At 73.8% G+C, this 56789-nt stretch carries 51 protein-coding genes, 2 tRNA genes and 1 pseudogene (1 of these 54 running past the window's edge); 35 read left to right on the top strand and 19 right to left on the bottom strand.

The genetic code is table 11. The features are described 5' to 3' along the window. Positions 1-663 precede the first annotated feature (663 nt). From QRT03_RS28450 to QRT03_RS28460, 3 genes are read left to right on the top strand one after another with little or no spacing between them, the layout of a single operon-like run. The gene (locus QRT03_RS28450) at positions 664-5538 is read left to right on the top strand and encodes an NAD-glutamate dehydrogenase (RefSeq protein ID WP_286056541.1); all 4875 of its coding nucleotides are present in this window, start codon (positions 664-666) and stop codon (positions 5536-5538) included. Further along, the gene (locus QRT03_RS28455; RefSeq protein WP_286056542.1) at positions 5535-5978 is read left to right on the top strand and encodes an acyl-CoA thioesterase; all 444 of its coding nucleotides are present in this window, start codon (positions 5535-5537) and stop codon (positions 5976-5978) included. Before QRT03_RS28450 ends, QRT03_RS28455 begins: the two co-directional genes overlap by 4 nt. After that, positions 5975-6631, top strand: a complete 657-nt coding sequence (locus QRT03_RS28460; protein ID WP_286056543.1) for a DUF8185 domain-containing protein — start codon at positions 5975-5977, stop codon at positions 6629-6631. Before QRT03_RS28455 ends, QRT03_RS28460 begins: the two co-directional genes overlap by 4 nt. On the opposite strand, the gene QRT03_RS28465 is transcribed toward QRT03_RS28460, so the two are convergent. From QRT03_RS28465 to QRT03_RS28475, 3 genes are read right to left on the bottom strand one after another with little or no spacing between them, the layout of a single operon-like run. Continuing rightward, entirely contained in the window at positions 6628-7323 is a 696-nt protein-coding gene (locus tag QRT03_RS28465; protein WP_286056544.1) for a dienelactone hydrolase family protein, read from the bottom strand. The two genes, QRT03_RS28460 and QRT03_RS28465, sit on opposite strands and share 4 nt — an antisense overlap. A gap of 26 nt (positions 7324-7349) precedes the next feature. After that, positions 7350-7733, bottom strand: a complete 384-nt coding sequence (locus QRT03_RS28470) for a globin (protein ID WP_286056545.1) — start codon at positions 7731-7733, stop codon at positions 7350-7352. Between the two features lie 30 nt (positions 7734-7763). After that, a complete protein-coding gene (locus QRT03_RS28475; RefSeq protein ID WP_286056546.1) occupies positions 7764-8831 on the bottom strand; it encodes a mechanosensitive ion channel family protein in 1068 nt (355 codons plus the stop codon). A gap of 155 nt (positions 8832-8986) precedes the next feature. Between QRT03_RS28475 and QRT03_RS28480 the strand changes: the two genes are divergently transcribed. From QRT03_RS28480 to QRT03_RS28495, 4 genes are all read left to right on the top strand, one after another. Then, complete coding sequence (locus QRT03_RS28480) at positions 8987-9667, top strand: HNH endonuclease (protein ID WP_286056547.1); 681 nt, start codon at positions 8987-8989, stop codon at positions 9665-9667. 103 nt (positions 9668-9770) lie between these two features. After that, positions 9771-11237, top strand: coding sequence for an amidase (locus QRT03_RS28485; protein WP_286056548.1), 1467 nt, complete (start codon positions 9771-9773; stop codon positions 11235-11237). Positions 11238-11287: 50 nt separating this feature from the next. Continuing rightward, a complete protein-coding gene (gene ctaJ / locus QRT03_RS28490; protein ID WP_286056549.1) occupies positions 11288-11536 on the top strand; it encodes an aa3-type cytochrome oxidase subunit CtaJ in 249 nt (82 codons plus the stop codon). After that, entirely contained in the window at positions 11523-12044 is a 522-nt protein-coding gene (locus QRT03_RS28495; RefSeq protein WP_286056550.1) for a DUF5130 family protein, read from the top strand. Before ctaJ ends, QRT03_RS28495 begins: the two co-directional genes overlap by 14 nt. An 87-nt stretch (positions 12045-12131) precedes the next feature. On the opposite strand, the gene pepN is transcribed toward QRT03_RS28495, so the two are convergent. Further along, complete coding sequence (gene pepN, locus QRT03_RS28500; protein ID WP_286056551.1) at positions 12132-14696, bottom strand: aminopeptidase N; 2565 nt, start codon at positions 14694-14696, stop codon at positions 12132-12134. Positions 14697-14784: 88 nt separating this feature from the next. On the opposite strand from pepN, the gene QRT03_RS28505 reads away from it, so the two are divergent. After that, positions 14785-15396 (top strand): mycothiol-dependent nitroreductase Rv2466c family protein, encoded by a 612-nt coding sequence (locus tag QRT03_RS28505; protein WP_286056552.1) that lies wholly within the window; start codon positions 14785-14787, stop codon positions 15394-15396. Between the two features lie 37 nt (positions 15397-15433). Here QRT03_RS28505 and QRT03_RS28510 read toward each other — a convergent pair whose 3' ends face one another. After that, the gene (locus QRT03_RS28510; protein WP_286056553.1) at positions 15434-16981 is read right to left on the bottom strand and encodes an acetyl-CoA acetyltransferase; all 1548 of its coding nucleotides are present in this window, start codon (positions 16979-16981) and stop codon (positions 15434-15436) included. After that, the gene (locus QRT03_RS28515; protein ID WP_286056554.1) at positions 16978-18111 is read right to left on the bottom strand and encodes a nitronate monooxygenase; all 1134 of its coding nucleotides are present in this window, start codon (positions 18109-18111) and stop codon (positions 16978-16980) included. The genes QRT03_RS28510 and QRT03_RS28515 overlap by 4 nt, the downstream gene beginning before the upstream one ends. Before the next feature lie 101 nt (positions 18112-18212). On the opposite strand from QRT03_RS28515, the gene QRT03_RS28520 reads away from it, so the two are divergent. The 3 genes from QRT03_RS28520 to QRT03_RS28530 all read left to right on the top strand — a co-directional run bounded on the left by QRT03_RS28520 (position 18213) and on the right by QRT03_RS28530 (position 22382). Next, positions 18213-19640 carry an aldehyde dehydrogenase family protein gene (locus QRT03_RS28520; protein WP_286056555.1) on the top strand — a complete coding sequence of 476 codons (1428 nt, stop codon included), beginning with the start codon at positions 18213-18215 and terminating at the stop codon, positions 19638-19640. Positions 19641-20106: 466 nt separating this feature from the next. Further along, on the top strand, positions 20107-21429 hold the full coding sequence (locus tag QRT03_RS28525; protein WP_286056556.1) for a DUF1996 domain-containing protein: 1323 nt from the start codon (positions 20107-20109) through the stop codon (positions 21427-21429). Then, on the top strand, positions 21426-22382 hold the full coding sequence (locus QRT03_RS28530) for a hypothetical protein (protein WP_286056557.1): 957 nt from the start codon (positions 21426-21428) through the stop codon (positions 22380-22382). The genes QRT03_RS28525 and QRT03_RS28530 overlap by 4 nt, the downstream gene beginning before the upstream one ends. Positions 22383-22384: 2 nt before the next feature. On the opposite strand, the gene QRT03_RS28535 is transcribed toward QRT03_RS28530, so the two are convergent. The 3 genes from QRT03_RS28535 to QRT03_RS28545 form a co-directional block, all read right to left on the bottom strand. Then, positions 22385-24250: a S9 family peptidase gene (locus tag QRT03_RS28535; protein ID WP_286056558.1), complete on the bottom strand. Its 1866-nt coding sequence runs from the start codon at positions 24248-24250 to the stop codon at positions 22385-22387. A 67-nt stretch (positions 24251-24317) separates the two neighbouring features. Beyond that, entirely contained in the window at positions 24318-26096 is a 1779-nt protein-coding gene (locus QRT03_RS28540; RefSeq protein ID WP_286056559.1) for an N-acetylglutaminylglutamine amidotransferase, read from the bottom strand. 70 nt (positions 26097-26166) lie between these two features. Beyond that, entirely contained in the window at positions 26167-28737 is a 2571-nt protein-coding gene (locus tag QRT03_RS28545) for a carboxylate--amine ligase/circularly permuted type 2 ATP-grasp protein (protein ID WP_286056560.1), read from the bottom strand. A 121-nt stretch (positions 28738-28858) separates the two neighbouring features. On the opposite strand from QRT03_RS28545, the gene QRT03_RS28550 reads away from it, so the two are divergent. From QRT03_RS28550 to QRT03_RS28570, 5 genes are all read left to right on the top strand, one after another. Beyond that, a complete protein-coding gene (locus QRT03_RS28550) occupies positions 28859-29320 on the top strand; it encodes a ribose-5-phosphate isomerase (RefSeq protein ID WP_286056561.1) in 462 nt (153 codons plus the stop codon). After that, on the top strand, positions 29313-30107 hold the full coding sequence (locus QRT03_RS28555; RefSeq protein WP_286056562.1) for an Fpg/Nei family DNA glycosylase: 795 nt from the start codon (positions 29313-29315) through the stop codon (positions 30105-30107). Before QRT03_RS28550 ends, QRT03_RS28555 begins: the two co-directional genes overlap by 8 nt. Positions 30108-30164: 57 nt before the next feature. Further along, on the top strand, positions 30165-31466 hold the full coding sequence (locus QRT03_RS28560; protein WP_286056563.1) for a hypothetical protein: 1302 nt from the start codon (positions 30165-30167) through the stop codon (positions 31464-31466). Between the two features lie 127 nt (positions 31467-31593). Next, positions 31594-31716 carry a hypothetical protein gene (locus QRT03_RS28565; RefSeq protein WP_286056564.1) on the top strand — a complete coding sequence of 41 codons (123 nt, stop codon included), beginning with the start codon at positions 31594-31596 and terminating at the stop codon, positions 31714-31716. A 4-nt stretch (positions 31717-31720) separates the two neighbouring features. After that, complete coding sequence (locus tag QRT03_RS28570) at positions 31721-32092, top strand: MmcQ/YjbR family DNA-binding protein (protein WP_286056565.1); 372 nt, start codon at positions 31721-31723, stop codon at positions 32090-32092. Here the strand turns inward: QRT03_RS28570 and QRT03_RS28575 are convergent. Further along, positions 32076-33710 carry an APC family permease gene (locus tag QRT03_RS28575; RefSeq protein WP_286056566.1) on the bottom strand — a complete coding sequence of 545 codons (1635 nt, stop codon included), beginning with the start codon at positions 33708-33710 and terminating at the stop codon, positions 32076-32078. The two genes, QRT03_RS28570 and QRT03_RS28575, sit on opposite strands and share 17 nt — an antisense overlap. 97 nt (positions 33711-33807) lie before the next feature. Here QRT03_RS28575 and QRT03_RS28580 point away from each other — a divergent pair, with 97 nt between their 5' ends. Further along, the gene (locus QRT03_RS28580; protein WP_286056567.1) at positions 33808-34494 is read left to right on the top strand and encodes a PIG-L deacetylase family protein; all 687 of its coding nucleotides are present in this window, start codon (positions 33808-33810) and stop codon (positions 34492-34494) included. A gap of 7 nt (positions 34495-34501) precedes the next feature. On the opposite strand, the gene QRT03_RS28585 is transcribed toward QRT03_RS28580, so the two are convergent. Continuing rightward, the gene (locus tag QRT03_RS28585) at positions 34502-35674 is read right to left on the bottom strand and encodes an FAD-dependent oxidoreductase (RefSeq protein WP_286056568.1); all 1173 of its coding nucleotides are present in this window, start codon (positions 35672-35674) and stop codon (positions 34502-34504) included. A 165-nt stretch (positions 35675-35839) separates the two neighbouring features. Between QRT03_RS28585 and QRT03_RS28590 the strand changes: the two genes are divergently transcribed. From QRT03_RS28590 to QRT03_RS28610, 5 genes are all read left to right on the top strand, one after another. Then, complete coding sequence (locus tag QRT03_RS28590) at positions 35840-36733, top strand: LysR family transcriptional regulator (RefSeq protein ID WP_286056569.1); 894 nt, start codon at positions 35840-35842, stop codon at positions 36731-36733. 42 nt (positions 36734-36775) lie between these two features. Further along, positions 36776-37942: a cytochrome P450 gene (locus QRT03_RS28595; RefSeq protein WP_286056570.1), complete on the top strand. Its 1167-nt coding sequence runs from the start codon at positions 36776-36778 to the stop codon at positions 37940-37942. 44 nt (positions 37943-37986) lie between these two features. After that, the gene (locus QRT03_RS28600) at positions 37987-38178 is read left to right on the top strand and encodes a ferredoxin (RefSeq protein ID WP_286056571.1); all 192 of its coding nucleotides are present in this window, start codon (positions 37987-37989) and stop codon (positions 38176-38178) included. A 69-nt stretch (positions 38179-38247) separates the two neighbouring features. Beyond that, on the top strand, positions 38248-38925 hold the full coding sequence (locus QRT03_RS28605; protein WP_286056572.1) for a TetR/AcrR family transcriptional regulator: 678 nt from the start codon (positions 38248-38250) through the stop codon (positions 38923-38925). Next, positions 38922-40334: a uracil-xanthine permease family protein gene (locus QRT03_RS28610; RefSeq protein ID WP_286056573.1), complete on the top strand. Its 1413-nt coding sequence runs from the start codon at positions 38922-38924 to the stop codon at positions 40332-40334. The genes QRT03_RS28605 and QRT03_RS28610 overlap by 4 nt, the downstream gene beginning before the upstream one ends. Here the strand turns inward: QRT03_RS28610 and QRT03_RS28615 are convergent. Together QRT03_RS28615 and QRT03_RS28620 are read right to left on the bottom strand one after the other, a co-directional pair. Beyond that, positions 40240-40893 (bottom strand): TetR/AcrR family transcriptional regulator, encoded by a 654-nt coding sequence (locus QRT03_RS28615; RefSeq protein WP_286056574.1) that lies wholly within the window; start codon positions 40891-40893, stop codon positions 40240-40242. The two genes, QRT03_RS28610 and QRT03_RS28615, sit on opposite strands and share 95 nt — an antisense overlap. Positions 40894-41090: 197 nt before the next feature. Further along, complete coding sequence (locus tag QRT03_RS28620) at positions 41091-41378, bottom strand: hypothetical protein (protein WP_286056575.1); 288 nt, start codon at positions 41376-41378, stop codon at positions 41091-41093. A gap of 380 nt (positions 41379-41758) precedes the next feature. Between QRT03_RS28620 and QRT03_RS28625 the strand changes: the two genes are divergently transcribed. Genes QRT03_RS28625 through QRT03_RS28635 form a run of 3 tightly spaced genes read left to right on the top strand, consistent with a single transcriptional unit; the run spans position 41759 to position 43480 of the window. Continuing rightward, a complete protein-coding gene (locus tag QRT03_RS28625) occupies positions 41759-42076 on the top strand; it encodes an ArsR/SmtB family transcription factor (RefSeq protein WP_286056576.1) in 318 nt (105 codons plus the stop codon). Further along, positions 42073-42549 (top strand): SRPBCC family protein, encoded by a 477-nt coding sequence (locus QRT03_RS28630; protein ID WP_286056577.1) that lies wholly within the window; start codon positions 42073-42075, stop codon positions 42547-42549. The genes QRT03_RS28625 and QRT03_RS28630 overlap by 4 nt, the downstream gene beginning before the upstream one ends. A 13-nt stretch (positions 42550-42562) precedes the next feature. Next, positions 42563-43480, top strand: a complete 918-nt coding sequence (locus QRT03_RS28635; RefSeq protein ID WP_286056578.1) for an alpha/beta hydrolase — start codon at positions 42563-42565, stop codon at positions 43478-43480. A gap of 117 nt (positions 43481-43597) precedes the next feature. Here the strand turns inward: QRT03_RS28635 and QRT03_RS28640 are convergent, their stop codons facing one another. The 3 genes from QRT03_RS28640 to QRT03_RS28650 all read right to left on the bottom strand — a co-directional run bounded on the left by QRT03_RS28640 (position 43598) and on the right by QRT03_RS28650 (position 47236). Continuing rightward, positions 43598-43801 carry a cold-shock protein gene (locus QRT03_RS28640; RefSeq protein WP_018335397.1) on the bottom strand — a complete coding sequence of 68 codons (204 nt, stop codon included), beginning with the start codon at positions 43799-43801 and terminating at the stop codon, positions 43598-43600. Positions 43802-44006: 205 nt separating this feature from the next. Continuing rightward, positions 44007-44080 (bottom strand) — tRNA-Gly (locus QRT03_RS28645). Between the two features lie 501 nt (positions 44081-44581). Further along, the gene (locus QRT03_RS28650) at positions 44582-47236 is read right to left on the bottom strand and encodes a helix-turn-helix transcriptional regulator (protein WP_286056579.1); all 2655 of its coding nucleotides are present in this window, start codon (positions 47234-47236) and stop codon (positions 44582-44584) included. A gap of 293 nt (positions 47237-47529) precedes the next feature. On the opposite strand from QRT03_RS28650, the gene QRT03_RS28655 reads away from it, so the two are divergent. The 3 genes from QRT03_RS28655 (at position 47530) to QRT03_RS28665 (ending at position 49733) form a co-directional block, all read left to right on the top strand. Continuing rightward, a complete protein-coding gene (locus tag QRT03_RS28655; protein ID WP_286056580.1) occupies positions 47530-48903 on the top strand; it encodes an FAD-binding oxidoreductase in 1374 nt (457 codons plus the stop codon). A 10-nt stretch (positions 48904-48913) separates the two neighbouring features. Next, the gene (locus QRT03_RS28660) at positions 48914-49609 is read left to right on the top strand and encodes an ester cyclase (RefSeq protein WP_286056581.1); all 696 of its coding nucleotides are present in this window, start codon (positions 48914-48916) and stop codon (positions 49607-49609) included. Between the two features lie 47 nt (positions 49610-49656). Further along, a tRNA-Pro gene (locus QRT03_RS28665) sits at positions 49657-49733 on the top strand. Between the two features lie 12 nt (positions 49734-49745). On the opposite strand, the gene QRT03_RS28670 is transcribed toward QRT03_RS28665, so the two are convergent. After that, a complete protein-coding gene (locus QRT03_RS28670) occupies positions 49746-50174 on the bottom strand; it encodes an ArsI/CadI family heavy metal resistance metalloenzyme (protein WP_286056582.1) in 429 nt (142 codons plus the stop codon). A gap of 47 nt (positions 50175-50221) precedes the next feature. Between QRT03_RS28670 and QRT03_RS28675 the strand changes: the two genes are divergently transcribed. From QRT03_RS28675 to QRT03_RS28690, 4 genes are read left to right on the top strand one after another with little or no spacing between them, the layout of a single operon-like run. Further along, positions 50222-50614 (top strand): ArsR/SmtB family transcription factor, encoded by a 393-nt coding sequence (locus QRT03_RS28675; protein ID WP_286056583.1) that lies wholly within the window; start codon positions 50222-50224, stop codon positions 50612-50614. Beyond that, a complete protein-coding gene (gene arsB / locus QRT03_RS28680) occupies positions 50611-51708 on the top strand; it encodes an ACR3 family arsenite efflux transporter (protein ID WP_286056584.1) in 1098 nt (365 codons plus the stop codon). The genes QRT03_RS28675 and arsB overlap by 4 nt, the downstream gene beginning before the upstream one ends. Next, positions 51701-52111 (top strand): arsenate reductase/protein-tyrosine-phosphatase family protein, encoded by a 411-nt coding sequence (locus tag QRT03_RS28685; protein WP_286056585.1) that lies wholly within the window; start codon positions 51701-51703, stop codon positions 52109-52111. Before arsB ends, QRT03_RS28685 begins: the two co-directional genes overlap by 8 nt. A gap of 3 nt (positions 52112-52114) precedes the next feature. Continuing rightward, on the top strand, positions 52115-53281 hold the full coding sequence (locus QRT03_RS28690) for an MFS transporter (RefSeq protein WP_286056586.1): 1167 nt from the start codon (positions 52115-52117) through the stop codon (positions 53279-53281). Positions 53282-53327: 46 nt separating this feature from the next. Here QRT03_RS28690 and QRT03_RS28695 read toward each other — a convergent pair whose 3' ends face one another. After that, positions 53328-53798: a BLUF domain-containing protein gene (locus QRT03_RS28695; RefSeq protein ID WP_286056587.1), complete on the bottom strand. Its 471-nt coding sequence runs from the start codon at positions 53796-53798 to the stop codon at positions 53328-53330. A gap of 113 nt (positions 53799-53911) precedes the next feature. Between QRT03_RS28695 and QRT03_RS28700 the strand changes: the two genes are divergently transcribed. Further along, positions 53912-54241 (top strand): DUF4180 domain-containing protein, encoded by a 330-nt coding sequence (locus QRT03_RS28700; protein WP_286056588.1) that lies wholly within the window; start codon positions 53912-53914, stop codon positions 54239-54241. 105 nt (positions 54242-54346) lie between these two features. Here QRT03_RS28700 and QRT03_RS28705 read toward each other — a convergent pair. Further along, a pseudogene (locus tag QRT03_RS28705) lies at positions 54347-55006 on the bottom strand (CPBP family glutamic-type intramembrane protease); the annotation flags it as partial. A 158-nt stretch (positions 55007-55164) separates the two neighbouring features. On the opposite strand from QRT03_RS28705, the gene QRT03_RS28710 reads away from it, so the two are divergent. Further along, a complete protein-coding gene (locus QRT03_RS28710; RefSeq protein ID WP_286056589.1) occupies positions 55165-56382 on the top strand; it encodes a sensor histidine kinase in 1218 nt (405 codons plus the stop codon). Then, positions 56379-56789 carry the 5' portion of a response regulator transcription factor gene (locus QRT03_RS28715; RefSeq protein WP_286056590.1) on the top strand. It continues 255 nt past the right edge of the window, so the window shows 411 of its 666 coding nt (coding positions 1-411); its start codon is at positions 56379-56381; its stop codon lies beyond the right edge, outside the window. The genes QRT03_RS28710 and QRT03_RS28715 overlap by 4 nt, the downstream gene beginning before the upstream one ends.

Genomic DNA, 56789 nt, shown 5'->3' on the forward strand with positions numbered 1-56789 from the left:
TCCAGCGCCGATGGTACTGCGACCGCCAGGTCGTGGGAGAGTAGGACACCGCCGGAACACCCAACCACCCCCACACACCAAACCCCCGAGCCACCACGGCCCGGGGGTTTTCGTGTCCCCGGGCCCCCTCCACACCCCCGGCACATCTTGTCGCGGGCCACCACCACAGCACCGGCACCTTGTCACAGGGAATCCCCACGACAAGCACACCTCGCCGAACCCGGAAAACCACGACAAGGCCCCCGAGGTCCGCACCCCCGGGCACATCCTGCCGCGGGCCACCACCACACCACGCACCCCTTGTCACAGGGAATCCCCGCGACAAGACGGATCAACGGCCGAAACTCCCCGCGACAAGGCAGACGGAGCCCACCGCACCCAGGCGGTCGAGCGACCCACGACCCGCACAGCCTCCATGCCGGCGGGCCCCACGGCCCCGCGCGGCCCACCCAGACGACCCGCCACACCGCCCCGCACCGTGAACGGCGTAAGCGTGCGGGTCGGGTCCGCGAACGCATCACCGACGGCGAGCCGAGAGACGTGCGGGCAGACCCGCTGCCCTGATCGGCGGATCGGCCGACGCCGTCATGCCGTCGTTACAGTGACCGTCGTGTCCGCGTCGTGGAGTTCACCCGTTGCCCCACCGCTGACGGGAGCGGGTCGATGACGGATTCGCTGACGACATCGGGGCTCGCCGTCGAGGACCTGAGGGTCGCCGCGGAGGCGCACACGGACGACGACCCGCAGCTCGCGGACCTGGTCACGCTGTACTTCGCCCGCGTCGCACCCGGCGAGATGGGCGCGGACGCCGACGAGGCCCTGGGCATCGTGCGGGCCCACCGCAGCCTCGCCCGGCTCCGGACCCCCGGTCAGCCCGTCACGGCGGTCCTCGGGGCCGGCGCCGAGTCCACGCCCGGCATGACGACCCCGGACCCGGACCGGGTCTTCGTCCTCGTCGTCACCGACGACATGCCGTTCCTCATCGACTCCGTCGTCGCCGAGCTGTCCCGGACCGGGGCGACGGTGCACCGGGTCGTGCACCCGGTCGTCGTGGTGCGCCGCGACGCGAACGGTGCCCTGCTGGAGGTCCTGCCCGACGCCGACCCCGCCGACCCGCCGTCGGGAACCGTCGCCGAGTCCTGGATGAACCTGGAGCTCGAGGCGGGCTCCGGGTCCGAGTCGGTGCGGGAGCTCTCGCAGGACCTGCACGGTCGGCTGTCGGCGGTCCTCGCCGACGTCCGGGACGTCGTCGAGGACGGCGAGCGGATGCTGGAGCAGGCCCGGCAGCTCGCGGACGACCTCGAGCAGGACTCGCCGCCGCTGGAGTCCCGCCGCGTGGACGAGACCGTCGCACTCCTGCGCTGGCTCGCCGACGGCAACCTGACCTTCCTCGGCTACCAGCGGGTGGGGTCGGGGGAGCAGGGGCTCGGCATCCTGCGCCGGGACTCGGACTACACGCGCACGCTCACCGCGGGCCCGGACCTCGCCGGCCGCCAGGAGGAGACCGAGGGGGACCCGACCGGGCCGACCCTGCTGGTCCTCACCCGCGCCGGGGCCCGTTCGACCGTGCACGCGCCGGTGCACCCGCTCTACGTCGGCGTCCGGGTGTACGACGAGCAGGGCCGACCGGCCGGCGAGCACCGCTTCCTCGGCGTGCTGACGGTGGCCGCCCGCAGCGCCGACGTCATGCGTATCCCCGTGGTGTCCCGCCGCGTGCACGAGGTGATGAGCAGCATCGAGCTGCCCGTGGAGTCGTGGTCGGGGCAGCGGATGGTCGAGGTGATGCAGACCTACCCGCGGGCCGAGCTGCTGTGCACCGACCGGGCGTCGCTGCACGAGACCGTCACCGGGGTGCTGGCCCTGGCCGAGCGACGGCGGGTCCGGCTGTTCCTGCGCCGGGACCGGTGGGGCCGCTACTTCTCCGCGATGGTGTACCTCCCGCGGGACCGCTACACCACCGCGGCGCGCCTCCGGATGCAGCAGCTGCTCCTCGACCGGCTCGAGGGCGCCGACATCGAGTACACCGCGCGGGTCACCGAGGACCAGCTGGCGCTGCTGCACGTCACCGTGCACACCGGGCAGCGCGAACCGGTCCGACCCGACGTCGCGGCCCTCACCGCAGAGCTCGCCGAGGCCGCCCGCACGTGGGACGACCGGCTCCGGGCCGCCGCCGGGCCGCGCGAGCGGGCCGCGATCGCCGGCACCGGGGAGCCCTTCAGCCAGGCATATCAGGAGGACTTCCCGCCGGAGCGGGGTGTGGCCGACCTCCAGGTCCTCGACGGCCTCAGCGGGCCCGACGACCTCGCGGTCCGGCTCTACGCGCCCGACACCCCCGACCCCGAGAGCGGCGACCGGCGCCTCAAGCTCTATCTCGTCGGGCGCCGGATCACCCTCTCCACGGTGCTGCCGGTGCTGCAGTCGATGGGGGTCGAGGTCGTCGACGAACGGCCCTACGAGGTCCGCCGCAGCGACGGCCGCACGGCGTGGATCAACGACTTCGGGCTCCGCATGGGCCTCGACGCGGCCGCGGCCGCCGACGAGGACCTCACCCGTCGTGCGGCCGAGGCGTTCACCGAGATCTGGCGGGCCCGGGTCGGCGCCGACGGCTTCAACGCGCTCGTCCTGACGGCGGGGCTGTCCTGGCGGCAGGCCGCGCTGCTGCGGGCGCTCGCGCGCTACCAGCGCCAGATCGGCAGCACCTACGGCCAGAGCTACATCACCGACGTCGTCGTCGCGCACACCGACGTGGCCGTCGGGCTGGTGACGCTGTTCGAGGCGCGGTTCGACCCGGAGCAGGACGGCATGCGCGAGGCGCGGGTCGCCGAGCTCGACGCGCAGGTGGAGGCCGCGATCGACGCGGTCACGAGCCTGGACGCCGACCGCATCCTGCGCGCCCTGCTCGGCCTGGTCCGCGCGACCCTGCGCAGCAACTACTTCCTGCGCGACGGCGAGGGCCGGCCGCGGGAGGTCCTCGCGTTCAAGCTCGACCCGTCCCGGGTGCCCGGCGTCCCCGAGCCCCGGCCGGCCATCGAGACCTTCGTCCACTCCAACCGCGTCGAGGGCGTGCACCTGCGCTTCGGCCCGATCGCCCGCGGCGGCCTGCGCTGGTCGGACCGGCTGCAGGACTACCGCACCGAGATCCTCGGGCTGGTGAAGGCCCAGGCGGTGAAGAACGCCGTGATCGTGCCGGTGGGCGCGAAGGGCGGGTTCGTCGTCAAGCGCCCGCCCGCCCCGACCGGCGACCCGGGGTCGGACCGCGACGCCCAGCGGTCCGAGGGCGTCGCCTGCTACCGCCTGTTCATCGGGGCGCTGCTCGACCTCGTGGACGACCGGCAGGGGCACGCGGCCGACTCCGCGGCGGTCACCCCGGACCGCATCGTGCGCTACGACGGGGACGACACGTACCTCGTCGTCGCGGCGGACAAGGGCACGGCGACGTTCTCCGACATCGCCAACGAGGTCGCGACCTCGCGGGGGTTCTGGCTCGGCGACGCGTTCGCCTCCGGTGGATCGGTCGGCTACGACCACAAGGCCATGGGCATCACCGCCCGCGGTGCGTGGGAGTCGGTGCGCCGGCACTTCCGCGAGCTCGGCCGCGACATCGCCGGCGACGAGATCACCGTCGTCGGGGTCGGCGACATGTCCGGCGACGTGTTCGGCAACGGCATGCTGCTCTCCGAGCACCTGCGCATCGTCGCCGCGTTCGACCACCGGCACGTCTTCCTCGACCCCGACCCGGACCCGGCGACCTCGTTCGCCGAGCGCCGGCGGCTGTTCGAGCTCCCGCGCTCGTCGTGGGCGGACTACGACACCTCGCTGATCAGCGACGGCGGCGGGGTGTATCCGCGCACCCTCAAGCGGATCCCGGTCTCGGCGCCGGTCGCGGCGGCCCTCGGGCTGGAGAGCACCGAGGCGCTGGACCCGCCCGCCCTGATCCGCGCAATTTTGCGGGCCCCGGTCGACCTGCTCTGGAACGGCGGGATCGGCACCTACGTCAAGGCGACCGAGGAGACCCACGCCGATGCCGGGGACAAGAGCAACGACCCGGTGCGCGTGGACGGCGCCGAGCTGCGCGCGAAGGTCGTCGGCGAGGGCGGCAACCTCGGCCTGACCCAGCGCGGGCGCATCGAGTACGCCCGCGCCGGCGGTCGGGTGAACACCGACGCCATCGACAACTCCGCGGGCGTCGACTGCTCCGACCACGAGGTCAACATCAAGATCCTGCTCGACTCGCTGGTGGAGCGCGGCGAGCTGGCCGAGGAACGCCGCGACTCCCAGATCGCCGCGACCACGGAGGACGTGGCCGCCCTCGTCCTCGCCGACAACGTCGCCCAGAACGACGTCCTCGGGGTCGCCCGGGCCCACGCCGCGGACATGCTCAACGTCCACGAGGCCCAGGTGACCGACCTGGAGGCCCGGGGGCGCATCGACCGCGAGCTCGACGTCCTGCCCGACGCCGAGGGCTTCGAGGCCCGTCGTCAGGCGGGGGAGGGGCTGGCCGGGCCGGAGCTCGCGCAGCTCATGGCGCACGTCAAGCTGGACCTGACCGAGGCGCTCGCGGACGACGACCTGCCCGACGCCGAGATCTTCACCCGCCGTCTCCCGTCGTACTTCCCGCCGGTGCTCGCGTCGACCTACCCGGCGGCGATCGCCTCGCACCCGCTGCGCCGGCGGATCGTGACGACGATGGTGGCCAACGAGGTCGTCGACGGCGGTGGGCTGTCCTACGTGCACCGGCTGGTCGCGGAGGTGTCGGCGACCCCGGCGGACGCGGTCCGCGCCTACCAGGTGGCGACGAAGGTGTTCGCACTCGATGCCCTGGCCGCGGACATCGCGGACGCGACGGCCGCCGGGCTGCCGACCCACGCCGCCGACGGCCTCACCCTCGGCTCCCGCCGCGTGCTGGACCGGGCGTCGCGCTGGCTGCTCACCCACCGCCCCCAGCCGCTGGCGATGGGCGCGGAGATCCAGCGCTTCGCACCCGCCGTCGCGAACCTGGGGCCGCGGGTCCGGGACCTGCTGCGCGGGGCGGAGGCCGACGGCTTCGCCGAGCGGGTGCAGGCGATGGTGGCCGTCGGGGCGCCGCCGGAGCTGGCCGAGCGGGTGGTCGGCGGGCTGTACGGGTTCGGGCTGCTGGACGTCACCGAGGTCACCGAGATCGCGGAGGCCGATCACGACGACGACCCGGACGACCTCGTGGCGGTCGCCGACCTGTACTACGCGCTCTCCGACCACCTCGGGATCGACCGGCTGCTGACCGTGGTCGCGGCGCTCTCGCGCCGGGACCGCTGGGACGCCCTGGCGCGGCTGTCGCTGCGCGACGAGCTGTACTCCTCGCTGCGGGCGGTGACCCTCGACGTCCTCGCCGACACCGACGTCCACGAGTCGGCGGACGAGAAGATCGCGCACTGGGAGCAGGCGAACACGTCCCGGCTGGTGCGTGCGCGCACGTCGTTGGCCGAGATCGCCCGGTCCGGGCGGACCGACCTGACCACGGTCTCCGTGGCCGCCCGCCAGATCCGGAGCATGGTGCGATGAGCACGACCTATGACGTCGACGTGGCCGTGCGCTGGTCGGACCAGGACCCGTACCGGCACGTCAACCACGCGAAGGTCGTCACGCTGCTCGAGGACGCGCGGACCGCGCTGCTCTTCGACGCGGCCGCGCGGGAGGGCGTCGCGGCGTTCGAGGCGGGTCTGCTCGTCGCCCGCGTCGACGTCCGCTACCGGCGCCCGATCCCGTGGACGCGGCGGGGCGTCCGGGCTCGGATGTGGGCGCACTCGGTGCGGGCCGCGTCGTTCACGGTGGGGTACGAACTGCTCCTTCCCAGCAACGACGCAGCCGGGGAGGTCGAATGGGACCCGAAGCCCGCCGTCACCGCGGACACCCAGCTCGTGCCCTACGACCTGGTCGCGGCGCGACCGCGCCGACTGACCGACGAGGAGCGTTCGTTCCTGAAGCGCTACGAGGTGACGTGAGCGGCGCGGTGCTGTCGATCCCGGACGCGGCGCAGCGCGATGACCTGGCCGAGTTCGTGGCGCGGGCGGTACGGCTCGACGCGGCCACCGTGGTGCGGCTCCGGGAGCGGCCGGGGGAGCCCGCGGCCGTCGAGGCGTTCGCCCCGACCCCGTTCGACGCACTCGTCACCCGCAGTGCGCCGGGCACGCTGGAGCCGGCCGACGTCACCGTGGTCGGGTCGGACCTGCTCGCCGCCCTCGCGGTGGCCGGCGGGCCGTCGGTGGAGCCGGGTGCGCCGGTGGACGAGCGGTGGCGGGGCCCGCTGCCGCCGTTGCGCCCGGACGCGCGGTGGCAGGTCGTCGGCGAGGTCCCGTCGGCCGAGCTGGACCGGCTCGCGGAGAAGGGGGTCGCGGCGGCCCGCGCGGGCGACCCGAGCGGACGGCCCTCGGCGGCGCTGCTCGACCAGGTGGTGCTGACGGTCTCCGACGACGCCGCGCGGCTCGAGGTGCGGGTGCCGATGCGGTGCGTGTTCGCGCTGTCCGGCATGGGCTTCGTCGGGCCGGGCGCGGCGGACGAGGCCGTGCGCGTCTCCACCGACGGCGGGTGGCTGCGCCTGGACGCCCGCGGCGGCGCGGTGGTGCGCCGCCGCCGGGCCCAGCTGCCGCTCCTCTAGCGGAGGTTCGACCGCAGGAAGTTCAGCGTCTCGTTCCAGGCGATCGTGGCCTGCTGCGGGTCGTAGGTCCCCATGTGGTCCTCGTCGTTGAAGAACGCGTGGCCCGCCGGGTAGAGGCGGAAGTCCGGACGGCGGCCGGCCTCGGTCTCGATGCGATCGGCCAGGGCCGTCACGGCGTCCGGCGGGGCCATCGTGTCCTGCTCGCCGAAGTGCCCGAGCAACGGCGCGGACAGGTTCGTGAAGCTCGGGTAGTCCTCGCCGAGCACGCCGTAGAAGGGCACCGCCGCGCCGATCTTGTCGCCCTGCTGGGCGGCCAGGACGAGCACGAACCCGCCGCCCATGCAGAACCCGACCGCGCCGACCTTGCGCCCGACGACGGCGTCGTGGTCGAGCAGGAAGTCCACGGCCCCGGCGAGGTCGGTCGCGGCCTGCTGGACGGGCAGCTCAGCCATGAGCTTCCCGGCCTCGTCGGAGTCGTGCGTGGTGGTCCCGCCGTAGAGGTCCGGGGCCAGCGCGACGAAGCCCTCGGCGGCGAGGCGGTTCGTGACGTCCGCGATGTGCGACGTCAGGCCCCACCACTCCTGGATCACGACGACGCCGGGTCCGGCGCCGGACTCCGGCACCGCGAGGTAGCCGTGCGCGGTGCGCCCGTTGCTGGGGAAGGAGACGTTCTGGAGCGGGTTGTCAGCCACGGCCCGGGGCTTCCCGGAGAGGTTGCCTAAAACGCCTTGTTCATCATGCTCATCGCCGCCATCTCCATGTACTCCCAGATCTGGCGGTGGCGTTCCGGTTCGAGCTGCTCCTCGTCGACGGCGACGCGCATGCAGCGCAGCCAGGCGTCGCGCTCGAGCGGGCCGATCGGGAACGGGGCGTGCCGCATCCGGAGCCGGGGGTGACCGCGCTGCTGGGAGTAGGTCTGGGGGCCGCCCCAGTACTGCTCGAGGAACATCCGCAGGCGCACCTCGGCCGGCCCGAGGTCCTCCTCGGGGTAGAGCGGGCGCAGCACCGGGTCGTCGGCGACCTGCTCGTAGAACCGGTGCACGATGCGGACGAAGGTGTCGTGGCCGCCGACCGCGTCGTAGAAGGTCTGGGGACTGCTCACGGGGTCCACCGTCTCACGATCGTCGGACGGTCACGGACGGGGACGACCCGCCGCGGTGCTGCTCGCCGCCCCGAAGGGCGTCGGCGCCGGCACCCCGGCGTCGTCGAAGGCGGTCTTCACCGCGCCGGCGACGGCGCGCTGCACCGCCCACTGCTCGCCGGGCCGGGTGCGGATCGTCAGCCGGAGCAGGATGCCCTCCGCGGTCACCGACTGGACCCCGAGCATCTCCGGCGGCGCGAGGACCTTCGCCGCGATCGCGGGCTCCGCACACTCCTCGACCGCCGCGTTCCGCGCGAGCTCGGAGGTGTCGTCGACGTCCGCGGAGTGCCCGACCGGGATGTCGACGACGGCGACCGAGTAGCCCTGGCTGGAGTTGCCGACCCGCAGCACCTCGCCGTTGCGCACGTACCAGACGGTCCCGGCGATGTCGCGCAACGTCGTGACGCGCAACCCGACCGCCTCCACCGTCCCGATCGCCTCGCCGAGGTCGACGACGTCCCCGACGCCGTACTGGTCCTCGAGCATCATGAAGATGCCGGACAGGAAGTCCCGGACGAGGTTCTGGGCGCCGAACCCGATCGCGACGCCGAGGATCCCGGCGGAGGCGATGATGGGGGCCAGGTTCACGCCGAACTCGCCGAGGATCAGCGTGAACGCGACGCCGTAGATCACGAGCGTGACGAACGAGCGCAGCACCGAGCCGATGGCCTGGGCCCGCTGGGAGCGTCGTTCGATCACCTGGGGCGCCGCCTCGCGCAGGCTCGCGGCCGCCCGGTCGCGCAGCGGACGCAGGAGCCGCGGGACCCGTCCCGAACTGGCCTTCTCGACGATGCGGCGGATGGCGCGGTGCACCGCGAAGCGCAGCACCACGGCCACCACGATGATCACGAGCGTCGTCACCGTGTGCGAGACGATCGTGTCCGCGGAGCGCGAGAGCCACGAGGCGTGGGTGTACTGGAACACCCGGGCGCACAACGAACCGGCGTCGCTCGCGCAGGCGGGGGCGTCGAAGGGGACGTCGGGCAGCACCGAGGGCTCGGTGGACGGCGGCGGGGTCGGGGTCGGCGTCTGCTCGCTCATGCCGGTCGGGATCAGCACGCACCGGACGATACGGATCCCGGGCGCGGTCCCCTGCCGGTGGATCCGGTCGGTGAACGGTCCGTTATCACAGGTGCACGACGCCCCCGGATGTGGTCGACTGTGCCCACATCCCGGTGGGAGGTGGTCGTGTGATCGAACGACAACCCAGGACCGTGACGCCGCTGGTCAGCGGGGTCGGCGGACCGAGCGTACGGACCGAGCCCCCCGACACCGTCCCCGTTCTCGTCCCCGACCCTCCCGCCGAGGACGTCACGGCCACCCCCGTCGCTGCGCTCGCCCCGGTGCCGGTCGCCACTCCGGCCCCTCCCGCCCCGTTCCTGGGACGTCGCCGGGTCCTGCTCCTCAACGCCACCTACGAACCGCTGACGGCGCTGCCCCTGCGCCGCGCGATCGTCCTGCTGGTCTGCGGCAAGGCCGACGTCGTGCACGGCGACTCCTCCGGGCTCGTCCTGCACTCCGCCACGGGCGCCGTCGACGTCCCGTCGGTGATCCGGCTGCGGGTGTTCGTCCGCGTGCCCTACCGGGCCCGGGTCCCGCTCACCCGCGCGGCGCTCATGCACCGCGACCGGTTCCGCTGCGCGTACTGCTCGGGGAAGGCCGAGACCATCGACCACGTGGTGCCGCGCAGCCGCGGGGGCACGCACACGTGGGAGAACACCGTCGCGTGCTGCGCCCGCTGCAACCACAAGAAGGCGGACAAGCTGCTCGCCGAGCTCGGCTGGCCGCTGCGGACGATGCCGACCGCGCCGCGCGGGCGGCACTGGCGGCTGCTCGCGGGTCTCGTCGACGCGGATCCGCAGTGGCTGCCCTACCTCGGGGAGACCGCGGCGTAGCGGGAGGCGCAGCGGAGCTCGACCGGGCAGGGCGGGAGACGCAGCGCAGCGGAGCTCGACCGGGCAGGGCGGGCCGGGGTCCGAGGGTGCATGATCGCGTGACGTGAGCGATCTGCACGAGCTGACCGCGCTGGAGACGGCGGACGCGATCCGGCGCGGGGACGTCTCCGTCCTCGACGTCGTCGACCACGCCCTGGCGCGCGCCGAGGGCATCGGCGCGCGGCTGGGCGCGTTCGCCGTCCTCACCCCCGAGCGCGCCCGGGAGGCCGCGCGGGCGCTCGACGATGCGCGGACCGGGCCGACACCGCCGTCGGGAAGCCTGTGGGGCGTCCCGACCGCGGTGAAGGACCTCAGCGCGACGGCGGGCGTGCGGACCGGGCGCGGGTCGGTGATCTACGCCGACTGGGTCCCGGAGGTCGACGACGACCTCGTCGGGCTGCTGCGCGCGGCGGGCACGGTGAGCCTCGGGAAGACCGCGGTGCCCGAGTTCGGGCTGCCCTGCTACACCGAGCCGGCCGGCGCGCCCCCCGCGGTCACCCCGTGGGACGTCTCGCGCTCGGCGGGCGGCTCGTCCGGGGGCGCGGCCGCGGCGGTGGCCGGCGGGGTGCTGCCGATGGCGCAGGGCTCCGACGGCGGCGGCTCGATCCGGATCCCGGCGTCGGTGTGCGGGCTCGTGGGGCTGAAGACGACGCGGGGCCGGGTCCCGGCGGGGCCCATGGGCGGCGACCCGGCCGGACTGTCGGTGCCGGGGCCGCTCGCCCGGACCGTCGCGGACGCGGCGGCCCTGCTCGACGTGCTCTGTGGGGGGCGGACGTGGCCGGGGGAGCCGTTCGTGCCGGGGCGGGTTCCCGACGGCGGGTACCTGGAGATGGTGCGCTCGGGCCCCGGCCCGCGGCGCCGGATCGGGCTGTGCACCACGGTGCCCTACGGCGACCTGTCCGGGTTGCTCGGCGCGGAGTGGACGGGCGCCGCGGTGGACCCGGTGTGTGCGGCGGCGGCCGAGGACACCGCCCGCGTGCTGGAGTCGCTGGGGCACGTCGTCGAGCCGGTCGACCTCACGCTGCCCGACGAGGTGATCGGCGCGTTCCTCACGCTCTGGGCGACCCTCGCGCTCGCCGACCCGGTGGCCCCGGACGACGAGCACCGGCTGCAGCCGCTGACCCGCCTCCTGCGGGCCCGGGGCCGCGAGGTGTCCGGGATCGCCGGGCTCGGGGCGCTGCAGACCGTCCAGGTCGCGACCCGGCGCATCGTCGCGGCGCGGGCCGGGCTGGACGCGGTGCTGACGCCGTCGGTGGCGCTGTCGCCGCGACCCGTGGGCTGGTTCTCCGCGGACGGCCCGGAGACCGACTTCGTCCGGCAGGTCGCGTTCACACCGTGGACGGCGATCGCGAACATGACCGGGGAGCCGGCCCTCGGCCTCCCGACCGGCTGGCCCACGGTGGACGGCGGGACCCTGCCGGTGGGCGTGACGCTGCGGGGGCGGCGCGGCGAGGAGGACGTGCTGCTGGGGCTCGGGGCGGAGCTCGAGGCCGCGATGCCGTGGGCGCACCGTCGACCGCCGGTGTGGTGAGGAGGACCTACGACACGACGTCGGAGCGGCTTTCCACTACGGTTCGGCGCGTGAGTCCGATCGAGACGATCCTGATCTATGCGGTGATCCCGGTCGTCGCGCTGCTCCTGCTCTTCGTCGTGACCGCGACGCGGGGCCGGGGCAAGGCCGCGTCCTACCGGGCCGGCGACGAGTGGCCGCACGAGCCGCTCTGGTGGATCGGCAACCCCAAGGGGACCGGGCTGCCCGAGCCGACCGTGGAGGCCGTGGGCGCGACCGCGAACCGCACCGCCCGAGGAGGCGCACGTGGCACCTGGTGAAGTCGCGCGCCCGCAGGCGCGGCCCGGCGAGACCCCGATGATCCGCGAGACCGGCCTCGCCGAGGACCCGGTCTACGGTCACGCACGGGTGCCGACCGCCTCCGGCCGCATCTCCGAGGCCACCGAGATCCTGGCCGACGACCAGCGCGTCCCGTTCTCGTCGTCCCAGCTCTCCCGCATCGACGAGGCGCTGACCCGCACCTCCGCCGACACCGGGCTGCTGTTCAGCGTGTGGGTCGGTGAGCTCGGCGGGCGTTCCCGCGAGCGCGCCGAAGAGTTGCACGCCGCGCTCGGCGAGCAGGCCGAGGAGGCCGTGCTCGTCTGCGTGTCGCCGGGCGAGCGGGTCGTCGAGGTCGTGACCGGCGAGGAGTCCGTGCGCCGCGTCGACGACCGGGGCGCCAAGCTCGCGGTGATGGCGATGGTCTCGTCGTTCACCGAGTCCGACCTCGTGGGCGGCATCGTCGAGGGCCTCCGCGTGCTCGGCGACCACGCAGGGTCGAAGCACTAGGCCGTACGGCCCAGCCCCCTCGCTGAACGAACGGCACTCTCGCGCCCCTAGACGCAGCGAGAGTGCCGTTCGTTCGTTCCGGGGGTGTCAGCTCCGGTCGGACTCCCGCGCCGCCAGGGCCCGCACGACGCCCGCGCGGCCCTCGGTGACCAGGCGGCGCAGCGCCGAGGGGTGCTCCCCGGCGAGCCAGCGGTCGGCGGCCTCGACGGTCTGCGGCTCGACGGCCCACGACGGGAACATCCCCTGCACGAACGGCTGCGCCTGCTCGCTCGAGCGCCGGCCCCAGACCTCGTCGACCACCGCGAAGTACTTCTCGCGGTAGTCGGTGAGCAGCGCCCCCTGGGCGGGGTGCGAGAAGCCCATGATGATCGCCATGTTGATCGCGTTGGGCAGCGTGTCGTCTCCGGCGGCGCGCTCCCAGGCGGTCGCCTTCGCCTCGGGGGTCGGCACCAGCGCCCGCGCGCGCTCGGCCATCCGGAGCCCGGTGGCGGTGTTGTCCCGCTCGAGCTCGGCGGCGATCTCGGGCTCGCCGGCCGCCCCGTGCGCCACCAGCGCGTGCAGCAGCCGCCACCGCAGGTCGGTGTCGACGGTCAGGCCCTCGAGCGGACGGGTGCCGTCCCGCCAGCCGGCCAGCGCCTCGAGCGCCTCGGGGGTCAGCACGGAACCGGAGAGCGCGTTCACGAACGCGAGCTGGTGGTCCGAGCCGGCCTCGGCCGACCGGGCCAGGTCGAGCAGCGTGGCCACGAACGACGGCCAGCCCTGCTCGACGGCCCACTCCGGGTCCGCGTAGGACGCCAGCGCGGTCTGGGCCTGCAGCAGCAGCCGCTGCACCACGCCCACCTCGGTCTCGGCCGCGACCCCGCCGACGACGAGGGCCACGAAGTCCCGGGCGCGCATCTCGGCCTCGCGGGTCATCTCCCACGCCGCCGACCAGCACAGCGTGCGCGGCAGCGGCTCCGCGACGTCGCCGATCCGCTCGATCAGGGTGCCGAGCGACCGGTCGTCGAGGCGCATCGTGCAGTAGGTGAGGTCGTCGTCGTTGACCAGCACCAGCGCACCGGCCGGGACGCCGACCAGCTCGGGGACCTCGGTGCGTTCCGCCGTGACGTCGAGCTCGGTGCGGTGGCGCCGCACCAGCTTCCCGGTCTCGTCGGCGTCGTAGATCCCGACGGCGATCCGGTGCGTGCGGGTCTCGCCGGCGCCCGGCTTCGCGCCGCCCTGGAGCACGGCGAAGCCGGAGTAGGACCCGTCGTCGGACACCTGGAACGACGGCGTCAGCGAGTTCAGCCCCGTCGTCCGGAGCCACTCGGCCGACCAGCTCGACAGGTCGCGGCCGGACGACTCGGTCAGCGCGCCGAGCAGGTCGTCGAAGGTGGCGTTGCCGTAGGCGTGCCGGGAGAAGTACAGCCGCAGCCCGGCGAGGAACTCGTCCTGCCCGACGAAGGCCACGAGCTGCTTGAGCACCGACGCGCCCTTGGCGTAGGTGATGCCGTCGAAGTTGACCTCGACGGCCTGCAGGTCGGGGATGTCCGCGGCGATCGGGTGCGTCGAGGGCAGCTGGTCCTGGCGGTAGGCCCAGGACTTCTCGACGTTGGCGAACGTCGTCCACGCGTTCCGGTACTCGGTGGCCTCGGCCTGGCTGACCACCGAGGCCCACGTCGCGAACGACTCGTTCAGCCACAGGTCGTCCCACCAGCGCATCGTCACGAGGTCGCCGAACCACATGTGCGCCATCTCGTGCAGCACGGTCTCGGCGCGGCGCTCGTAGAGGTAGCGGGTGACGCGGCTGCGGAAGACGTAGTCCTCCAGGAACGTCACCGCGCCGACGTTCTCCATCGCGCCCGCGTTGAACTCGGGCACGAAGAGCTGGTCGTACTTCGCGAAGGGGTAGGGCACGCCGAAGTTGCGGTGGTAGAAGCCGAAGCCCTGCTTGGTCTCGGTGAACAGCCGCTCGGCGTCCATGTGCTCGGCGAGCGACGAGCGGCAGTAGATCCCGAGCGGGATCTCGCCGTGCTCGTCGGAGTAGGTGTCGGTCCACCGCGCGTACGGCCCGGCGATCAGCGCCACGAGGTAGGTCGAGATCCGCGCGGTGGTGTCGAACGCGTGGTGGACCGCGCCGTTCGGCAGCGTCGTCGTCGTGGACAGGGCGCCGTTGGAGATGACGTGCCAGTCCGGGGCCGCGGCCGCGGTCAGCGTGATCGTAGCCTTGAGGTCGGGCTGGTCGAAGCACGCGAACATGCGCTTCGCGTCCGCCGTCTCGAACTGGCTGTAGAGGTAGACCGCGCCGTCGACCGGGTCGACGAACCGGTGCAGGCCCTCGCCGGTGTTCATGTAGCGGCAGTCGGCGTCGACGACGAGCTCGTTCTCGGCCGCGAGGTCGGGCAGCGCGATGCCCTTCTCCTCGTCGTAGCCGGAGACGTCCAGCGCGACGCCGTTGAGGTTCGCCGAGCGCACGCCCGCGGCGACGATGTCGATCCAGCTGGCGGCGCCGGGCGACGAGCTGCGGAACCGCACCGTCGTCGTCGAGCGGAACGTCTCCTCGCCCGGCCGGTCGCCGCCGTCGGTGAGGTCGAGGGCGATCGTGTACGAGTCGACCTCGAGCATCTCCGCGCGGGTCCGCGCGTCGTCCCTGGTCAGGTTCGGAGCAGCCACGGACGCCACCCTATCGACGGGGGAACACGGTCGCGCCCGCTGCGGTTCGCACCGGTAGAAGGCCGTCGATCGAGGGAAGCCTGAGGACATGAGCACCGACAAGTCACGCGTGGATTTCTGGTTCGACCCGCTCTGCCCGTTCGCGTGGATCACCTCCCGCTGGGTGCTGGAGGTGGAGAAGGTCCGCGACGTCGAGGTGCACTGGCACGTGATGAGCCTCTCCGTGCTCAACTCCGGCCGGGACCTCGACGAGAAGTACCAGGCGATGATGGAGGAGGGCTGGAAGCCCGTCCGCGTCTGCATCGCCGCCGCGCAGAAGCACGGTGACGAGATCCTCGCCCCGCTCTACACCGCGATGGGCACCAAGATCCACAACGAGGGCAACAAGGACTTCGACGACGTCATCGCGAAGTCCCTCGCCGAGGTCGGCCTGGAGGCGGACCTCGCGCAGGCCGCCACGTCGACCGACTACGACGACGCGCTGAAGAAGTCCCACCACGAGGGCATGGACCCGGTGGGCATGGACGTCGGCACCCCGGTCATCCACGTCGAGGGCTCGGCGTTCTTCGGCCCCGTCATGACCCGCATCCCCAAGGGCGAGCAGGCCGGGCAGATCTGGGACGGCTCGAAGCTCCTCGCCGGCTACGAGTACTTCTACGAGCTCAAGCGCACCCGCGACACCGAGCTGAAGTTCGACTGACCCTTCCCGACGACGGGTGCCGGTGCGGCACCCGTCGTCAGGTGAGCGTCACCCGGTGGCCCTTCTCCGCGGGGCGGACGTGCACGGAGCGGCCGATCGGGTCCGTCGTCGCGAACGCCTCGAGGGTGGCGGCGTCGTCGGGGTCGACGCGCGCGAGGACGCGTCGCCCGTCGTCGGGCAGCCGCCCGACCACCACGGCGCCGTACGGGCGCCCGTCGCGCCCGTACTCGACGGTGTAGGTCTCGACCGTCACCGCGCCCTCGGCCCGTCGCGCCTGGCCGGGGCCCTGCGCGTGGACGGCGTCGACCTCGGCCTGCGCGGCGGCGTCGTCCCCGGGCCGCCACGGAGTGGGCCGGGTCGAGTACACCCCGGCCGAGTACTTGTGGATCGCCCCGCCGTTGGCGCCGACCAGCCCGAAGGTGCCCGGTCGGGCTCGGAGCGCGGTGACGGTGTCGGCGATCGCGTGCATCGAGTAGTCGTTGCCCGGACCGCCGAAGAACGGCAGCCCACCGGTGACGGTCAGGCCCCGCGGGTCGTCCGCGGCGAGGCCGAGCTCGTCGGTGACGACGCGGACCGCGATGGGGAAGCAGCTGTAGAGGTCGATCGTGGTGAGGTCGTCCACGCCGATCCCCGCGAGGTCGAGGGCGCGCCGGACGGCGGTCGCCGCGGCGGGGCTCGCGCCGAGGTCGGCGCGGTCGAGCAGCGGGGGCTCGACGAGGTCCGCGTGCCCGTGCAGGTGGACCCACCGGTCGTCGGGAACACCCAGCTCGCGCGCGGTTCCGGCGGACGCGAGCACCACCGCCGCGCCCTGGTTGACCTGCTCGCGCGCGACCAGGTGGCGCAGGTAGGGGTCGGCGATCGGGCGGTTGTCCGACGACGGCGTCGCCAGCTCGTCGACGGACCTTGCCGTCGGGGCCGCGGCGTGCGGGTTCTTCGCCGCGACCTCCGACAACGGGGCGAACAGCTCGGCCATCTCCCGGCGGTGGTCCTCGCGAGAGAGTCCGAGCCGGGCGCGGCGAGCGTGCTCGCACAGGGCGTACTGCAGGACGGGCGTGAGGACGTCGTTCTCGACCTGCTCCGGGACGATGAACGACTCGAGCCCGAGCCCGCGGTCCTCGAGCTGCCCGCCGACGTGCTCGGTCCAGTCCGGGCGGTCGGCCTCGGAACTCAGCAGGCGGCGGACCGTGGACATCGCCTCGGCCCCCACCAGCAGCGCGACGTCGATCTCCCCGGCCGCGATCGCCGCGGCCGCCTCGGTGACCAGGTGCTGCGGGGACTGGCCGCCGACCACCTCGAGCACCGCACGCCGCGGGTCGGCGCCGATCCGCGTCCCGATCGACCGCGGATAGTTGTCCGAGCGGCCCAGGGGCGCCTCGGCGCCGGGCGCGGACATCTCGAACTGGCGGACGGCGGCGATCAGGTCGATGCGGGCGGCGAGGTCGGCCGGATCGGCGCCCGCGTCGGTCAGGGCGGCCCGTGCGGCCCCGGCGCCCAGATCGACGGGCGAGAGGCCCCGGTAACCGGGGTCGTCCAGGCGTTCGGAGGACTGCCCGACGCCGACGAGGACCGGGGTGCGATCGCTCACGAGGACGCCAGCTCGCCGAGGGCCCGCAGTCGGCGGGTGCAGTCGGAGACCATCTCGCGCGCGATGTCCCCGGCCGGACGCAGCGCGGAGAAGCCGCCCACGACCTGGCCGATGAAGTAGGTGTCGAGTGCCGTCGCCCCGGGGTGTCCCTCGGCGGACGCCGCGTGCACGCGCTCCCACATGCCGCCGACCAGCATGGGCTGCAGGGGCAGGGGAAGGGGGTCGGGGGCGCCGGGCCGGTCCCACGCGTCGTGCCAGGCGGAGCGCAGCTGCCGGGCGGGCTTGCCGGTGATCGTCCGGGACCGCAGGGTGTCGCTGCTGCCGGCCGCGAGGAACTTCTCCTTCACCGCGCGCGGGGTGATGTCCTCCTCGCTGGAGAGCCACACCGAGCCGCACCACACCCCGGCCGCCCCGAGCGCGAGCGCCGCCGCCATCTGGTCGCCGGTGGCGATCCCGCCGGCGGCGAGCACCGGGCGGTCGCCCGCGATCGCGACGACCTCGGGGGTGAGCACCGTGGTCGCGACGGTGCCGGTGTGCCCGCCCGCCTCCGTCCCCTGCGCGACCAGGATGTCGACCCCGGCAGCGAGCTGCCGCTCGGCGTGCTTGCGGGCCCCGACCAGCGAGGCGACGACGATGCCCGCCGCGTGCGCGCGCTCCACGAGATCGGCCGGGGGCGGGCCGAGGGCGTTCGCCACCATCGAGATCGGGTGGGAGAACGCCACGTCGAGCAGCGCCTCCGCGCCCGCCGGGTTGATCGCCGCGGCGATCTCGTCGCTCGTCTCGTCCTCCGGGGCCGCCGTGGCGGGCACGGGGACCTCGTACTCGTCGAGCAGCGCGTCCACGAACGCCCGGTGCTCGGCGGGGATCTGGGCCCGCAGGCTCGCGACGAGGTCGTCGGGGTCGCTGACCGCGAACTTCTCCGGCACCAGGAGGTCCACGCCGTAGGGGCGACCGGCCACCTGCTGGTCGATCCAGTGCAGCTGGGCGTCCAGCTCCGCCGGTGTGTACATGCTCGCGGCGAGTACCCCGTAGCCGCCGGCGTTGGTCACCGCGGCGACCACGGCGGGGCTGCGGTTGAAGCCGACGAGCGGGTGCTCGACGCCCAGGAGCTCGGTGAGGGCGGTGTGCATGCGGCGATCCTCGCAGGCGATCGGGGACGAGTGTGACTCGGTGTATCACGTAACACGAATCATGGGCTGCCGCTGCGGCGGTCGTCGGGAAGGATCGGGGCATGAGCGCGAGCATCGGGACGCTGACCGACCACTGGATCGACGGGGCGCGGGCGACCGGCGGGAGCGGCGCGATCGGCGTCGTGAACCCGGCGACCGGGGAGACGATCGCCGAGGTCCCGCGCGGCGGGGCGGCGGAGATCGACGCGGCCGTGCTCGCGGCGCGGCAGGCGTTCGTGGCCTGGTCACGGGTGCCGGTGGCCGACCGCGCGGCCGTGGTGCTGCGCATCCGGGAGGGCATCAAGGCCCGTCACGAGGAGCTGGCGCAGTCGATCACGGCGGAGATGGGCTCGCCGATCACCTTCTCGAGGAACGTCCAGCTCGGCATGCCGATGGCGACCTCGAAGGGCGTCGCGGGCCTGGCGGACGACTTCGCCTGGTCCGAGGAGATCGGGAACTCGCTGGTGGTGCGCGAGCCGGTCGGTGTCGTCGGGGCGATCACGCCGTGGAACTACCCGCTGCACCAGGTGGTCGCGAAGGTCGCGCCGGCGCTCGTCGCGGGGTGCACGGTGGTGCTCAAGCCCTCGGAGATCGCGCCCCTGACGGCGGGCGTGCTGGCCGAGATCACCGCGGAGGCGGGCCTCCCGGCGGGCGTGTTCAACGTCGTGCACGGCACGGGCCCGGAGGCCGGCGAGGCGCTGGCCGCGCACCCGGGGGTGGACATGATGTCGTTCACCGGTTCGGTCGCCGCCGGGCGCCGGGTGCAGGAGGTGGCCGCGGGGACGATCAAGCGGGTCGCCCTGGAGCTGGGCGGCAAGTCCGCGAACATCGTGCTCGACGACGCCGACCTGACGAAGGCGGTGAAGGTCGGGCTCGGCAACTGCTTCATCAACGGCGGCCAGACCTGCACCGCGTGGACGCGGCTGCTGGTGCCGGAGTCGCTGCACGACTCCGTCGTCGAGCAGCTGGTGTCGGCGTCCGCGAAGTACACGGTGGGCGACCCGACCGACGAGTCGACGCGGGTCGGGCCGATGTCCTCGGACACCCAGCGCTCGCGGGTCGAGGGCTACATCGCCCGGGGTGTCGAGGAGGGGGCGGAGCTCGCCGTGGGCGGTCCGGGTCTTCCCGACGGGGTGTCTTCCGGGGCCTACGTCCGCCCGACCATCTTCTCGGGCGTGCGGCCGGACATGACGATCGCCCAGGAGGAGATCTTCGGACCCGTGCTGTCGGTGATGCCGTACTCCGACGTCGACGAGGCCGTGGCCATCGCCAACAACACCATCTACGGGCTCGCGGGCGCGGTGTTCGCCGGCTCGCAGGAGCGCGGGGTCGAGGTGGCCCGCCGGATGCGGACGGGACAGGTCGACGTCAACGGGGGCGCGTTCAACCCGCTCGCGCCGTTCGGCGGCTACAAGCAGTCCGGGACCGGTCGCGAGCTCGGGCGCTACGGGCTCGAGGAGTTCCTCGAGGTGAAGTCGATCCAGCTGTAGGGGGCGCCGGCGGCGGGTGGGTCGCCACGATTCGCCGAGCGGTACATCAGGCACCTCCGCGACCGCGACGCGGTGCCTGGTGTGCTTCTCGCGTCCGCGCGGGTCGTGGGCCGTTCGCGAGGGCTACGTGAGGCACCACCGGGGGCGCCACAGGATGCGTGGTGTGGTTCTCGGCGACGGTGCGGGCTCCGGGCTTCGTCGTGGACGCGGCGACGATGGCTGATCGCTCTCACCTGACGCGCGAAGGGCGCCATCCACCCACGGCGGGGTCAGCACGTGGCTCGCGGCGGCGTCGTCGAGTGCGACATCAGGCATCGTCGGCGCACTGTCGGGGTGCCTGGTGTGGATCTCGCATCTCGCCGCTGACGAGTTTCCCCGAACCGCACCCACGGCCGTCGGCGTCGCTCTAGCGTCCGGTCGTGGAGGTGGGCCCGCTCCCCAGGGCCCACCCGCGGCGGGAGGGTGCATGGCGCGGCCACGGGGCGCGGCGCGGCGGCGGGCGGAGCTCGTCGCCGTGTTCGTCGTGGTCGTGCTGCTGTTCGGGGTCGGCGTGCCGCTCGGGCTGGCGGGCGCCGTCCGCGCGCTCGCCGGCGACGCGGTCGCGGCCATCCGGCTCGTGGCCGACGAGGACGACGACGGGAAGGACTCGGGGTCCGACGGTGAGAAGTCGGGTGAGAAGTCGGGCGAGAAGTCGGGTGGGTCCGACGACGGCGAGGAGAAGGACGGTGGCTCCGGCTCCGGCGGTCAGCAGGACGAGGGCGACGCCCAGTTCGCGGGCCGCGACCAGGCCGCCCGGGCCTCCGCGCAGGAGTACGTGAACCTCGCCGACGTCGAGCCGAACGGCAACATCAAGAACGGCGGCGACTTCTCCGGCGGCAGCTACTCCTTCTCCTGCCCGCTGTCGGACCACCACAACTCCGACAACTTCATCGTCGCCCCCGGGAAGCGCAACGGTGCCCAGCACACCCACGACTACGCCGGCAACGAGTCCACCAACGCGGCGTCGTCGGAGAACCAGGACGCCCTCGAGCAGGCGGAGACGACCTGCACGAACGGGGACCGGTCGCCGATCTTCTGGCCGGTCCTGCGGGACCTCGAGGGCGTGGGCCCCGACGTCGGGATGGACGGCGGGAGCCTCGACGGCAACGTCGGGTCGTTCGTGGTGCCGTCCTCGGTCGACTACACCTTCCACGGGCACGGGACCCGCCGCACCGAGCCGATGCCGCTGAACATGCAGCTGATCACCGGTTCGGCGAAGGCGGCGAGCACGGGGGAGGGGTCGAACTCCAAGTTCACCTGCTCCGGGTCGGCCGACCGGCTCACCGAGCTCTACCCGATCTGCCCGCAGGGCGCGCAGTTGCAGCGCGTCTACGACTTCCCGAGCTGCTGGAACGGCGAGGACCTCTCGTCGGAGGACTTCGTCAGCCACCTGCAGTACCCGGACGAGACCGGCGAGTGCGCGGACGACCTGATCCCGGTGCCGGCGCTGCGGATCACGGTGTCCTACGACCAGCCGCCGGGGCGGTCGTTCGCGATCGACAGCTTCCCCGACCAGCAGCACGACCCGGTGACCGACCACGCCCTGCTGGAGTACCTCTCCACCGAGGCGCGGGCACAGGCGGGCGCGGACTGCATCAACGCCGCGCAACGCTGTGAGCAGGGCCCGGACGACGACACGGCGAGTTCCGGGCCCCGGGGCCGCAGCGACGAGCTCGCGGTCACGAGGAACTTCGCCACGGCGATGTCGGGTCACCGCGACGCCGGGGTCGCCCACGGGACCCACCGATGACCGTCCGCGTCGCCGCCCACCTCGTCCTCGCCGCGCTGCCCCTGCTCTCGATCACCGCGCACGTCGGCGGGCTGGTCCCGATGCACGTCTCCGCCGGCATCGTCATCGTCCCGGCCGCCGCGGTGCTGGTGCTCCTGGCGGTGTTCTCGCCGGCCCCGGAGGACCGGCTGGTGCTCGACGGGTTGCGGTGGGGCCTGGTCGCGACGGCCGTCTACGACGTGTTCCGCCTGGACACGGTCGCCCTGCTCGGCTGGTGGGACGACTTCATCCCGACGATGGGCACGTGGCTGCTCGACGTCGACCCGTCCGAGCAGGTGCTCGGCGGCGTCGCGGGCTACGTGTGGCGCTACGCGGGCGACGGCGGTGGGCTCGGGGTCGTGTTCGTGACGCTGGCCGCCGCGACCGGGCTGCGCCGCCTCGGCCCGCGCTGGACCGTCGGCATCGCGGTGCTGTTCGCGGTCGGCCCGACGTGGGGCGGGCTGATGGCCACCGTCCTGCTGCCACGGGGCCAGACGCTGATGTTCCCGCTGACCCCGGTCACGGTGACGTTGTCGTTCCTCGGGCACGTGGTGTTCGGTCTGGTGCTCGGCCTGGGGACGTGGCGCCTGCGCGGGATCGAGGAGCGCTGGACCGGCCCGCTCCTGGTCGACCTGCCCGCGCTCGTGCGCCGTGACAGCAGAGCGTCGTTGCCGTCACCGGACGACAGCGACGACGCTCTCCTGCCGTCCGGGGAGCGGCCCGACGCCGGGTCGGTGCGGGCCCTGCGGTCCGTGCCGGAGCGGGCGCCCCGCTTCGACCCGTACGCCGCCGACCCGCTGCCGCTCGAGCCCTGGCTGCCGGAGCCGTTCGAGGACCCGAACCCGACGGGCGAGGTGACCGTGCGGCCCTGGGGGAGCGACCCGTCGTCGGGAAGTCCGGACGTGTTCGGTCTCGGCAGCCGCCGGGGAGCGTGAGGTCAGACGAGGGCGAAGTGCGTGGTCAGCCAGTCGGTGACGGCGTGGATGAACGTCTGCCGGTTCTCGAGGCGCTGGATCTCGTGGCCCTCGTCCTCGAAGAGCAGGTAGCGCACGTCGACGCCCGCGGCCTTCGCGCCGTGCACCGCGAGCTCGGCCTCGTGCACCGGGACGTTGGTGTCGTTGCGGCCGTGGACCACCAGCAGCGGGGCGCGCAGGCGGTCCATGCGGTGGACGGGCGAGAGCTCGCGGAGCAGGTTGCGGTCGTGGATGGGGTGCCCGTACTCGCCGACGGCCGCGTCCGCGATCCACGGCTCGGTGCGCGCGAAGAAGGTCTCGAAGTCGGCCATGCCGCACACGTCCACCCCGACGGCGAACAGCTCCGGGTGGTTCACCAGCGCCGCGAGCGTCAGGTAGCCGCCGTAGGAGCGGCCCATGACACCGATGCGCTCCGGATCGGCGATCCCCCCGGCCACGAGGTGCTCGGCGCACGCGGCGACGTCCCGGATCGCGCCGAACCGGCCCGCGCCGTTGTCGGCGTTGACGAACGAGCGCCCGAACCCGGACGACCCGCGCACGTTGGCCGCGTACACGGCGATGCCCTGCGCGAGCAGCACCTGGTAGAGCGGGGTGAACACCGGGCGCTCCTGGGCCTCCGGCCCGCCGTGCAGGTAGATCACGGTCGGCATCGGGCCCATCGTCCCCGGCGGGCGGTAGAGCCAGCCGGGCAGCGCGAGCCCGTCCGGGGTCGTCACGGTCTCGAGCGTCGGGTGCACGACGGCGGCCTGCTCCGGCTCCGACTGCGGGCAGATCAGCGCCGTGGTCTGGGAGGACAGCTCGTGGCACCACACCGCCGCCGGGACCGCCGGGCCCTGGATGCCGAGCACCAGGGAGTCGCCGTCGTGGCTGAACACCGCGGAGGTGACGACGTCGCCGGGCGGGGAGTAGTGCGCGGGCTTGCCGGTCGCGAGGTCGAGCAGGTCGACCTCGCTGCGCCCGACCACGTTCCACACCAGCGCAGCGGTGCCGGCGTCCTCGGTCAGCGCGAACCGCTCGAGCTCGGCGTCCTCGCGCTCGGCGAGCACCTCCGGGTACATCGGGCGCGCGTCGGTGGCCACGTCCACGCTGACCAGGGCCGCCCGCTCGCGCCCGCCGTCGGTCAGGATCAGCATCCGCGTGCCGTCGGGGGTGAACCGGGCGGCGACGACGGACGAGTCGCGGGTGATGGCGACCGGGTGCTCGACGGCGCCGGGCGGGCCGCCGGGTCCGCGGCCGCTGTCGATCTCGTGCCAGCCCTCGGTGCCGTCGAGGTCGACGATCCCGACGTGGCGTGACCCGCGCCGGCCGCGGCGCAGCAGGGCCCGCCGCCGGTCGCGGGAGACGTCGAGGATCTGCAGGGCGTGCCCGGAGCCGAGGCGCTGGCGCAGCGTGGTGTCGACGTCGACCAGCCAGGCGGTGGTGGTCTCGGGGTCGGACTCGGTGATCGCGAGGACGGATCCGGTGTGGGTCCAGCGGTCCAGCGAGACCGCGCCCCGGTCGCCGTCGCCGACTCCCTGCACGGGGCGGAGGTCGGTGCCGTCCGGGCGGACGACGTACACCGAGGTCCGCTCGCCGCCGTCGGGGGCGGCCTCGATGCCGAGCCACTGTCCGTCGGGGGACCACTTCACCGTCGAGACGAGGTCGTCCCCGGTGTCCAGCGACCACTCCCGCCCGGTGCGCCGCTCGTGCAGCCGGACGACGGGACGGCCGTCGCCGTCCCACACGAACGCGATCGTCGTGCCGTCGGGCGAGGGGCTGGGCGACCAGCATCGTGTGGCGCTGATCCAGTCGTCCACCGGCTCCCCGACCTCCCGTGCGCGCTCGTACACCGTCCGTTTGTGACGTCCAGTGTCAGCATGGCCGCACTGCTGACGTCCCAGGTGGAGGGAACCTACGTCAGTCGATGCCGTGGGCCTGCAGCCACATCTCCAGGAGTGCGACCTGCCACAGTGCGTTCGCGCCCAGGTTGGTCCGCCCGGAGTTCGGGTCGTCGAGCATCGTCGCCACCGCGTCGGCGCGGAACAGCCCGCGGCGCTTCGCGGCCGGGTCGGTCAGGGCCGCGGTGACGCGCTCCAGGACGGGCCCGGAGAGCTGGCGGATCGCCGGGACCGGGAAGTAGCCCTTCTTCCGGTCGATGATCTCGTCGGGCAGCACCCCGCGAGAGGCGGCCTTGAGCACGCCCTTGCCGCCGTCGGCCATCTTGTAGGCCGGCGGGCAGGCGCCCATGGTGTCGACGAAGTCGTGGTCGAGGAACGGCACGCGCGCCTCGAGGCCCCAGGCCATCGTCATGTTGTCGACGCGCTTCACCGGGTCGTCGACGAGCATCACCGTCGTGTCCAGGCGCAACGCGGCGTCCACGGCCTCGTCGGCGCCGCGGCGGGAGAAGTGGTCGCGGACGAGGCCGAGCGACGGGTCGTTCCCGATCAGGTACTCCGGCGCGACGAGGTCGGCGATCTCGTCGTGCGGGCGGTCGAAGAACGCCCGGTGGTACGCGTCGACGGCTCCCTCGCGGCCGACCCGGGCGATCGGCGGGTACCAGTCGTAGCCGCCGAGCACCTCGTCGGCGCCCTGGCCGGACTGCACCACCTTGATCGACTTCGAGACCTCCCGCGAGAGCAGGTAGAACGCCACCACGTCGTGGCTGGTCATCGGTTCGGACATCGCCGCGACCGCCCCGGGCAGGGCCTCGTCGGTGTCGGCCTTCGGCACCCGGAGGCGCGTGTGGTCGGTCCCGTAGGTCCGCGCGACGAGGTCGGAGTAGTCGAACTCGTCGCCCTCCTCACCCGCCTCGGACTCGAAGCCGATGGAGAAGGTCTTGAGGTCCTTCTGGCCCTCCTCGGCGAGCAGCGCCACGACGATCGAGGAGTCGATGCCGCCGGAGAGCAGGACCCCGACCGGCACGTCGGCGACCATGCGCCGCCGCACCGCGATCCGCAGCGACTCCAGCGCGATCTCGGCCCACTCCTCCTCCGAGTGCTCGGTCCCGCCGCGCACGAACTCCGGCTGCCAGTACGTCCAGTCGCTCGACGAGCCGTCCGGCTCCACGGTCCGCACGACGGCGGGTGGCAGCTTGCGGACCCCGGACAGGATCGTGCGCGGGGCGGGGACGACCGCGTGGAAGCTCATGTAGTGGTGCAGCGCCACGGTGTCGATCGACGTGTCGATCCCACCCGGCGCGAGCAGCGCGGGCAGCGACGACGCGAAGCGCAGCGCGCCGGAGACCGGGGCCACGTAGAGCGGCTTGATCCCGAGCCGGTCACGCCCGAGCACCAGCCGGCCCGTGTCCCGGTCGGCGATCGCGAACGCGAACATGCCCTTGAAGCGCTCGACGCAGCGCTGGCCCCACCGGTGGAAGGCCTTGATGATCACCTCGGTGTCCGAGGTGGAGAAGAACCGGTAGCCCTCGCGGCCCAGCTCGTCGCGGAGCTCCCGGTAGTTGTAGATGATCCCGTTGAAGACCGCGGTCAGCCCGAGTTCGGCGTCGACCATCGGCTGCGCGCCGGTCTCGGTGAGATCGATGATCTTCAGGCGCTGGTGGGCGAGGGCGAGCGGCCCGTGGCCGACCACGCCCCAGCCGTCCGGGCCCCGCGGTTCGAGGACCTGCGCCATCGCGAGGACCGCGCCGACCTGCGCCGGGCTCCCGTCGTACCGGAACTCGCCGGCGATGCCGCACACGTGTCGATCGACTCCTCGAGCAGGGGGCAGTGTTCTGGGTCGAGCTCCGCTTCGCTGCGTCTCCCGGGCCTCAGCGCAGGAGCCAGGTGTCCTTCGACCCGCCCCCGCGCGACGAGTTGACCACGAGGCTCCCGGCGGGCGCGACTCGCGTCAGCGGGGTCGGCAGGACCCCCGGCGAGTCGCCGAGCACCACGAACGCGCGCAGGTCGACCACGCGGGGAGCGAGGTCGGTCCCGGTGAACGTCGGGTGCGTGGAGATCTCGACCGTCTCCTGGGCGACGTAGCTCGACGGGTGCGCCCGCAGGTCGGCCGCGGCCGCCTCGAGCTCGTGCGCCGAGGCGTCCCGGCCGATGACGATGCCCGCCCCGCCGTAGCCGTCCACCGGCTTGAGGACCAGCGTGGAGAGGTTGTCCAGCACGTGGGCGAGCTGGTCGGGGTCGGCGCAGAAGTAGGTCGTGACGTCGTCGAGCAGGGGCTTCTCGCCGAAGTAGTACTCGGTGAGCGGGTGGATGTAGGGGTAGACGGCCTTGTCGTCGACCAGGCCGTTGCCCGGGGTGTTCAGCAGCGCGAACCGGTTCTCCCGCACCGCGGCCTGCAGCGGGTCGCGCAACGTGCGCCCGTCCGCGTCCGGGGCGGCGAACAGCTTCTCCTCGTCGATGCGGCGGTACGCCACGTCGATGCGCTGCCCGGTGACCGCGACCGTGATCGTGCCGTCGTCGGTGATCCGGATGCCCGAGGGCTCGAGCAGCGGGACGCCCATCTCCTCGGCGAGCATCGCGTGCTCGAAGTACGCGGAGTCGTGCGGGCCCTCGGTGAGCACCACGAGCCCGGGGTCGTCGCCGGCCGCGGGCGGGGCGCACGACAGCAGGGCGTCGCGCAGCATGGCCGGGCCCTCGTCGGAGTCGACGACGCCCTCCGGGGCCTGCAGCTCGGGCAGCACGGAGCGCACGACGCGGCGGTCGGCCATCGCGTAGGCGATCCCCGAGGGGATGCGCAGGTTGTCCTCGAGGACCTTCCACCGGCCCTCGCCGTCGCACACGACGTCGAGCCCGCTGATCAGCGCCCGGGTGGCGCCGGCCGGGATCAGCGACGAGGCGTCGGTCGGCTCGGGCAGCCAGCGCAGCGCCTCGCGCGGCAGGATCCCGTCGCGCAGGCACGCGCGCTCGCCGTGCAGGTCCTGGAGCAGCGCCTCCAGGGTCCGGGCGCGCTGGACGAGCCCGGCGGAGAGCCCCTCCCAGTCGTGCGCGGTGATGAGGCGCGGGATCAGGTCGAGCGGGAACAGCCGCTCCGGGTCGTCGGGCTGCGGGAAGAACATCGAGCGGGCCCGCTGCTCGGCGTCGCGGCTCTTCTCGTGGGAGAGCAGGCCGCCCGGGCCGATGCGCTCGAGGGCGGACACCATCCAGGCGTAGGTGGCGCGGACGTGCCCGTCGTGGTCGACCGCCTCGTCGTAGGACGGCGGGTGGTAGGCGCCCAGCAGGACCGGTGCGACCGCCTCGGGGACGGGCACCTCGGTCTCGACCTCGACCTCGCCGCGGGTCTCGGCGACGAGCATGTCGACGACGCTCTCCAGCGAGCCGGTCCGGCCGAACCGCTGACGCTGCCGGGCCGCGGACGAGCCCCGCGCGAGCGACTCCAGGGCGAGTTCGGAGACCTCGTCCCAGTCGCCGGTCTCCTCCAGGTCGTCGCGCAGGTGGTCCAGCAGCAGGCGCACCGCGCGCGACGGCGGGACCAGCTCGCGGCCGGTGACGTCGACGAGGTCACCCTCCATGCCGGAGCGCGCGGCACGCCACGACGCCGCGCGCAGCAGCTCCGGGCGGTACTGCGGCTGGGGCCGGCCCTCGACGTGCGCGCGGACCCCGTGGGTCACCAGCGCGCGGGCCAGCCCCGCGATCAGCACGACGCCGTCCACGGTGGGGGAGGCGTCGCAGATGCGCAGCTCGACGGTCTTCTGGTGCGCCGACGGGCGCATGTCGAAATAGACCATGCCGGGGTCGGACATCGTCCCGGAGCGCAGCAGGTCGTCGATCAGTGCGTCGTAGTCGGCGGCGTCGCGCAGCGGCGCGGGCGGGCCCGCGGTCGGCCAGCGGTGCCAGGCGAGCGTGCGGGAGCTCGCGTAGCCGGTGTCCTCGGACTGCCAGAACGGGCTGGAGGCCGACATGGCGAGCAGGATCGGCAGCCAGGGTGCGGAATGCTGCATGACGGCGACCGCGGCGTCCCGGTCCGGGACGTCGACGTGCACCTGGGTGCCGCAGATCTGCTGCTCGAACGCGAGCATCTGGTACTCGTCGCGCATCCGCTCGTAGCGCGGCGACGGCGTGATCCCGAGCGCCGACCCGTCCACCAGCGGCACCGACCCGGCACCGACGACGCCGAGGCCGCGGGTCTCGGCCATCGACGACAGCATCCGGCGCAGGCGGAGCAGATCGGTCCGCAGGTCGGCCAGGCTCGACGTCGGGTCGGAGTTCGTCTCGATGATCGAGGGCTTGAGCTCCGCGGCGAACGCGTCCGCGTCCAGCGCCGCCAGCTCGTCGAGCATCTCCGGGACGCGCGGGACCGCGTTCCGGGACTCCAGGTCGACGAGGTGGAACTCCTCCTCGACGCCGAGCACGACGCCGCCGGGGCCCGCCAGCTCCTCCGCCATGGGTGAGCACGCTAGATCGGCCGTGTCACGGGGATGTTTCACGGGGGCCGGACGTGACGATCGCCCGATCCGGGCGCACCCGGCGTCGGATGCGGGTACCGAGGTGACAGGATCGTGCGTCGTGCGCGTCTACATCGGCTCCGACCACGCCGGCTTCGAGCTCAAGGCCCACCTGCTCTCGGCGCTCGCCGACGCCGGTCACGAGGTCGTCGACGTCGGCCCGGCCGAGTACGACGCCTCCGACGACTACCCGCCCTACTGCACCGCGACCGGCGAGCGGGTCCGGGACGACGCCGGGTCGCTCGGCGTCGTGATCGGCGGCTCCGGCAACGGCGAGCAGATCGCCGCGAACAAGGTCCCGGGCATCCGCGCCGCCCTGGCGTACGACGACGAGACCGCGGAGCTCGCCCGCAAGCACAACGACGCCCAGGTCGTGGCGATCGGCGCGCGCATGCACACCCCGGACGAGGCGACCGCGATCGTCTCGACGTTCCTCGCGACGGCCTTCGAGGGCGGGCGCCACCAGCGCCGCATCGACATGCTCGCCGAGTACGAGAAGACCGGGCACATCACGGGTGCCTGAGGGCCACACCATCCGGCGGCTCGCCCGCTCGCACGCCCGGCACTTCCGCGGGAAGCCCGTCGGGGTCTCCTCGCCGCAGGGACGGTTCCTCGCCGGGGCGGAACTCGTCGACGGGCGGGTCCTCCGGGACGTCGACGCGCACGGCAAGCACCTCTTCCACGTCTACGAGGCCGACCTCGTCGTCCACGTGCACCTCGGGCTCTACGGCAAGTTCTCGCTGAGCGCCGTTCCCGACGAGGGGGTGCCCGCCCCCTGGGGGCAGGTCCGGATGCGCCTGGTGGGGCCCACCCACTTCGCCGACCTGCGGGGGGCCACGGCGTGCGAGGTGCTCACCGAGAGTGACGTCGAGACGCTGCACGCGCGGCTCGGTGCGGACCCGCTGCGGCCCGATGCGGACCCCGAGCGGGTGTGGGCGCGGGTCTCGCGGTCGCGCGCGCCGATCGCGACGCTGCTCATGGACCAGGCCGTGATCGCCGGGGTCGGGAACGTCTACCGGGCCGAGGTCCTGTTCCGGCACGGCCTGGATCCGCTGCTCGAGGGGCGGGCGCTCGGCCGCGCGCGGTTCGACGCGGTGTGGGACGACCTGCGGGAACTGTTGCAGGACGGGGTCCGGCGCGGGTCGATCCGCACCCTCCGACCGGAGCACGCTGACCTCGCGCAGGAACGCCCCGTGTACGTCTACCGGCGGGACGGCCGCCCGTGCCTGCTGTGCGGGACCGAGATCGTCCGGGCCACGCACGTCGCCCGGAACCTGTTCTGGTGCCCGTCCTGTCAGAACACGGGCTGATGCAGGTGCTATAACGGCGGGGTCACTCGACCGGGTGACATGCGAGGAGGTCGCCCTGTGCGTTCCGTGATCCGGCTGCGCACGCGCCCCGGTCGGCCGATCTGGCAATTGACCACCCGCCCGTCGACCGCGGTCGTCCTCGCGCTGGTCTCGCTCGCGGCCGCCGGCGTGCAGGTGGCGCTGTTCTCGTCGCCCACCCCCTGGTACCAGGTCGCCGTCGTCGCGTTCTGGGCGGTCGTCGGGGTGGCCTTCGTGGTCTCCGCCCTCGGCACGCGCTCCCGCGCCCGCCGGGCCGCCGCGGCCGCGGCCGCCCGCCCACCGGTCGACCCGATGCCCTTCGTCCCGGTCCCCGTGCGGCCCGCCCGTCCACGCCGCCGCGACGAGCCCGCGGCGCCCGCCGCCGAGGTCGGGGAGCCGACCACCCCCGTGGCCGCCGTCGACCCCGCTCCGGCGCCCGCCCGCCCGACCCCGTCCGCCCGTCGTCCCGAACCGGTCGCGGCGGCCCCGTCCCGGCGCGGCCGGGCGGACGAGGGGAGCACCACCACCGTGCCCCGGCCGACGCCCGAGCCGCGCCGCCCGGCGGCGGTCGAGGACCGCGCGTCCGCCGTCACCGCGCGGCACGCCGTGCGTGCCGTGGCACTGGTCGAGTCGGTGTCCCGCCCGGTCGCGGTGCCCGCCGAGGTGGTCGCCGCCGCCGACTCCCGCCGCAGCGCGTCCCGCCGCACCGCCTCCCCGCGCCCCACGACTGCTGAGACCCTCGCGATCCGCGACGGCCGGGTCCGGGTGCCGGACCGCATCGACGGCGCCGGTCGACGGTCGGCCGCTCCCGCCGAGCGGGCCACCGGAGGTGGCCGCCGACGCCGGGCGGAGGAGCCGTCCCCCGCGCCACGGGTCGCCGGGGCGGCCCCGACCGGATCGGTGCCCTCGCCCCGTCCCGCCCCTCGTGAGGAGCGCCCGGGACGTGCGACCCGGCCCGCTCCGGCCCGTCGTCCCGGGTCGAGCGTGCCCGCCGAGTCCCCTGACGGTCGCCGCTCCGCCCACAGCAGGCGCACCGCTGCGCAGGCCCGGGAGACGCCCGTCCCGACACCCGGCCCCGCGTCGACCCGTCGTCAGGACGTGGCGTCGTCGGTGGAGACCACGGCGCCCTTCGGGGGTGGGATGACGTTCGGCGGGAGCGCGACGCCCGCCGTCGCCGAACCGTCGCCCGACGCGTGGGCGCCTGCCCCGCGGGCCTCGGAGCCGGAGCCGCTGACCGGACGGCACGCGTCGATCGCCGCGGCCCCGGGGGAGAGCGTGCCCCGCGGCGCCGCCGCGCGGCATGCCGTGGCGGCGGGGCCGGGACGGCGGCGGGCGGGCTAGGTTCGCGACGGTCGTGTCCGGTGCGCAGGAATCCTGTGCACCACACACGGCACTCGCCGACCCGGCGTCCCGGCGATCGCCCGCTACCCTGGGAACCGGACGATCCGGACGAACCGAGGGGTGCGGAGTGGACGACGATCAGCGCGAGGGCGCCGCCACGACGGATCACGCGCCGTGGACGAAGATCGTCACGCTCGTGGTGCTCGCCGTCTTCATCCTGTCGCTCCTGGTGGGTGCTCTGCTCTTCTAGGGCGATGGACGCCGCACCCCTGCTCGACCGCGTACGCGCCGCCTGCCTGGCGCTGCCCGAGGTGGTCGAACGGCTCAGTCACGGCTCCCCGTGCTGGTTCGTGCGCGGGAAGAAGACGTTCGTGATGTTCGTCGACCACCACCACGGCGATCCCCACGTCGCGATCTGGGCCGCCGCCCCGCCGGGCGCCGCGGAGCAGCTGATCGACGACGAGCCGGCGCGCTTCTTCCGGCCGCCCTACGTCGGCGGCCGCGGGTGGCTCGGGCTGCGTCTCGACCTCGACGGCGAGGACGCGCTCGACGACGACGAGTTGCGCGGCATCGTCACCGAGGCCTACCGGCACATCGCGCCGAAGAGCCTCAGCGCCCGGCTGTGATCTCCTCGGGGGAGTCGCCGCGGTCGGCGTCGGCCTCGGCGCGCAGCTCCCGCACCATGTCCGGCCGGGCGAGCATGTGCGCGACCCCGCTGCGCACGCCCCAGCCGTACACCACGAGCGCGAACACGGCGACGACCAGGCTGTCCCACGGGGCCGGGACCAGCCCGGCGCCGTCGAAGCTCCCGAGCGCGGACAGCACCGCGATCCCGGCCAGGTACACCACCAGCCACCAACCGCCCGCGAGCTGCCCGGCCGGTCGGCCCGAGCGCAGCCACACCACGACGTAGACGAGCACGCCGATCACGGTGATGGCCATGGCGACGCGCAGCTCCGTCCACGAGACCCAGAAGATCACCAGGGACGAGACGACGAACGCGACCGGGGCCACGACGGTCATGCCCCGCAATCGGGTGTCCTGCCGCGTCAGCCCCGAACGCCGGAATGCGATCAGCGACACCGAGCCGATCTGGAAGGTGAACGCCGCGATCGACCCGGTCACCGAGATGATCGAGTGCCAGCTCGGCAGCGGCAGCAGGTAGGCCAGGCCGATGACGAAGTTGATCGCGAGGGCGCGCGCGGGGACGCCTCGCGCGTTCAGTCCGGTCAGCCACGTCGGGAAGAAGCCGTTCTTGGCCAGGCCGAACACGTTGCGGGCGTTGGCGGCCGTGAACACGATGCCCGAGCCCGACGGCGAGAGCATCGAGTCGGCGATGAGCGTCCACGACAGCCAGGTCAGTCCGAGCACCATCGCGAGGTCGGCGAACGGCGAGTCGAAGTTCACGCCGTGCCAGCCGCCGAGCAGCGCCGGCGCGGGGACCGCGCCGAGGAACGCCAGCTGCAGCCCGAGGTACAGCACGATCGTCACGAGGATCGTGGTGATGAGCGCGCGCGGGACGGTCCGCCGGGGGTTCCGGGCCTCGCCGGAGAGCTCGACGACGTTTCGGAAGCCGGTGTAGGCGAACACCATCCCCGCCGTCGCGATCGAGCCCAGCGCCGCGCTCCAGCCGTACGGGGCGAAGCCACCGTGGTCGGTGAGGTTCGAGGAGTCGAACCCGCTGGCGACGAGCAGCACGATCGTCGCCACCGGGATCAGGATCTTGATCGCGGTGATCGTGGTGTTGGAGCGGGCGAAGAGCCGTACCCCGAACCAGTTCAGCGCCACGAAGCCGGCCATGAGTATCACCGCGAGCGCGATGCCGGGGCCGGTGAGCTGGTCGCCCTCGTACACCCCGGGCAGGTAGGCCGCGGCGTACTGCACGACGCCCGCCGCCTCGGTCGGCGGGTTGCCGACGTAGCTGATCCAGTTCGCCCACCCGACGATCCCCGCGGCGAGCCCGCCGTGGCTGTACATCGGGTAGCGCACGAGTCCGCCGGACTCCGGCTTGGCCATCCCCAGCTCGGCGAACACCAGCGCGACGCACAGCATCAGCGCGCCGCCGACGACCCACGCGAGCATCGCCGCCGGCCCGGCGTCCTGCGCGGCGTACAGCGACGAGAACAGCCAGCCCGAGCCGATGACGCTGCCCAGCCCGGCGGCCAGCAGCGACCAGAAGCCGAGGTCCTTGCGCAGGCCGGTGTCCGCGCGGGTCGCGGCGGACCCCTGGCTGGTCTCGGTCATGGGGGAGGCACTACCCCCGGCGCGGAGATCGTTACGCAGCGTGTCCGATACGTCCGGTCTGGCCCTCGACCGTGGTTCAGGGTGCAGGCTGCGGCCCATGGAGAGCTTTCCCGACGACTGGTCGCACGCCCTCGCCGTCGCCGCCCACCCCGACGACCTCGAGTACGGCGTCTCGGCGGCCGTCGCGGCCTGGACCGCGGCGGGGCGCACCGTGACCTACCTGCTGGTCACCCGCGGTGAGGCCGGCATCGCGACCATGCCGCCGGCCGAGGCCGGGCCCGCCCGCGAGGTCGAGGAGCGCGCGTCGGCCGCGGAGGTGGGGGTGCAGGACGTGCGGTTCCTCGACCATCCCGACGGCACCGTCGAGGAGTCCGTCGCCCTGCGTCGCGACATCGCGCGGGTGATCCGCGACGTCCGTCCCGACCTCGTCGTCACCCTCAACCACGAGGAGCGGTGGGACGGCGGCGGGTGGAACTCGGCCGACCACCGCGCGGTCGGCCGGGCGGCGATCGACGCCGTGGCCGACGCCGGCACCCGCTGGATCTTCCCGGACGACGGGGAGGCGCACCAGGTACGGCACGTGGCGGTCGCGGCCACGCCCGGCGCGACGCACGAGGTCGACGTGACCGGCTTCGTCGACGCCGCCGTGGCCTCGCTGGCCCGACACCGGCTCTACCTCGAGGCGCTCTCCGAGGTGCCCGTCGAGGAGCAGGCGCGCGAGGTCGTCCACCACATGGTGGGGGACCCGGCAGCCCCGCGCGTGCGGTTCGAACTCCTGGGCTGACGGGGCCTCAGAGCCCGAAGCGGCGCTCGAAGCCCGCGTCCAGCAGCGCCGGGCGGTCCAGGGAGAACGTGTCGACCGGGAAGCGGGAGCGGCCCGCCGTCGCGAGCTCGGCGAGGACCCGGCCGATCAACGACGCGTACGCCGCGCCGTACCCGGCCCCGACCGCGACGTGGACGCGCGGGGCCTCGGGGACCGTGTCGAGGACCAGGTGCCGGTCCGTCGCGATGGTCGAGCGGTACGTCCGGCTGACGAGCTCCGGGCCGCCGAAGCCGGGCACGTGCTCGGCCAGGAACTCCTCGCGACGCTTGCGGCGCAGCGTGGCGGCCTCGGTCGAGCCGGAGTCGGCGGCGACCTCGTGCCCGTCGAGGTGCTGGTCCAGGGTCGTCGAGACCTCGCCGAGGACCGGGTGTCCGTGCACGTGCTCGGCGCCGTACCAGCGGAAGGCCGGGAAGTTCTCGCCCGCGAAGTCCAGCAGGTGCGGCGTCGCGAACGTGGTGACGTGCTCCTCGAGGGTGGTCAGCGGCAGCTCCCGTCCGACGCCCTCGAGGACCTCGGTGGTCAGCGCGTCGGCGGTGACCACGACCTGCTCGGCGCGGAGCACACCGTCGTCGGTGACGACCTCGACGTGGTCGCGCGTCGGGTGCAGGGCACGCACCGCGGTGTGGTCCATGACGTCCGCGCCCTGACCGCGTGCAAGCGCGAGGTGGGTCGCCTCGGCGCGGCGGACGTCGACGACCCCGGAGTGCCGCTGGTGGATCGCGCGCTCGGTGCCGGCGAGGCGGAACTGCGGCCAGCGGGCGGTCACCTGGTGCGCGTCGAGCTCCTCGACGACGGTGCCGTGCCGTGCGGCGACCGCACGGTGCCCGTCGAGCGTGGCGGGTCCGAGACGGTCCTCGCCGTCCTCGATCAACAGCTCCCCGGTCTCGACCAGCAGCCGGCGGCCGGAGACCCGCTCGACCGCCCGCCACGTGTCGTGCGCGGCGGGGGCGAGCTCGGCGTACACGTCCTGGCGCTGCGCGTGCCCGAGGAGCCGCCCGTCGGCGCGGTCGCTCCCGAGCTGGCCGGCCTCCAGGCCGAGCACCGCGCCGTGGGCGCCGCCGGTGGCCCGCGCGAGCCAGTACAACGCGGCGGCGCCGAGGCCGCCGCACCCCACGACGACGTGGCGGTGGTCGTTCGTCATGCGCAGCGCCCTCCCGGGTCGGCGGGTGCATCCCACCTTGCGTCCCGACGGCGGGTCGCGGTGCGGATCGGCGATCGGCGTCGCTTCTGCTCCGAGAAGGGCGGCCTTATGGCCCGCGGCGCGCGTCGTCACCGCCTGCGGCCACCGCTCGGGCACCATCGATCCATGGACCTCGAGCTCCGGCAGCTGCGGGCCTTCCTCGCGGTCGCCTCGGAGCTGCACTTCAGCCGGGCCGCCCGCCGCCTGCACGTGAGCCAGCCGGCGCTCTCGCAGCAGATCCGCGCGCTGGAGAAGACGCTGGGGACGGCGTTGTTCGACCGGTCCAGCCGGGCGACGGAGCTGACCGCCGCGGGCCGGGTGCTGTTCGAGGCCGCGCCGCGGGTGCTCTCCGAGGCGGAGCGGGCGCAGTCGCTCGTGACCCAGGCGGCGAACGGGGCGGTGGGGCTGCTGACGGTGGGATCGGTCGGGACGGCCCTGGCCTCGATCACGCCGCGCATCCTGCGGTCGGTGCGGGCGGCGTTCCCCGATCTGCAGCTCGAGGTCAGCCAGCACGACACCTCCGCCCAGCTGGTCGCCCTCGCCGACGGACGCCTCGACGTCGGTCTCGTGCGGGCCGCGCAGCCCACGGACGCGGTCGCCGTCGAGCACCTCGTGTCCGAGCCGCTGCTGTGCGCGGTGCCGGCCGACCACCCGCTCGCCGTGGGACCGACGGTGGACCCGCGCTCGCTCGCCGACGAACCGTTCGTGCTCTGGCCGCGGGCCCTCGGACGGGCGTTCTTCGACATCATCGTGAGCTACTGCCTGGGGCACGGGTTCAGCCCGCGGATCGTCGTCGAGGGGGCCGACATCGAGACCCAGCTGGGGCTCGTCGCGGCCGGGCTGGGGGTCTCGCTGCAGCCCTCGTACTACGCCAACCTCCGGCCCCCGGGCGTGGTCTTCCTGCCCCTCGACGGGGAGGTCCCGCAGGTCGCGCTGCAGATCGCGTACCGGCGCACGGACCGCTCGCCCGCCGTCGCCCACTTCGTCGCCACGGCCAAGGAGCTCGCCGAGGCGGCCTGAGATCTGGCAGCCGACTGCCGTTTCCGCTGCTACCGTCGGGTCATGACCACCGCGTCCGCGCTCCCGCTCCACATGCAGCGGAACCGGTTCGACCCGCCGTCACGCCTGGCGGAGCTGCGGGAGCAGCCCGGGCTGGAGGGCGTGCGCACCCCGCTGGGGCTCGCGGCCCACCTCGTCACCCGCTACGCAGACGCCCGCGAGGTCCTCGGCGACGCGACCCGGTTCTCGAGCGCCGGCATGCCCGCGCTGCCGGGGGCGGCGCAGGACCAGCGGGTCGGCAACCTCCTCGCGCTGGACCCGCCGGACCACACCCGGCTGCGGCGCCTGCTGACCGGCGAGTTCACGGTGAAGCGCATCCGGCGCCTGCAGCCGCGCATCGAGCAGATCGTCACCGACCACCTCGACGCGATGGAGCGGACCGGCCCGCCGAACGACCTCGTCGAGCACTTCGCCCTGCCGATCCCGAGCCTGGTGATCTGCGAGCTGCTGGGGGTGCCCTACGCCGACCGCGCCGAGTTCCACCGGCGGGCCGCGATCCAGGTCGACCTCACGCGCCCGCTCGACGAGCGCGGCGCCGTGGCCATGGAGTCCCGGGAGTACATGGGCACCCTGGTCGACCGCGCGACGGCCGACCCCGGGGACGACATGCTCGGGATGCTGGTGCGCGAGCACGGCGAGGAGCTCACCCGCGCGGAGCTGGCCGGCGTCGCCTCGCTGCTGCTCATCGCCGGGCACGAGACCACCGCGAACATGCTGGCCCTGGGCACGCTGGCCCTCCTCGAGCACCCCGAGCAGGCCGCGATCGTGCGGGACGACCCGGAGTCGACCGCGCCCGCCGTCGAGGAGCTGATGCGCTTCCTGTCGGTGGTGCACTCCGGGGTGCCGCGCCGGGTCACGCAGGACACCGAGGTGGCCGGGACGCCGCTGGCCGCGGGCGACTTCGTCGTCGTCTCGCTGCCCTCCGCCGACCGCGACCGGGCGCTCGTCGAGGACCCGGAGCGGCTCGACGTCGGGCGTGCCGCCTCGCCGCACGTCGCGTTCGGGCACGGGGTGCACCACTGCCTGGGCGCGCCGCTGGCACGCATGGAGATGGCCACGGCGTTCCCGGCCCTGCTGCGCCGCTTCCCGACGCTGGCCGTCGCCGGGGAACCCGAGTTCCGGTCCGCGACCGTCGTCTACGGACTGCGGCACCTGCCGGTCACCTGGTGAGATCGACCTCGCCCTATCCGTCCACCACCGGAGAGGAACCACCCATGAAGATCCGAGCCGACCGCGACGTCTGCATCGGTGCGGGCAACTGCGTGCTCGCGGCCGAGAACGTGTTCGACCAGGACGACGACGCGATCGTCGTCGTGCTGGAGGAGACGCCCGAGGGGAAGGACGCCGAGGCCGCCCGCAACGCCGTCGGGTCGTGCCCGTCGGGAGCGTTGTCCATCGAGGATTAGTCCTGCGCGGGCGATCCGGTCGTGCGCGACACGACCGGATCGCCTGATCACGCTGCTAACGTCCCGCTCGTGACCGAGCTGTCGTCGCGCCCGTTGCGTGCGGATGCCGCGCGCAACCACCGCGCGATCGTGGCGGCGGCCCGGGAGGCCTTCGAGGAGGTCGGCTCGGACGTGCCGCTCGAGGAGGTCGCGCGGCGCGCCGGGGTCGGCCCGTCCACGTTGTACCGCCGCTTCGGGGGCCGGGACGAGCTGGTGACCGCGGTGTTCGCGGAGTACTTCGCCGAGGCCGTCGAGCCGCTGTTCGCCCGGGTCGACGCCGAGCCGGACCCGGCCGCGGCGGTCGCCGTCCTCGTGGAGGGCATCGCGCGCGCGTTCGTGCACCAGCGTGGCATCCTGCACGCCGCCAAGGACGCGGGCGCGTTCACCCCGGAGCTCGTCCTGCGTTTCATCGGGCCGCTGCACGACCTCGTCGAACGGGCGCGGGAGGCGGGTGCCGTACGCACCGACCTGGAGGCGAGGGACCTCCCGGCGGCCGCGCACATGGTCGCCTCCGTCGCGGCGCCGTTCGGCACCGAGGTCGACGCCGTCGCCTGGGACCGCTACCTCACCCTCGTCCTCGACGCGCTCGGCGCCGGCGCCGAACGCACCCGACTGCCCGCCCTGGATCCGCCGCCGCGCGCCGAGGTCGCCGAGCGGCTCGGACGGTCCGGAGCGGGCCACGAGCACCACGGCAGGAGTCGCGCGTGACCGGAACCCTCCGGTGGACCGGCTGGACCGTTCATGGCGATGGCCGTGCTCCGGGCCCGGGGGAGGTGGTGCGGCCCGACGAGCGCATGAGCTGGGGCCGCACCGTCGGCCTCGGGGCGCAGCACGTCCTCGCGATGTTCGGGGCGACCTTCGTCTTCCCCGTCCTGATGGGCCTGGACCCCAACCTCGCGATCCTGCTCTCCGGGCTCGCGACGATGCTCTTCCTGCTCATGACGCGGGGTCGGGTGCCGAGCTACCTCGGCACCAGCGCCTCGTTCGTCGGGGTGGTGGCCGCGGTCCGCGCGGACGGCGGGACGAGCGCGGAGGTCACCGGCGCGATCGCGGTGACGGGCGTGGTGCTCGCGCTGGTCGGGCTGGCGGTGCACCTCGGCGGGGCCCGGATCATCTCGGCGATCCTGCCGCCCGCGGTGACCGGCGCCGTGGTGCTGCTGATCGGGTTCAACCTCGCACCCGTCGTCGCCGGGACCTACTGGCCGCAGGACCAGGGCGTCGCGCTGGTCACCATGCTCGTCGTCATGGTGGTGGCCGTGGCGGGCCGCGGGATGCTCGGCCGGCTCTCGGTGCTGGTCGGCCTCGTCGTCGGCTACGTGCTGTCGGTCGTGCTCGACGCGGTCGTCGGTCCGATCACCGCGCCGGACGCCTCCGGGACGGTCTCGACGCACGCCCGCCTGGACTTCTCGGCCGTGTCCGACGCGCCGTGGATCGGGCTGCCGCTCGGGACGCCGGACGCGCCCGGCCTGCACCTGCCGGGGTTCAGCGCGGGCGCGATCCTGCTGGTGGTGCCGGTGGTGGTCGCCCTGATCGCGGAGAACACCGGGCACGTGAAGGCGGTCGCGTCGATGACCCGCGAGGATCTCGACCCGTACCTCGGGCGTGCGCTGGCCGCGGACGGGATCGCGACCGCCGTCGCCGGGGGCGTCGGCGGCTCGCCGACCACCACCTACGCCGAGAACATCGGGGTGATGGCCGCGACGCGGGTGTACTCCACCGCGGCGTACTGGGTGGCGGCCGTGGTGGCGGTGCTGATCGGCTTCTGCCCGAAGTTCGGGGCGGTCGTCGCGGCGACCCCGGGCGGGGTGCTGGGCGGGATCACCGTCGTGCTCTACGGGATGATCGGCCTGCTGGGCGCCCGTATCTGGGTGGAGAACCGGGTCGACTTCTCCCGCCCGGAGGTGCTCGTGCCGCTGGCCGCGGGCATCGTCATCGGGGTCGGTGACGTGACGATGGAGTTCTCCGGCGGGCAGTTCGGTGGGATCGCGTTCGGCACCGTCGTGACGATCGCCGGCTACCACCTCATGCGTCGACTGACCCCGGGACGGCCCGATCCGATGCCGGCGGCGACGCAGGAGGAGGAGGAGGAGCCTCCAGGCCCCGCAGCAGAGCGGTGAGGGTGCGCCCGAAGAGATCGTCGGGGACGGTCTCCGGGCTGAGCCGGCGGTACTGCACGAGGCCTCGCGCGAGGGCGGTCGCGACGGTGCCGACCTCGCTGTCGGACATCGAGAGCGTCGTCCCGCGGCGTTCGCGCTCCTGGGCGACCATCGCGGTGACGACGTCGTGCACCCGCCGGTGGTGCGCCGCGAGCTCGGCGCCGAACGCGGGGGAGCGCAGGGCGTGGAGCCAGGCCTCCGCGCCGAGCTCGGCGAGGTGCGCGGAATCGGCCTCGGCGAGCAGCTGGCGGTCCAGCGCGGGCACGGCGGCCTCGAACCCGCCGACGAGCTCGGCCTGGGCGGTCGCGAACTCGCGGGCGGAGCGTCGCTCCATGAGGGCGACGAAGAGCTTCTCCTTGCTGGTGAAGTGCGCGTAGACCGACCCGACGGAGACGCCGGCGGTCCGGGCGATCTCCTCGACCGACGCCGCGCCGTAGCCGCGCTCGGCGAACACCGTCGCCGCCGCGTCCAGGAGGTTCTCGTGGGTGCGCGCCTTCGCGGCGGCCCGACTGCCGGACATGGCCGACAGTGTCCCTCCTGCGGTTGGATCGGCGGGGCGGGTGGGTGATGGTTCCAGCATCACCCACCCGCCCCACGTCACCCCGGACCCTCTCCGCGTCCCGACGCGCGAGCGGTCCCGGTCCTGCCACCGACGGTGCTCCGCAGCTCCGTCGGCGGGTCCCCCCCCGGCCGGTCGGGGGCCGGCCGATGCGGTGATCAGCTCGACGAGCCGCCGAACAGGCCCGTGGTGACGCCGCCGACGATCGGTCCCGCGACGCCGTCGAGCCCGCCGACGACGCCGCCGACGAGGTCGTTCACGCCGCCGACGAGCTCGCCCCCCGCGCCGACGAGGCCGCCGACGAGGCCCTTGCTCGACGTGGTGTGAGTGGACTCGTGGGAGTGCGACGCGTGGGACTCGGTGGCGTTCGCCGCGCCGGCCATCGCGACCGTGCCGACGCCCGCGAGCATCGTCGCCGCGGCCAGCCTGGTGGTCATGTTGCTCATGCGAGCTCCTTCTCCTGGGTTCTTGCCGGGTTCTTCCTGGTCCGCCGCCGGAGGCGTTCCCTTCCGCTCCCGGCGTCGTTGGACGGACGAGCGGACCCTCTCGTGAACCTGAGAGCCGCTCTCATCTAGGGCCCGTTCAGTGAACGGGTCCTCAGTGAACCGATCGGCGCTCGCGGTGCCGCCCTCCGGCCGTAGACCGCGTGGCGAACGGCCGCTCGAGGCGCTCGATCGGGTGTTGCCTGCTCTGTTCAGGTGAAGTTGATCGTCGCGCGTAACGATTCGTGATGTCTGCAGGTCGTCGAACCCGTCGTTGACTTCCCCATCTTGATGGTCCTATCTTCGTACTCAACCGCAAGGTTGAATAAACGGGAGGAGGGGTCGTGGAGGACGAGCTGTCCCGGGCGTTCGCGGCCCTCGCCGACCCGATCCGACGCGACATCGTCGCCCGCCTCACCGCGGACGACATGACCGTCACGGAGATCGCGTCCGACTACGACGTGAGCCTCCAGGCGGTCTCGAAGCACCTGCGGGTGCTCGAGGCCGCCGGGCTGATCAGCCGCCGACGGGACGGCCAGCAGCGCTGGGCGCACCTCGAGGTCGACGTGTTCGACCTGCTCACCGGCTGGATCGACACCTACCGCCGCCGTGCCGAGCTGCGTCATCAGCGGCTCGACGAGATCCTGAGGAGATCGACGTGAACACCACCCTGCAGACCACCATCGAGGCCGACCCCACGGTGCCGGCCATCCGCATCACCCGCGAGTTCGACGCCCCGCCGGCCGCGGTCTTCCGCGCCCACGTCGACCCGGAGCTCGTCGTGCAGTGGCTCGGCCCGCGCCGGCTGACCATGACGGTGCAGCGCTGGGACGCGCACACCGGCGGCGGCTACGCCTACACCCACGTCGGCGAGGACGGCCACGAGCACCACTTCCTCGGGTCCTTCCACGAGATCCGCGAGAACGAGCGGATCGTCCAGACGTTCGCCTACGTCCCGTTCGCCGACCAGGTGGCGCTGGAGACGATGACGTTCACCGAGCTGCCCGGCGGCCGGTGCCGCCTGGAGGGCTTCTCGCTGTGCGGCTCGTTCGAGGGACGCGACGCGATGCTCGGCTCCGGGATGGACGAGGGTGTGGTGCAGGGCTACGAGCGCCTGGACGAGGTGCTCTCCTGACGAGAGGGGACGCATGATCTGGTGGGACCCGGAGTACGCCGATGCGATCGCCGCCTTCCCCGCGGGGCGGGGCGACCTCTCCGACCCGGAGATGCTCGCCCTGCTCCGCGACCCGGGGCCCGATCCGGTTCCGGAGCCCGACGTCACCTGGTCGACGGCCTCGGTGCCGAACACCGCCGGGGACCACGACATCCGGGTGCGGGTCTACCGGCCCGCGCAGCCGCACCCGAGCCGGCCGGGTTACGTGCTGTTCCACGGGGGCGGGCTCTCGTTCGGGCACCTGAACACCGAGCACCGGCGCTGCGTGGCGCTGTGCCGGGACACGGGTGCGGTGGGGATCAGCGTCGACTTCCGGATGGCGCCCGACCATCCGCCCGCGGTGATCCTCGACGACGGGTACTCGGTGCTGCGCCACGTCACCGTGCACCCGGAGGCCTACGACGTCGACCCGGCGCGACTGGTCCTCACGGGCTCCAGTGGCGGCGGGATGCTGACGCTCGCGCTCGCGCAGATGGCCCGCGACCGCGGCGACACGGCACCGGCGCTCCAGCTGGCGCTCTACCCGAACACCGACGACCGGGCGCTGCCCGAGCACGCCTCACGCCGCGAGGGCCTGCCGGTGATCCCGGAGGAGGCGATCCGCCAGGTGATGACGAACCTCGGCCCGCCGGCGCCGTACATCGTCCCGAACCGCACCGAGGACCTCGCCGGGCTGTGCCCCGCCGTCGTGATCGTGGGGCAGAACGACCCGCTGCGCGACGAGGCCGTCGACTACACCTGGCGGATGATGCGCTCCGGGGTGCCGACCGAGCTGCACGTGCTCCCGGGCCTGCCGCACGGGTTCGACGTGTTCGTCCCGGACACGGAGGCGACGCGGCACGCGGACGAGCTCGCCGCGCGGGCGTTCCGCCGGTGGGTGTCGGGGGCGTGACCGGCCCCGGAGACGACGGTGGGGCTGCGGGCCCACGGGTATGAGGCGTGGGTCCACAGCCCCGGCAGGTCGGGCGGCGGCGCCGGTGACGGCGGCGCCCGACCGGGTCGGTGCGAGCTAGAGCGCCTGCACCTGGTCCGCCTGCGGGCCCTTCGCGCCCTGGCTGGACTCGAAGCTCACGCGCTGGTTCTCGTCGAGCGAGCGGAAGCCGCCGCCGGTGATGGCGGAGTAGTGGACGAAGACGTCCTTGCCACCGTCGTCAGGCGCGATGAAGCCGAAGCCCTTCTCCGCGTTGAACCACTTCACAGTTCCTTCAGCCATCAATCCTCTTTCGGGCCGAGCTCTCGCGGACGATCTGCTCGCGAGCGTTGCCCGGCGCCGGGGCACGACGTGAAGGAGACGTTCCTCCAGCGGTGCTGACCGGGCCGTCGTCACATGATCCACGGCACCGCGCACGGCGAGGAAAACGAGACTGCAACGGACCCGACGCTACACGGAGTGCCGGCGGAGCCGCCGCGGGCGGGGGTGGAGCGGGCGACGGGAATCGAACCCGCGTAGCCAGTTTGGAAGACTGGGGCTCTACCATTGAGCTACGCCCGCGTGGTCCGTGTGGTCCCGGACCTCCATCACCGTAGCCGATCCACGGACGGCGGCAGGGGACCGGGCGTCGTCCTCAGGACGCTGGTCCGTCCGAGTGGTTGCCGTCTCGTGTGAATCCGGAGTTACTGGATCGTTCAGTAGACGCTCTGTCACGGTCCAGCCCTTCCGCTGCCGGTTGTGAACGGGTACACAAGCGCGATCGACGGACGCCGTGGACCCGGGCACGTTGCCGATGTGTGACGCTCACCTGGTACTTCACGGTAGGTCCGGCGTCGCGGCCACCATGGGCGGTGGCCGATGAGAGCGACCGGAAAGGACCGGAGCATGGACACTGAGCGCGACAGCAGGATCACCGAGACCGACGAGGACCACATCGTCCGCGGTCTGGACTGATCCGACGGTGACGGGCGCGGACGACGACGTCCGCCGGCCCGTCGAGCCAGAGAACGTCTCCGGCCGGAGCGGCGACCGCCACCCGGCCGTCGAGGACCCGGCGGCCCGTCACGACGAGGCCGCCGACTCCCGACCGACGCCCCGGGGTGACCCCCCGGCGCCGGCGTCGTCGAACAGTTCCGCGAGGTCGGCGCGGCCCGGGACACCGAGCTTCGCGTAGACCTGGTGCAACGTGTTGTCCACGGTGCGCACCGAGATCACCAGCCGGTCCGCGATGACGCGGTTGGTCAGACCGCTCGCCGCGAGGCCGGCGATCTCGTGCTCCCGACGCGTGAGGCCCGGGGGCTCGGTGAGCGCGGACAGCGCCGGTGTGCGCGCGCCTTCGCACCGTGCGGCGAGGTCCCGGGAGCGCCGGGCCGCGGCCGTCGCCGACGACGTCCGCCCCGCCTCCCGGTGGGCCGCGGCGGCATGGGCGGCCGCCTCCGCGGCGAGCAGGAGACAGCCGAGCGTGACGAAGCCGTCGGCGACCGCGTCGAGCTCGGCGCCGTCGCCGTCGGTCGCCGCCCGCGCGTGGCGTGCGTAGAGCCGGGTCGACGGGCCCTCCGCGCACGGCGCGAGTTCGGCGAGACGGTCGACGACCGTCCCGGGGGCTCCGAGGCGCACCACCTGGTGCAGGGTGAGGATCTCCCAGCGCCGCTGGTCGTCCCGCCGGGCCCGTGCGGCGCCGTCGCGGGCGAGGGCGATCGCCGCCGTCGGCTCACCCCGGGCGAGCGCCACCCACGCGGCACTCGAGTCGCCCCAGACGTCGAGCATCCCGCTGCCGCCGTCATCCCACCGACGTGCCTCGTCCAGCGCCTCCTCGGCCTCGGTCACCTCGCCGAGCAGGGCCGCGAGCCGGGCGCGCTGGAGGGCGCGCAGGCGGCTCGCCCATGTCTCGAAGGGCTGGCGGTCGCGGGCGGCGAGCGCGGTGGCCTCCCGGACGTGGCCCAGGGCCGTCCGTACGTGGCCCCGCTGGAGGGCGACCTCGGCACGCCAGGAGGTCCACATCGCGGTCCCGGGCCGCCACCCCGTGGCGGCGACCCGCCGCATGCTCGCCTCGACGATCTCCTCGGCCGTGTCGAGGTGGCCGCCGTAGAGCCGGACGGAGACGATCCCGGCCCGGATCTCCTCGGTCGCCATCGACCAGTCCCCGTGGTGGAGGTGTTCGTCGAGTTCCAACGCCTGCTCGCCGGCGTGCCGGGCCCGCTCGCCGGCGCCGCTGATGCCCGCGATCTGACAGGTGATGGTGAGGGCACGGAGACGGGCGGCGGGGTGGGCGTCCGGGCGGTCGAGCACCGAGCGCGCGAGCCGGAGCGCCGGACCCACCCGCCCGCCGTAGCCGTGGGCGATCGCCCGCTGGACGTCGAGCAGGTCGTGTCCGGTGGTGACCGAGCGCGCGGCCCGGTCGAGCACGCGCTCGGCGTCCTGCGCGCGGGACAGCCCGAAGGTCAGGTTCCACGCCCGGAAGGCGACGACCTCGGCGCGGACGGGATCGGGCAGCTCCGGGACGTCGAGGTCGGCGAGCAGGTCCTCCGCGTCCTCGGCGTGGCCGCGCAGCACCATCACCGTGGCCAGGAGGCGTCGGGCGTCCGGGCCACCGCCCGCCTGGTCCGCGCCGGCCGCGAGGCGTTGTGCCAGCTCGAGGTCGAGCGCGGCCAGGGCGCGCGCGGCTCCGCGCGCGAGGACCCCGGCGTCGGGGACCCCGCCGTCGAGATACCAGGTGGCCACCCGGACCGGGTCCTCGTCGACCGGATGCGCGTCGGCGAGGCGACGGCAGAGTGCCCGGCGGCGCAGGGAGGTCGTCCGGGTCCGCGCGACCTCGCCGAACATCGGGTGGGCCAGGCGGACCTCGACGTCGTCGGCGACGGGCGCGGTGCGGAGCACTCCGGCCCGCTCGGCCTCCTCGAGTGCGGACAGCGCCACCCCGGCCCGCTCGAGCAGCGAGGCGCGCAGGGGCTCGCCGAGGGCGACGACGTCGATGGCGTCCCGGACCGCCGGGGGCTGGGCGTCCAGCCGGGCGTCCACGAGCGAGCTGAGCGCGGGCGCCACCGAGACCCGGCCGGCCCAGCACCACACGCCGGTCCGCCACGTCAGGGCGCCCGAGACGAGGCCACCCCGCACCAGCTCGTCCACATACAGCGCATTGCCGCGGCTCAGCTGCCAGAGCTGTTCGGAGGCCACCGGGTCGACGGCGCCCCCGAGCAGCGATTCCACGAGGAGCGCGGTCTCCGACCGGCCGAGGGGACCGAGGTCGACGCGCGTGGCCGGCCCGTCCTTCCAGAGTGCGGTGACGGGGCCCGGCTCCGGCTCCCCGGTCCGGAGGGTGGCCACCACGACCGCGACGCCCGAGGCCACTGCCCGCCCGATGAGCGCGGCGGACCCGTCGTCGAGATCGTGGGCGTCGTCCACCCCGAGGACGACGGGGCGGTCGGTCGCGGCGCCGGCGAGCCACTGCTCGGCGGCCCGCAGGACCCGCAGGCGGTCCGAGGTGTCGACGTCGGGCACCAGGTGGGCCACCGCGCCGAACGGGATCGACGCAGCTGCCTTCGAGGCCGCGACCCAGAGCGTCGTCCGCTCCGCGGCCCGGGCGCGCGCCAGCGCCTCCCGGGCCACCCGGGTCTTCCCGACCCCGGCCGGTCCGACGAGCACCACGCCGCCGTGCTCCAGCGCGCCGGCGACGTCCTCCAGCTCCCGGTCGCGGCCGACGAACGGATGGGTCTGCACGCGACACCCCCGTCCCCCGCGGCCCGGTCACGTGGAGTTCAGCCTGACCCCTTCTCCTCACGCTGCATACGGGCATCCGGGTGACGAGGTGCGGCAACGACCTCGCCAGATGACGGAGGGCACACAGCGATGCTCCATCGGTGACTGAGCGATCGGAGGGGGCTTCCGAGTACCCCCGCGCGCTCGGGGCCCGGGAACCGAGCAGGTCGGTACTCCCGACACCGATCGCCGCCCTGCCTAGCGTCCGTCCGGCAGGGGCCCGCAGGCGGCCTCGTCACCGACGGGGGAGAACCATGACCGAGCTCAGATCGGGGTCGACGACCGGTACGGGAACGGTGCTGACACCAGGCGACGCGGGGTACGACGAGGCCCGCACGGTGTGGAACGCGGACATCGACCGGCGTCCCGCCCGGATCGCGTGCTGCCGGTCGACGGCCGACGTCGTCGAGGCGGTCCGCTCCGCCCGACGGGACGGCCTGGAGATCGCGGTGCGCGGGGGCGGCCACAGCTCGTGGGGAGCGTCGGTCTGCGACGACGGCGTGATGGTGCACCTGGGGAATCTCGACGGGGTCCGGGTGGACCCGGATGCGCGGCGCGCCCGGGTCGGGGGAGGGGCGACGCTCGGCGCCGTCGACCGGGCCACGCAGGCCCACGGGCTCGCGACGACGCTCGGCACGAACACGACGACCGGGGTCGGCGGCCTGACCCTGGGCGGCGGGATCGGCTGGCTCGCGCGGGGGCACGGGCTCTCGATCGACAATCTCGTCGGGGCCGAGGTCGTCCTGGCCGACGGCTCCGTGGTGCACGCCTCGGACGACGAGCACCCCGACCTGTTCTGGGGCCTGCGGGGCGGGGGCGGCAACTTCGGGGTCGTCACCGAGTTCGAGTTCGCGCTGCACCCGGTAGGTCCGCTCGTGAACGTCGGCGTGTTCTTCTGGCCGCTCGCCCGGGCCGAGGAGGCGTACCGGGTCGGGCGGGAGGTGCTCGACGGGCTCCCGCGCGATGCGGGCGGCGGGATGATCGGGACGCACGCCCCGCCGGCCCCGTTCCTGCCCGAGGCCCTGCACTTCACGCCCGGCGTGCTGCTGCTGATCGCGGGCTTCTCCACCCCGGAGGCGCACGCGGCGCTCTGCGAGCCGGTCCGGGACGCCCGTCCGTCGGCGGAGTTCATCACCCCGATGCCCTACGTCGGGCTGCAGAGCATGATCGACGAGGCCGGCGCCTGGGGACGGCTGGGCTACGGGAAGGGCCTGCACCTGCCCGAGCTGTCGGACGACGCCCTCGCGGTCGTCCTCGAGTACCTGCCCCGTAAGGCATCCCCGATGTCGGTGTTCGTCATGGCGGGTCTCGGTGGCGCGGTCGCCGACGTCGGCGAGGACGACACCGCGTTCGCGGGCTCTCGCTCGACGAAGCTCAGCCTCGCGATCGACGCCGTCGCCCCGACCCCGGACCTGTTCGCCGCGGACCGGGAGTGGTCCCGGTCGTTCTGGGAGGCGCTGCGTCCCTACGCGGCCGGGAGCTACGTCAACTGGAACCACGAGGTCGACGACGACCGCATCCGCGCGGCCTACGGCGACGCCAAGTACGAGCGCCTGCGCCGGGTCAAGGCGACCTACGACCCGGACAACGCCTTCCATCGCAACGTCAACATCCCGCCCGCCGTCTGAGGAGACGATCATGGTCCACGCATTCGTCATGACCCCGCACCTGCAGGAAGCCGAGTACCACCGCGTCGCGGAGGAGGTCGGGACCGCGCCGGTCGACGGCGTGATCCTGCACCTCTGCGTCCGCGGGCCGGAGGGCGTGCAGTACGTCGAGATCTGGGACTCCGAGGAGGCCTGTGCGCGCAGCACGGCCCAGTACATCGTCCCCGCCGTGGAACGCGCCCTCGGGTCCGTGCCCGACGAACCACCCCGCATCGAGCCGTTCGACGTCGTCAGCCTCGTCGGGCCGTTCGGCCCCACGGAGTCCCGGAAGATCGCCTGGGCCGGGGCGGACGCCTGGAACGCCCACGACCTCGACGCCTTCCTCGCGCTGTACAGCGAGGACTGCGCCTTGGTGACGCCGGCAGGCGACGGGAAGGGGCACCAGGCGGTCCGGGACTTCTGGGACGAGACGATGACGGCGTTCCCCGACTCCCGCCTGACCGACGTCCGCATCACCTCGGCGGGCGACGAGGTGTTCGAGGAGGGCGTCGTGGTCGGGACGAACACCGGACCGTCCCGGGCGCCCGACGGCTCGCCGATCCCGCCCACCGGACGCTCGGTGTCGCTGCCCTACGCAGCCTTCCACCGCGTGGCCGACGGCAAGGTGGTCGCGTCCCGCTTCTACTGGGACCAGCTCGGCATGATCGGGCAGATGGGCCTCATGTAGGAGTTGGCGCGGAACCCACGTGCCCCTCGCCCTACACTCGTGAGCCACGGGGTGTAGCGCAGCTTGGTAGCGCACTCGCTTTGGGAGCGAGGGGCCGTGGGTTCGAATCCCGCCACCCCGACCACGTCGTTTCCGATCAGTCCGCGGCAGCGACGGCGTCGCTGCCGCGGGCGAGGACGCCGTCGTGGCCGTACTCGGGGGAGTCCTCCGTGACGGTGTAGACCTCCCACGGCTCGTGGCCGGGGCCGCGCACCCAGACCTTGTCCTGGCGGGCGTAGCAACAGGTGGTGTCGTTCTCGACCTGGGTGAACAGGCCGAGCTCATCGAGGCGGGCCGTGGCGTCGTCGACCTCGGTGGTCGTCGCGACCTCGACGCCGAGGTGGTCCATGACCGTGGGGCGATCGGGCTCGCCCTCGAGCAGGACCAGCTTGAGCGGGGGCTCGGTGATGGCGAAGTTGGCGTACCCGGGCCGGCGCTTGGCCGGCTCGGCGCCGAAGAGCCGGCTGTAGAAGCGGATCGATCCTTCGAGGTCGGAGACCCGCAGGGCGAGCTGCACACGCGACATGACGCAGCACCTTGCGCCCCTGATTCGACGGCTGTCAAGGTAGACGCATGTCGAAGCAAGACGCGGAGGGGCAGGTGCTCGCCCAGCTCGCCGAGGTCGTCGGTTGCTCGCCCCTGGCGCGCGAGCCGTTGTCGGCGGAGCAGTCGAGCGAGCTGGCGCGGGTGTTCAAGGCGATGGGCGACCCGGTACGGCTGCGGCTGCTCTCCCTGATCGCCTCCCACGCCGGCGGCGAGGCGTGCGTGTGCGACCTGACCGACGTGTTCGACCTGTCCGGCCCGACGATCTCGCATCACCTCAAGGTGCTGCGCGAGGCCGGGTTGATCACCGGGGAACGGCGGGGTACCTGGGTGTACTACCGGGTGCGCCCCGAGTTGCTCGCTCAGGTCGCCACCGTCCTCGAGCCTGCGGCGAGCGACGCGCTGCCGGTGGTGGAGGCGTGAGTGCTCCGCCGCGGGCGGAGTCTTCCGTCGTCGCGAGGCTCTCCACGCTCGACCGGTTCCTCCCGGTGTGGATCCTCGCGGCGATGGTGGTGGGGCTGCTGGCCGGCCGCCTGGTCCCCAGGCTGGGGGAGGCACTCGGGGCGGTCGCGGTCGACGGGGTCTCGCTGCCGATCGCCCTCGGCCTGCTCGGGATGATGTACCCGGTGCTGGCGAAGGTCCGCTACGACCGGCTCGACACCGTCACCGGCGATCGCCGACTGCTGGTCTCCTCGCTGGTGCTGAACTGGCTGATCGGCCCGGCGCTGATGTTCGCGCTGGCGTGGCTGCTGCTGCCCGACCTGCCCGAGTACCGCACCGGGCTGATCGTCGTCGGGCTCGCCCGCTGCATCGCCATGGTCATCATCTGGAACGACCTCGCCCGCGGGGACCGTGAGGCCGCCGCCGTCCTCGTCGCGCTGAACTCGGTGTTCCAGGTGATCGCCTTCGGCGCACTGGGGTGGTTCTACCTCTCGGTGCTCCCGGCCTGGCTCGGGCTCCCGACGACGGGTCTCGACGTCTCGCCCTGGACGATCGTCCGGTCGGTGCTGATCTTCCTCGGCATCCCGCTGCTCGCCGGGTACCTGACCCGCCGGCTGGGGGAGCGCGCGAAGGGCCGCGACTGGTTCGAGTCCACGCTCCTGCCGCGGATCGGGCCGTTCGCCCTGTACGGGCTGCTGTTCACCATCGTCATCCTCTTCGCCCTGCAGGGCGACGCCATCACCTCCCAGCCCCTCGACGTCGTCCGGATCGCGCTGCCGCTGCTGATCTACTTCGCGGCGATGTGGGCCGGGTCCTACGCGCTCGGTCGCGCGGTCGGGCTGGGCTACGGGCGGACGACCACGCTCGCGTTCACCGCCGCGGGCAACAACTTCGAGCTCGCCATCGCCGTCGCGATCGCCACCTGGGGCGCCACCAGTGGACAGGCCCTCGCCGGGGTCGTCGGTCCCTTGATCGAGGTCCCCGTGCTCGTCGCCCTGGTCTACGTCTCGCTCGCGCTCCGACGCCGCCTGTTCCCCTCCACCGACCCCGCGCTCGAGGAGTCCCGTCGTGCCTGACGTCCCCGAGGTGCTGTTCGTCTGCGTGCACAACGCGGGCCGATCCCAGATGGCCGCCGCGCTGCTCGCCCACCACGCCGCCGGGCGGGTCCGGGTCCGCTCTGCCGGGTCCGCCCCGGCCGACACCATCAATCCCGCCGTCGTCGAGGTGATGGCCGAGCTGGGCATCGACCTGTCGGCTGAGGTCCCGACGAAGCTGGGCGTCGACGACGTCAACGCCGCCGATGTCGTGATCACGATGGGCTGCGGGGACGCCTGCCCGGTCTTCCCCGGCAAGCGCTACCTCGACTGGCACCTCACCGACCCCGCCAGCCGGGACGTCGACGAGGTCCGGCCGATCCGGGACGACATCGACCGGCACGTCCGCGCGCTGCTGGCCGAGCTGACGACCACCGCCGTCTGACCCGTGGTCCCCGGGGGCAGCGCGCCGGCCACGAGGGCGCGCGCGCTCACCGGGGCGGTCCTGCTCGACCTCGCGGTCAGCCCGCTGTTCGCCTGGGACGTCTTCACCGACAGCCTGCGCCGCGACCTCGGAGCCGGAGACACCCTGCTGGCCGGGGTGTTCTCCGTCGGGCTGCTCGCCTTCATGCTCGGCGTACTGGTGGGCGGCCGGGTCGCCGACGCCGTCTCCCCGCGCCGTCTCGCGCTCGTCGCGCTGGTCGGCTCGGTCGCCGGGCTGCTGGCCACCGGCGTCGCCACCGCGCCCGGGGTGCTGTTCGTGACCTTCGGGGTCCTGGTCGGTGGCTCGACCGGGCTCGGCTATGCCACCGCCGTGCGGGTCGCCGGCACCGTCGGCACCCGACGCGGTCTCGCGCTCGGCCTGGTCGTCAGCGCCTACGCCGCCGGAACCGCGCTCCTCGCTCCGCTCGCCTCCCGGTTGCTCGACCTGCTCGGGCGTACCTCGACCTTCCTCGTGCTCGCCGCGGTGCTCGGGGCCGTCCTCGCGGTCGCCGCGGTGCTCGTGCCCGGGGCCACGCCGCGTCCACGGCACGACGAGACCAGGTCGAGCTGTCCTGCGGTGACCAGCCCGCGCCGCGCCGTGGTGGCGCTGTGGCTGGCGTTCGGGCTGGGTAGTGCCCCCGGACTCGCCGCCTTCGCGCAGGCCGGTGCCCTCACCGGCACCGCCGGGTCGACCGTCCTGGCCGTCACGCTGATCAACGTCGGGAACTTCGCCGGCCGGCTGGTCGCAGGACCGGTCTCCGATCGCCTCGGCCGCCGGACGGCGCTGCATCTCGACGCAGCGCTGCTGGTTCTCGCGTGTCTCCCCCTGGCCCTGGGCGCCACCGGGCCCGTGGCGCTGGCCGGTCTGCTGCTTCTCGGCACCCAGTACGGGGCGCTGTCGGTGCTCGCCCCGGCTGCCACCGCCGACGTCGTTCCGGCGGACCGCTTCGGCACCACCTACGGGCAGGTGTTCACCGGCTGGGGCCTCGCCGGACTCACGGCCCCCGTCGGAGCCACCGCGCTCGCCGCCGCCAGCGGCCATGCCACCGTCTTCGCGGCGTTCCTCGTCGTCGCGGTCCTGGTGTGGACGTCGGTGGCCGGCTACGCCCGGCTCTCCCGCCCGCCGCCGTGAGCGGGCCGTCGACGGGCCGTGGGTACACCTCCACCCCGAGCGACGGTCAGAGCGGCTTGATGTCCGGGTCGGCGTACTCGCGCATCAGGTCGAGCAGCATCTCCTGGCGCCGGTCCTCGAGCCGTGGGGTGGCATGCGGCGCATCGGGTGCCTCCTCGCCGCGCGCGGCGGGCAGGTCGGCGCCCTCGTCGTCGGAGACGTGGGCCATCGCCCACTGCCCGAACGCGCGCGCGGAGACCACGCCCTCGTCGAGCGTCTCCACCGTCTCGTGGCGCGGGTCGGAGGCGATCGTGGCGTACAGGTCGCGGACCGTGGTCTCCTCGCCCTCGAGCACCTGGACGAAGGTGTCCTGCCACACGAGGAGAGCTCCGCTGAGCCCGAGAGCGGGGTTCTTGCGCCGCGACACCTCGAAGATCTCGTCGATCTCGGCGGGCCGGTTCTCGCGACCCATGGTGGTGTGGCTGCGATAGACCAGGCGGAAGACCTGCTCCCCGAGATCCGCGGTCGTGTCGGTCACGTCGTCGCACTCCTTCACTGCGGGTGGAGGGGCGGGTATGCCCGGGCCCGGGGAAGGCCACACCGGGAGAATCGGCTTGCCCGACCCACGCGGGCACCGCTGGGATCACCGGCATGGAGAACGTCCTGACCCTGCCCGACGACGGCCCGCCGATCGACGGCGAGCGTGCGGCGACCGACGTGCTGGGCGAGGCGTTCGGCGCGGGCGCGGACACCGTCGTCGTGCCGGTCGGGCGGCTCTCACCGGACTTCTTCGTCCTGCGCACCGGGGTCGCGGGCGCGATCACGCAGAAGTTCGTCCAGTACGGGGTCCGGCTGGTCGTGCTCGGAGAGCCCGCGGCGGTGGCCGGCCCGGTCGCGGACTGGACGCGGGAGGCGAACCAGGGACGGGAGCTGTGGTTCGTCGCCGACGCCGCAGAACTCCAGCGTCGTCTTGGCGGGTGAGGTCCACACCGCGACCGTGCCGGCCAGCAGCGTCGTGAGGACCAGGGCGGCGACCGCCGGCACCAGCCCGCGGGAGCCGAGCAGGTCGACGGAGGCGTTCAGGGCCGCGTGGAGCACGATCGCGGCCGTGACCCCGCCGCGCAGCCGTTCCGAGACCCACCACGCGAGGTAGCTCAGCGGCACGCAGGTCAGCAGGAACACCCCGGCCTGCACGGAGAACAGGCCCGCGGCGTGCTGGCTCGTCCCCGCGAGCAGATAGAGCGGCAGGTGCCACAGGCCCCAGGCGAGCCCGAGGACGACCGCGGTCGCACCCGGCGTCAGGAACCGGCGCAGCCGTGGCTGGGCGTAGCCCCGCCACCCGAACTCCTCGGCCAGCGGGCCCGCCGCGAGCACGCCGACGGCGTACACGAGCGGTCCACCGACGCCGGCCACGACCCGTCCCGGGCTGCTCGGGTCGAGGTCCGGGTCGAGCGTCGCCGCGACGACGACGGGTCCCGCGCCGGCGATCAGCGCGGCCGGAAGCCAGCGCACCGTGGCGGCCAGCACCTCACGCGGCCGTCGCCTCGGGAACCGTCGGCCCGCGAGCCACAGCACGAGCGCCGCCAGCGTCGGACCCGATGTCCCGACCAGGAACAGGACGAAGGCGGGCCCGTGGCGGACGTCCGGGCCGAACCACGGCGCCAGGAACAGCGGGATCCAGCTGAGGGCGAGGACCAGCGTCCCGAACAGGACGAGGTCGACGCGGGTGCGCGACGGATCGGACATCGGGGCCTCCCGTGAGACGGTTGCCCCGACAGCGTCGAGCGGCCGCGCCCGCGGGACCCGCCGGTACGCCCCCGCATCCGGGGTGGGGTTGTCCCCACCCCCGGCACGGAGGTCCACCGGCTGCCGCGTCGGCCGGGGGAGGACGAGGGTCTTCGATCATGACGACCGTGCAGCGCGCCGGACGGCGCCTCGCCCACCTCGCCGCGGGCATCCCCACCGGCACCGCCACCTTCGCGGTGGTGCTCACCGGTCTGCTCCTCGGCGCGGTGACGACCCTGATCTGGATCGGTCTCCCGATCCTCGCCGGCACGCTGGCCGTCGCCCGGTGGTTCGCGGGGCTCGAGCGCGACGCCGTGAGCTGGGGGAGCGGTCGACCGCTGCCCCCGCACGCCTACCGCGACGGCCGTGCCCTGGCGGACCCGCAGCGGTGGCGGGACGCGGTGCACGCGATCGTCGGGTTCCCGGTCCTGCTCGTGACGGGCGTGCTGGCGATCTCCTGGGCGGGCTCGGCGCTCGGCCTGACCCTCTACGTCGCCTGGGAGTGGGCTCTGCCCCGGGACTCCACGTACGAGGGGCTGCTGGACCTCGCGCTCGGTATCCCGGGCCGCGGCCCCGACATCGCCGCGAACACCGTCCTCGGGCTGGTCCTGCTCGCGACGCTCCCGCCGGTGCTGGCCGGGCTCACCGCCGTGCGGCGCGGACTCGGCCGGGCGCTCCTGGCCAGTTCGTCGGAGACCCGGGTCGCCGCGTCCGAGGCGGGACGACGCTCGGCGATCGCCGCCGAGGCGAGCACGCTGCGCCGGGTCGAACGGGACCTGCACGACGGGCCCCAGCAGCGCCTCGTCCGGATGACGATGGACCTGGAGGCCCTCGGCCGGCGGCTGGACGACGATCCGGGCCGCGCGCGGGTGCTCCTCGACGAGACCCTCGTGCAGAGCCGGGAGGCGCTCGCCGAGCTGCGCTCGCTCGGGCGGGGGATCGCGCCACCGGTGCTCGCCGACCGCGGGTTGGAGGCCGCCGTCGCCGCCGCGGCCGGGAGGTGCCCGGTGCCGACCACCGTCGACGTCGACCCGGCGCTGACCCGCCGTCCCGACCCCGCCGTCGAGACCGCCGCGTACTTCGTGGTGAGCGAGGCGCTCGCGAACGTCGCCAAGCACGCCCGCGCGACGTCGTGCGAGGTGGAGGTCGCGAGGTCGGGGGACACGCTCCGCGTCCGGGTCCGTGACGACGGGTGCGGCGGGGCGCACCCGGGGAAGGGCCACGGCCTGGCGGGCCTGGCCGAGCGGGTCGCGGCCGTCGACGGGGCGCTGGAGGTCCGCAGCCGGCCGGGCGCGGGGACCACCCTCGTCGCGACCTTCCCGGTGGAGCGCGCGTGACGACGGTCGTGGTCGCCGAGGACTCCGTCCTGCTGCGCGAGGGCCTGGTGCGGCTGCTCGACGAGTGCGGGGCGACCGTCCTGGCCGCGGTCGACGACGGCCCGTCGCTGGTGGAGGCGGTCTGCGAGCACGAGCCGGACGTGGCCGTGGTCGACGTCCGGATGCCGCCGGACTACACCGACGAGGGCCTGCGCGCCGCGCTGGAGGCCCGGCGACGGCGACCGGGCACGGCCGTCCTCGTGCTCTCGCAGTACGTGGAGCCCGCGTACGCAGCCGAACTGCTGGCCGCGGGCGCCGTCGGCTACCTCCTCAAGGACCGGGTCACCCGCCTCGAGGACCTCGCGGACGCGGTCGACCGCGTGGCCGCCGGGGGCACCGTCCTGGATCCCGAGATCGTCGCGGCACTG

Origin of the sequence: Actinomycetospora termitidis (assembly GCF_030286555.1) — a bacterium.
GTDB lineage: Bacteria > Actinomycetota > Actinomycetes > Mycobacteriales > Pseudonocardiaceae > Actinomycetospora > Actinomycetospora termitidis.

Coding starts and splice junctions, on each gene's coding strand:
- QRT03_RS28450 (WP_286056541.1), top strand. CDS start 664: ATGACGGATTCGCTGACGACATCGGGGCTCGCCGTCGAGGACCTGAGG.
- QRT03_RS28455 (WP_286056542.1), top strand. CDS start 5,535: ATGAGCACGACCTATGACGTCGACGTGGCCGTGCGCTGGTCGGACCAG.
- QRT03_RS28505 (WP_286056552.1), top strand. CDS start 14,785: ATGAGCACCGACAAGTCACGCGTGGATTTCTGGTTCGACCCGCTCTGC.
- QRT03_RS28515 (WP_286056554.1), bottom strand. CDS start 18,111: ATGCACACCGCCCTCACCGAGCTCCTGGGCGTCGAGCACCCGCTCGTC.
- QRT03_RS28520 (WP_286056555.1), top strand. CDS start 18,213: ATGAGCGCGAGCATCGGGACGCTGACCGACCACTGGATCGACGGGGCG.
- QRT03_RS28525 (WP_286056556.1), top strand. CDS start 20,107: ATGGCGCGGCCACGGGGCGCGGCGCGGCGGCGGGCGGAGCTCGTCGCC.
- QRT03_RS28530 (WP_286056557.1), top strand. CDS start 21,426: ATGACCGTCCGCGTCGCCGCCCACCTCGTCCTCGCCGCGCTGCCCCTG.
- QRT03_RS28545 (WP_286056560.1), bottom strand. CDS start 28,737: ATGGCGGAGGAGCTGGCGGGCCCCGGCGGCGTCGTGCTCGGCGTCGAG.
- QRT03_RS28570 (WP_286056565.1), top strand. CDS start 31,721: ATGGACGCCGCACCCCTGCTCGACCGCGTACGCGCCGCCTGCCTGGCG.
- QRT03_RS28575 (WP_286056566.1), bottom strand. CDS start 33,710: ATGACCGAGACCAGCCAGGGGTCCGCCGCGACCCGCGCGGACACCGGC.
- QRT03_RS28580 (WP_286056567.1), top strand. CDS start 33,808: ATGGAGAGCTTTCCCGACGACTGGTCGCACGCCCTCGCCGTCGCCGCC.
- QRT03_RS28585 (WP_286056568.1), bottom strand. CDS start 35,674: ATGACGAACGACCACCGCCACGTCGTCGTGGGGTGCGGCGGCCTCGGC.
- QRT03_RS28590 (WP_286056569.1), top strand. CDS start 35,840: ATGGACCTCGAGCTCCGGCAGCTGCGGGCCTTCCTCGCGGTCGCCTCG.
- QRT03_RS28595 (WP_286056570.1), top strand. CDS start 36,776: ATGACCACCGCGTCCGCGCTCCCGCTCCACATGCAGCGGAACCGGTTC.
- QRT03_RS28600 (WP_286056571.1), top strand. CDS start 37,987: ATGAAGATCCGAGCCGACCGCGACGTCTGCATCGGTGCGGGCAACTGC.
- QRT03_RS28615 (WP_286056574.1), bottom strand. CDS start 40,893: ATGTCCGGCAGTCGGGCCGCCGCGAAGGCGCGCACCCACGAGAACCTC.
- QRT03_RS28620 (WP_286056575.1), bottom strand. CDS start 41,378: ATGAGCAACATGACCACCAGGCTGGCCGCGGCGACGATGCTCGCGGGC.
- QRT03_RS28635 (WP_286056578.1), top strand. CDS start 42,563: ATGATCTGGTGGGACCCGGAGTACGCCGATGCGATCGCCGCCTTCCCC.
- QRT03_RS28640 (WP_018335397.1), bottom strand. CDS start 43,801: ATGGCTGAAGGAACTGTGAAGTGGTTCAACGCGGAGAAGGGCTTCGGC.
- QRT03_RS28655 (WP_286056580.1), top strand. CDS start 47,530: ATGACCGAGCTCAGATCGGGGTCGACGACCGGTACGGGAACGGTGCTG.
- QRT03_RS28660 (WP_286056581.1), top strand. CDS start 48,914: ATGGTCCACGCATTCGTCATGACCCCGCACCTGCAGGAAGCCGAGTAC.
- QRT03_RS28670 (WP_286056582.1), bottom strand. CDS start 50,174: ATGTCGCGTGTGCAGCTCGCCCTGCGGGTCTCCGACCTCGAAGGATCG.
- QRT03_RS28675 (WP_286056583.1), top strand. CDS start 50,222: ATGTCGAAGCAAGACGCGGAGGGGCAGGTGCTCGCCCAGCTCGCCGAG.
- QRT03_RS28700 (WP_286056588.1), top strand. CDS start 53,912: ATGGAGAACGTCCTGACCCTGCCCGACGACGGCCCGCCGATCGACGGC.
- QRT03_RS28710 (WP_286056589.1), top strand. CDS start 55,165: ATGACGACCGTGCAGCGCGCCGGACGGCGCCTCGCCCACCTCGCCGCG.